42 protein-coding genes and 1 pseudogene (2 of these 43 cut by a window edge) are annotated in these 57,671 nt (G+C 42.8%); 11 read left to right on the plus strand and 32 right to left on the minus strand.

Features of this window, described 5'->3' with window-relative positions; all coding sequences use genetic code 11:
* The 4 genes from AC1DYB_RS17275 to AC1DYB_RS17290 all read right to left on the minus strand — a co-directional run.
* On the minus strand, positions 1-187 hold the beginning of the coding sequence (locus tag AC1DYB_RS17275; RefSeq protein WP_477436788.1) for a SusC/RagA family TonB-linked outer membrane protein. Its footprint begins 2,774 nt before the window's first position; the window shows 187 of its 2,961 coding nt (coding positions 1-187); it begins with the start codon at positions 185-187; its stop codon lies off the left edge, out of view.
* Between the two features lie 533 nt (positions 188-720).
* A complete protein-coding gene (locus AC1DYB_RS17280; protein WP_477436790.1) occupies positions 721-2,349 on the minus strand; it encodes a DUF6377 domain-containing protein in 1,629 nt (542 codons plus the stop codon).
* Between the two features lie 211 nt (positions 2,350-2,560).
* Entirely contained in the window at positions 2,561-2,845 is a 285-nt protein-coding gene (locus AC1DYB_RS17285) for a carbamoyltransferase N-terminal domain-containing protein (RefSeq protein ID WP_477436985.1), read from the minus strand.
* 2 nt (positions 2,846-2,847) lie between these two features.
* Positions 2,848-5,241 (minus strand): PAS domain S-box protein, encoded by a 2,394-nt coding sequence (locus AC1DYB_RS17290; protein WP_477436792.1) that lies wholly within the window; start codon positions 5,239-5,241, stop codon positions 2,848-2,850.
* 464 nt (positions 5,242-5,705) lie between these two features.
* Between AC1DYB_RS17290 and AC1DYB_RS17295 the strand changes: the two genes are divergently transcribed.
* Positions 5,706-6,911, plus strand: a complete 1,206-nt coding sequence (locus AC1DYB_RS17295) for a GAF domain-containing sensor histidine kinase (RefSeq protein ID WP_477436794.1) — start codon at positions 5,706-5,708, stop codon at positions 6,909-6,911.
* 223 nt (positions 6,912-7,134) lie between these two features.
* On the opposite strand, the gene AC1DYB_RS17300 is transcribed toward AC1DYB_RS17295, so the two are convergent.
* The 9 genes from AC1DYB_RS17300 to AC1DYB_RS17340 form a co-directional block, all read right to left on the minus strand.
* Positions 7,135-7,434, minus strand: a complete 300-nt coding sequence (locus tag AC1DYB_RS17300; RefSeq protein WP_477436796.1) for a hypothetical protein — start codon at positions 7,432-7,434, stop codon at positions 7,135-7,137.
* 121 nt (positions 7,435-7,555) lie between these two features.
* Positions 7,556-10,132, minus strand: coding sequence for a M1 family metallopeptidase (locus AC1DYB_RS17305; protein WP_477436798.1), 2,577 nt, complete (start codon positions 10,130-10,132; stop codon positions 7,556-7,558).
* A gap of 7 nt (positions 10,133-10,139) precedes the next feature.
* Positions 10,140-11,321 carry an NRAMP family divalent metal transporter gene (locus AC1DYB_RS17310; protein WP_477436800.1) on the minus strand — a complete coding sequence of 394 codons (1,182 nt, stop codon included), beginning with the start codon at positions 11,319-11,321 and terminating at the stop codon, positions 10,140-10,142.
* Positions 11,322-12,083: a LamB/YcsF family protein gene (locus tag AC1DYB_RS17315; protein WP_477436802.1), complete on the minus strand. Its 762-nt coding sequence runs from the start codon at positions 12,081-12,083 to the stop codon at positions 11,322-11,324. It abuts the gene before it with no gap.
* A 9-nt stretch (positions 12,084-12,092) separates the two neighbouring features.
* Complete coding sequence (locus AC1DYB_RS17320; RefSeq protein ID WP_477436804.1) at positions 12,093-13,085, minus strand: 5-oxoprolinase subunit C family protein; 993 nt, start codon at positions 13,083-13,085, stop codon at positions 12,093-12,095.
* A 1-nt stretch (position 13,086) separates the two neighbouring features.
* A complete protein-coding gene (gene pxpB, locus AC1DYB_RS17325) occupies positions 13,087-13,803 on the minus strand; it encodes a 5-oxoprolinase subunit PxpB (RefSeq protein WP_477436806.1) in 717 nt (238 codons plus the stop codon).
* A gap of 347 nt (positions 13,804-14,150) precedes the next feature.
* Entirely contained in the window at positions 14,151-16,871 is a 2,721-nt protein-coding gene (locus AC1DYB_RS17330) for a TonB-dependent receptor (protein ID WP_477436808.1), read from the minus strand.
* A 40-nt stretch (positions 16,872-16,911) separates the two neighbouring features.
* Complete coding sequence (locus AC1DYB_RS17335; protein WP_477436810.1) at positions 16,912-17,763, minus strand: SAM hydrolase/SAM-dependent halogenase family protein; 852 nt, start codon at positions 17,761-17,763, stop codon at positions 16,912-16,914.
* A gap of 92 nt (positions 17,764-17,855) precedes the next feature.
* On the minus strand, positions 17,856-18,056 hold the full coding sequence (locus tag AC1DYB_RS17340; RefSeq protein WP_477436812.1) for a hypothetical protein: 201 nt from the start codon (positions 18,054-18,056) through the stop codon (positions 17,856-17,858).
* A 391-nt stretch (positions 18,057-18,447) separates the two neighbouring features.
* Between AC1DYB_RS17340 and AC1DYB_RS17345 the strand changes: the two genes are divergently transcribed.
* The 6 genes from AC1DYB_RS17345 (at position 18,448) to AC1DYB_RS17370 (ending at position 28,346) form a co-directional block, all read left to right on the plus strand.
* On the plus strand, positions 18,448-19,050 hold the full coding sequence (locus AC1DYB_RS17345) for an RNA polymerase sigma factor (protein ID WP_477436814.1): 603 nt from the start codon (positions 18,448-18,450) through the stop codon (positions 19,048-19,050).
* Between the two features lie 77 nt (positions 19,051-19,127).
* Entirely contained in the window at positions 19,128-20,087 is a 960-nt protein-coding gene (locus AC1DYB_RS17350) for a FecR family protein (RefSeq protein WP_477436816.1), read from the plus strand.
* 132 nt (positions 20,088-20,219) lie between these two features.
* Positions 20,220-23,723, plus strand: a complete 3,504-nt coding sequence (locus AC1DYB_RS17355; RefSeq protein ID WP_477436818.1) for a TonB-dependent receptor — start codon at positions 20,220-20,222, stop codon at positions 23,721-23,723.
* A gap of 13 nt (positions 23,724-23,736) precedes the next feature.
* Positions 23,737-25,497 (plus strand): RagB/SusD family nutrient uptake outer membrane protein, encoded by a 1,761-nt coding sequence (locus AC1DYB_RS17360; RefSeq protein ID WP_477436820.1) that lies wholly within the window; start codon positions 23,737-23,739, stop codon positions 25,495-25,497.
* Between the two features lie 404 nt (positions 25,498-25,901).
* On the plus strand, positions 25,902-26,402 hold the full coding sequence (locus AC1DYB_RS17365; protein ID WP_477436822.1) for a class I SAM-dependent methyltransferase: 501 nt from the start codon (positions 25,902-25,904) through the stop codon (positions 26,400-26,402).
* A 144-nt stretch (positions 26,403-26,546) separates the two neighbouring features.
* On the plus strand, positions 26,547-28,346 hold the full coding sequence (locus AC1DYB_RS17370; RefSeq protein WP_477436824.1) for an alpha-L-fucosidase: 1,800 nt from the start codon (positions 26,547-26,549) through the stop codon (positions 28,344-28,346).
* A 117-nt stretch (positions 28,347-28,463) separates the two neighbouring features.
* On the opposite strand, the gene AC1DYB_RS17375 is transcribed toward AC1DYB_RS17370, so the two are convergent.
* The 9 genes from AC1DYB_RS17375 to AC1DYB_RS17415 all read right to left on the minus strand — a co-directional run bounded on the left by AC1DYB_RS17375 (position 28,464) and on the right by AC1DYB_RS17415 (position 40,451).
* Positions 28,464-29,660, minus strand: coding sequence for a PQQ-dependent sugar dehydrogenase (locus tag AC1DYB_RS17375; protein ID WP_477436826.1), 1,197 nt, complete (start codon positions 29,658-29,660; stop codon positions 28,464-28,466).
* 454 nt (positions 29,661-30,114) lie between these two features.
* Positions 30,115-30,723 carry a hypothetical protein gene (locus AC1DYB_RS17380; protein WP_477436828.1) on the minus strand — a complete coding sequence of 203 codons (609 nt, stop codon included), beginning with the start codon at positions 30,721-30,723 and terminating at the stop codon, positions 30,115-30,117.
* Positions 30,720-32,876, minus strand: a complete 2,157-nt coding sequence (locus AC1DYB_RS17385; protein WP_477436830.1) for a xanthine dehydrogenase family protein molybdopterin-binding subunit — start codon at positions 32,874-32,876, stop codon at positions 30,720-30,722. The genes AC1DYB_RS17380 and AC1DYB_RS17385 overlap by 4 nt, the downstream gene beginning before the upstream one ends.
* The gene (locus AC1DYB_RS17390) at positions 32,873-33,343 is read right to left on the minus strand and encodes a (2Fe-2S)-binding protein (RefSeq protein WP_477397582.1); all 471 of its coding nucleotides are present in this window, start codon (positions 33,341-33,343) and stop codon (positions 32,873-32,875) included. Before AC1DYB_RS17390 ends, AC1DYB_RS17385 begins: the two co-directional genes overlap by 4 nt.
* 211 nt (positions 33,344-33,554) lie before the next feature.
* Positions 33,555-34,718 carry a sialidase family protein gene (locus AC1DYB_RS17395; RefSeq protein WP_477436832.1) on the minus strand — a complete coding sequence of 388 codons (1,164 nt, stop codon included), beginning with the start codon at positions 34,716-34,718 and terminating at the stop codon, positions 33,555-33,557.
* A 3-nt stretch (positions 34,719-34,721) separates the two neighbouring features.
* Positions 34,722-35,900, minus strand: coding sequence for an AGE family epimerase/isomerase (locus AC1DYB_RS17400; protein WP_477436834.1), 1,179 nt, complete (start codon positions 35,898-35,900; stop codon positions 34,722-34,724).
* Positions 35,901-35,910: 10 nt separating this feature from the next.
* On the minus strand, positions 35,911-38,019 hold the full coding sequence (locus AC1DYB_RS17405; protein WP_477436836.1) for a GDSL-type esterase/lipase family protein: 2,109 nt from the start codon (positions 38,017-38,019) through the stop codon (positions 35,911-35,913).
* A 27-nt stretch (positions 38,020-38,046) separates the two neighbouring features.
* The gene (locus AC1DYB_RS17410; RefSeq protein WP_477436838.1) at positions 38,047-39,288 is read right to left on the minus strand and encodes an MFS transporter; all 1,242 of its coding nucleotides are present in this window, start codon (positions 39,286-39,288) and stop codon (positions 38,047-38,049) included.
* On the minus strand, positions 39,285-40,451 hold the full coding sequence (locus tag AC1DYB_RS17415; RefSeq protein ID WP_477436840.1) for a galactose oxidase: 1,167 nt from the start codon (positions 40,449-40,451) through the stop codon (positions 39,285-39,287). Before AC1DYB_RS17415 ends, AC1DYB_RS17410 begins: the two co-directional genes overlap by 4 nt.
* A 20-nt stretch (positions 40,452-40,471) precedes the next feature.
* On the opposite strand from AC1DYB_RS17415, the gene AC1DYB_RS17420 reads away from it, so the two are divergent.
* The gene (locus AC1DYB_RS17420) at positions 40,472-40,543 is read left to right on the plus strand and encodes a hypothetical protein (RefSeq protein WP_477436986.1); all 72 of its coding nucleotides are present in this window, start codon (positions 40,472-40,474) and stop codon (positions 40,541-40,543) included.
* Here AC1DYB_RS17420 and AC1DYB_RS17425 read toward each other — a convergent pair.
* The 3 genes and pseudogenes from AC1DYB_RS17425 to AC1DYB_RS17435 all read right to left on the minus strand — a co-directional run.
* A pseudogene (locus AC1DYB_RS17425) lies at positions 40,544-41,419 on the minus strand (dihydrodipicolinate synthase family protein); the annotation flags it as partial.
* 63 nt (positions 41,420-41,482) lie between these two features.
* Entirely contained in the window at positions 41,483-43,027 is a 1,545-nt protein-coding gene (gene nanU, locus AC1DYB_RS17430; protein ID WP_477436842.1) for a SusD family outer membrane lipoprotein NanU, read from the minus strand.
* An 18-nt stretch (positions 43,028-43,045) separates the two neighbouring features.
* Positions 43,046-46,351: a SusC/RagA family TonB-linked outer membrane protein gene (locus AC1DYB_RS17435; RefSeq protein ID WP_477436844.1), complete on the minus strand. Its 3,306-nt coding sequence runs from the start codon at positions 46,349-46,351 to the stop codon at positions 43,046-43,048.
* A gap of 176 nt (positions 46,352-46,527) precedes the next feature.
* On the opposite strand from AC1DYB_RS17435, the gene AC1DYB_RS17440 reads away from it, so the two are divergent.
* The gene (locus tag AC1DYB_RS17440) at positions 46,528-47,235 is read left to right on the plus strand and encodes a FadR/GntR family transcriptional regulator (protein ID WP_295720036.1); all 708 of its coding nucleotides are present in this window, start codon (positions 46,528-46,530) and stop codon (positions 47,233-47,235) included.
* A gap of 398 nt (positions 47,236-47,633) precedes the next feature.
* On the plus strand, positions 47,634-48,560 hold the full coding sequence (locus AC1DYB_RS17445) for a hypothetical protein (protein WP_477436847.1): 927 nt from the start codon (positions 47,634-47,636) through the stop codon (positions 48,558-48,560).
* A 1-nt stretch (position 48,561) separates the two neighbouring features.
* Here AC1DYB_RS17445 and AC1DYB_RS17450 read toward each other — a convergent pair whose 3' ends face one another.
* The 4 genes from AC1DYB_RS17450 to AC1DYB_RS17465 form a co-directional block, all read right to left on the minus strand.
* A complete protein-coding gene (locus tag AC1DYB_RS17450) occupies positions 48,562-49,422 on the minus strand; it encodes a polysaccharide deacetylase family protein (RefSeq protein ID WP_477436849.1) in 861 nt (286 codons plus the stop codon).
* Positions 49,423-49,655: 233 nt separating this feature from the next.
* The gene (locus AC1DYB_RS17455) at positions 49,656-50,462 is read right to left on the minus strand and encodes a phytanoyl-CoA dioxygenase family protein (protein WP_477436851.1); all 807 of its coding nucleotides are present in this window, start codon (positions 50,460-50,462) and stop codon (positions 49,656-49,658) included.
* A 24-nt stretch (positions 50,463-50,486) separates the two neighbouring features.
* Positions 50,487-51,563 (minus strand): GNAT family N-acetyltransferase, encoded by a 1,077-nt coding sequence (locus AC1DYB_RS17460; RefSeq protein WP_477436853.1) that lies wholly within the window; start codon positions 51,561-51,563, stop codon positions 50,487-50,489.
* Positions 51,564-51,788: 225 nt separating this feature from the next.
* Positions 51,789-52,646, minus strand: a complete 858-nt coding sequence (locus tag AC1DYB_RS17465) for a glycosyltransferase (RefSeq protein WP_477436855.1) — start codon at positions 52,644-52,646, stop codon at positions 51,789-51,791.
* A 373-nt stretch (positions 52,647-53,019) separates the two neighbouring features.
* On the opposite strand from AC1DYB_RS17465, the gene AC1DYB_RS17470 reads away from it, so the two are divergent.
* Entirely contained in the window at positions 53,020-54,144 is a 1,125-nt protein-coding gene (locus AC1DYB_RS17470) for a zinc-dependent alcohol dehydrogenase family protein (RefSeq protein ID WP_477436857.1), read from the plus strand.
* A 101-nt stretch (positions 54,145-54,245) separates the two neighbouring features.
* On the opposite strand, the gene AC1DYB_RS17475 is transcribed toward AC1DYB_RS17470, so the two are convergent.
* The 3 genes from AC1DYB_RS17475 to AC1DYB_RS17485 form a co-directional block, all read right to left on the minus strand.
* Positions 54,246-55,295 (minus strand): response regulator, encoded by a 1,050-nt coding sequence (locus tag AC1DYB_RS17475; RefSeq protein WP_477398081.1) that lies wholly within the window; start codon positions 55,293-55,295, stop codon positions 54,246-54,248.
* 250 nt (positions 55,296-55,545) lie between these two features.
* On the minus strand, positions 55,546-56,475 hold the full coding sequence (locus AC1DYB_RS17480) for a hypothetical protein (RefSeq protein ID WP_477436859.1): 930 nt from the start codon (positions 56,473-56,475) through the stop codon (positions 55,546-55,548).
* A gap of 48 nt (positions 56,476-56,523) precedes the next feature.
* Positions 56,524-57,671, minus strand: partial view of an MBOAT family O-acyltransferase gene (locus tag AC1DYB_RS17485; protein WP_477436861.1) — the 3' portion only. Its footprint extends 106 nt past the window's final position; 1,148 of the gene's 1,254 nt are visible here — the last part of the coding sequence; its start codon lies beyond the right edge, outside the window; it ends in the stop codon at positions 56,524-56,526.

Genomic DNA, 57,671 nt, shown 5'->3' on the forward strand with positions numbered 1-57,671 from the left:
AGGCACCGTTTATATCGGTAACGGTAGCCTGATCTGTTCCTTTCACATGAACAGTAGCGCCTGGTAACGGCTGATTAAGCTCATCAACCACCTTGCCTTTGAAAGTGCTTTTTTGAGCAAATACAGCTATTGCAGAAATTAAAAGCAACACGGTCAGGCCGTACTTAAATAAGTAAACTTTTTTCATTTAATTATTGGTTTTAAATTGGTTTGTTAGCACTTGCCTTGGTTGGCAAATCAGGATCAAATAAAAGGAGGCAATTTTGGCAAAACAATAGCCTGGTACTTCAATATAGAAAATACAAAAGAAATACTCTTTATATATAATTGATTATCAGACATTTAATTACAAACCAATATAGAGCCAATATAGATTTAAAAAGAGCCGATATTGGGCTAAAACAAGTCACGGGCGCACTTTACCAACTTTGTGATCATATGTAAATATGCCTTGGGCGCTGAAGTATGGAAAATGTTGTATAATATAAAATAGGCGCCGGAGCAATCGGCTCTGTATGCAGGCAAATACCTACCAACCAATCCACACTTTGCCGGTTGGGTATCTCATTCCAGCTTCGCTGTAAAGAAGGATTGAAAAGTTTTTAGTTTTGATTAGCTATAGTTGAAACATCTCTTTTCAACTAAGTTAAAGAGTGGATAAGCGAAGCGTAGACCGGGCGAGCCTTTATCTTGGTTAGTCTGCGTTATTTCCTACCCAAATTACACCGCCTCTATCGCCATAATATGATCTTCAAATTCATCATTGGCGATGAACGATTTGTTTTTGATGCGATTTTTGTAGGAGTATATGGTATTCACCGAGTAGCCCAGCAGCTTGGCTATTCTGTCGGTATCGTGGATGCCCATCCTGATGAGGGCAAAAATACGGTGCTCGGTACTGAGCAACTGTCCCTCGGCCACTGCAATTTTTTCGCCTGTATGAAACAGGACATCAAACCGGCTAATAAAATCAGGAAAAAGTGAAATGAAAACTTTATCGAAGGTATGGAACAATTGGTGTCGCTCGTTTTCCAGGTTCAGGCTTTTAATGGCAGCCTGCGCGTCTTCATAACGTTTGCTGCTTAGCTTTTTATCCAGCGATTTCTGGAAGCTTTCCAGTTTATCAATATAAATGGAGTTGATGTTGAAGTAATAGCCTATGTATTCGTTCTTGATTTTGTTGGCGGTACTTAAATTACGGTTTAGAGCCTCCAGCGCTACATTGCTTTCCTGTAAGGATACATTGGCTTCTTTGATCAGATCATCGGCAATGCGTAATTTTTTGAGCTGACGAAAAATGATCACCGCAAATACCACCACAAAAAGCACCAGTACGGTAATAATGGACGAGTATATAAACAACGACCGTTTTTGCTGCTCTACCGTACTAATGCGCTGCGCCTCAATAATGGGCAAAATACTACTAATGGCTACCTGCCTGTGCCTGGCCCCGTAAAAGGTTGCATCGTCCATGGCCTGCTTAATGTAGATGAAAGCATTGTTGAGATCGCCTTTTTTGTACAGAAAATCAGCGAGTTTATATATGGCTACGGTTTCTTTAGTAGCCGATTGAATATCGGCAATAGCTGCCTGGATGAGTAATTGGGTTGATTGATCCTGCTTGCCCTGCACCTCGCAGATATAGCTGAGCGAGCACGCGCTGACAGCAAATTGGTTAGGTGTTAAATTTTTAAGCTGCAATAAGGCGTTGTAGTACTTTACGCCAGCATCATTGTTGGATGTTCGCAGCGCCTGCAATCCTTTTAAAGCCAAATAATTGTAAGTGTCTGGAACAGCGTATGAAAGCGCCGAATCAATACAGGCGATTCCTTTTGGATTGTAGGTTGCAGAGTAATCAACGTTCCGGTCAAAATCCGACAGATCGAAATAACTTCGGGCCATAAGAAAATAGTATTCCACCTTATCATTTGCAGAAAGGTATTGCAGGTTGATATTGTTAAGCGTTTCCAGAGTTTCTTTAAACATGCCCGATGAAATGAGCGTAAAACCCAGTTCCATTTTAGCAGAGGCCATTCGGCCCGGATCGTTAAGCAGAGCGGCGGTTGCCTGGAGTTTTTTAGCGTAGTTATAGGCCGAATCGTAGCTGAAGTTTTTGTACTCGTTATACAACTGCTGGTAAATATTATACTTTTTATTGATGTTGCCGGCCTGACCTACCTGTTTTTTAAGTTCATCAATGCGGTCCGTTTTTTGCTTTACATACCGGTCTTTATCAGCCAGTACGGTATTGAGTTTATTTAACAACGAATCGGTAGCCGCCGTTTGCGCATACCCATCCAGGTTTATCAACAGTAGCCATGAAAATAAAAGATATAACCTGAGCCTCATTTAATTTTAAGGGAATAATTGGACACGTAGCTCCAAAGATATATAAACATATCAAAATATGGTGTAAACCAACCAAGGTTAAAACTCGCCCGCCGGTTCCAGTTTATCGGAGCGGGGCCCTTCCCTTCACCCCTATTTCGTCGGGCCTGAAAGAAGGGTTAAGAGGGGGAATTACAACCATTGATGATGTGTTGCTGAAAGCAACCTGACATTAATTGAGGTAGTTATACGAGACTATAGAAGCCAAAAGAAAAAGAATATAACCCCGGCTATAGCGCATGTTGAGGCTAAAGGAGCCGTCGTCTTTCAAATCCACGAGGTGTTTGAAAATTACATCGGTATACAATGGTTCGCCACATGGCGCCAGGCCCATCACTTTATATTCACCACAATTGACTTTGAAGTCAAGATAGTAGGCAAAGGCAGAATATAGCAAGCCTATAGAATGCGGAAAATTAATCTCCTTTACCTGTTCGATCCGGTTGTTGGTGCCGATAGCTACCGAAGTGCCAGAGGCAGGCTAAAATAAAATGTGGAACCTTTGCCGGGCTCGCTTTCCGCCCAGATCTTGCCCTGATGCCGTTCGATGATTTCCGCGCTCAAGTATAAACCTATTCCAAAACCTGAAATATTGTTATTGTTATTAACCCTGTAATAACGTTCAAAAAGCCGGGGCATGTCCAGTTTATCAATGCCCATACCTTCATCACTTACGCTTACCCGGAAAAAACCATCCACCTGTACACCGGCAATCTGAATAGAGGTACCATTCCTGGAATATTTAACAGCATTACTGATAAAGTTATTGATCACCTGCCCTATTTTATCACGGTCGGCATTAACCATCGTTGATTCCACCGGGTAAAATATAAATTCATGACCTATATAAAGAGGCTTCGTTTCTTCGGCCATTTCTTTAATTAAATCCGCCATATCAAACTGTTGCTTTTCGATATAGATCTTGCCTGATTCTAGCCTGGATACATTTAAAAAGCCATTGATCATGGTCGTCATTCGCTTAACCTGTTTTAAAGACTGTTCCAGTGCGCCGTTGGCAAGACTATCTTCTGCCTTCTTGGCCTTGAGCTGTAGCATCTGAAGATAACCGTTAAGTGAAGTAAGCGGTGTTTTTAACTCGTGGCTAACCATCCCAATGAAATCACTTTTGCGCTGATCTTCTTCTTTAATACGCTGGATATCTATAGTTGAGCCAACCCACATTGTAATCTCGCCATTTTCGTTCAATATCGGTGAAGCGATATTCAGGTGCCAGCGGTAATTGCCGTTCATATCTTTGAAGCGCATTTCACTTTCCAACGCCACACCTTTAGCGGCGGCCTCACCCAGCTGTGCCTGAAAACCTGGTATCTCGTCGGGGTGCATCATTGCTTGATACCCAAAATCGCGCAGATTCTCGAAACTCATACCGGCATAGTCAAGCCATTGTTTATTAAAAAATGTAACTTCTCCACTGGGAAGCGCATTGCTGATCTTGGCGGGCACCAAGTCGGCCAGATAACGAAAATGTTTTTCGCTTGCTTCAATCTTTTGCGCCGCCAGCTGTTGTTCTGTAATATCCATGACCACTCCCGTAAACGCGGAAAAGGTTCCGGACAGATCAACTTTAAGGTTACCGACGGCGCGAAGCCATCGCAGCCGATTGTCATGTAGACCTACCACGGGGTAGGTAACATCATAGTCGCCATTATTATAGATTGCATTCTCCAATTTTGAGGCGACAACACTGCGGTATTCATCGGTGATTTGCGCCAAGGCCTGTTCTATAGTAAGGTTTTCATCCGGATAATAACCAAACAGTTCTTTAAGCCGGGCATCGGTGACGAACTGCCGCGTTTCGGAATGGATAAACCAGGTGCCGAAATTCGCTGCGTCGAGCGCTAAGCGCAGCGCCACCTGGCTTTCTTCGAACTTTTGCCTGGCTTCCTGTAACTGCTCGTTCACCAGCGCCAATTCATTGTTAGTGGCAGTTAGCTCTTCGTTGGAAGCTGCTTGTTCTTCATTAACCGCTACTATTTCTTCGTTAATGGCTTGTAACTCTTCGGAGGCCTGTCCAAGCATTTCTTCTGATCGCTTACGTTCCGTAACATCCCGCGTTGTCCCGGCTACGGCTTCTACCTCGCCCTGCGCATTAAGTACCGGGGTTAATATATAATCGTAAACACGGCGGCCAAGTACCGCGTGAGGGAAGGACACCTCACCACGAACAGATTTTTTGGTAGCACGGACCTGGTCTATTTCCCGTTCGTGCATTTGGGCATGCCAGGGCTCATAACCATTTTCCAGCAGGCTTTTACCAATTGAGTTTTCCCAGGATTTACCCCACATATCTAATAAAGCACTATTCGCATAAGTAAAGCGGTAATCCAAACCGAATACATACATAAGGTCAGGTGTATTGGAAGTAATAGTCTCAAAGGTCCTTCTTTGTTGTTCAGACCGCTCCCGTGTTACCGCTAATGCGTCTTCCGCCTTTTTGCGCTCCGTGATGTCGCTGGCCACACCAAACCATTCGATGATCTCGCCTTTTTTGTCAAGGATGGGTACGGCACGCGAAAAAGTCCAACCTGGTGTGCCGTCTGCCCTAATAACCCGATGTTCCAGTTCGAATATTTTTTTGCCTGCTATTGAAGCGTTAATGGCAGCGTTGACCATGCCCAAATCGTCCGGGTAGATATTCCGGGATTTCCAATCCCTTACCGGCTCATGGGCGTCTTTTAGAAAGCCTCGACCATCCAACTCATGCATCACGGCCCAATCCGGGCTCAGGGTGTAAATGACGTCGGAAGTTGCGGTAACCAATGCCCGCAGGCGCTCTTCACTAGCGGCAACGGCCTGTTCTCTTTGTTTATTTTTATCTGATGGTTCGGGCATAATCTAGTTCAAAATGAAAAATAAATTTAAGAACCGAAAAAAACAACAATTTGTTTTGAGCGGCCAGAAATGGAACTGACGTTAAATTATAGCAAAAAATTAAATTTATTTAGAAATCAGACTTGTGATTAATATAAAATTATACAAGATTAATGGAGGAGTAACTAAAACTGCACTTTAAATAGGGCTATTGTACGCTAAATCATGTGTTCCGGAAACAATAATCACCGGGATGTATTGCTTTTTATTATTTTTATTTAACTACCTGAAAATAAATAATATATACATATCTACCAGTTTAACATCCATAAGAATGAGATGAGGTTTAAAATTATTTATGAATAGTATTTCTTTATCCGTAGATATAAATAGTCTAATACGATGCCGGCTATTAGCAGCCTTGTTACCTGATGGTGACTGTTAAGGATTTATTAAAGCATATATTTGTTTTGTTTACACCAACGATGGCTATAAAAACATTACCTCTTCCCGAGAATGAAACTGAAAGGTTAATTGCTTTACAATCCTATCACATCATGGATAGTGGTGAAGAAAAAGATTTTGATGCCATTGCTTCCATAGCGTCAGCGATTTGCCACACACCTATTTCCCTTATTACCTTTATTGATGATAAACGGCAGTGGTTTAAATCGCATATCGGTACTGACCTTTCAGAAAATTTCAGAGATTTATCTTTTTGTACCTACACCATCGCCTCCCAGGAAGATATACTGATTGTTCCCGACGCCTCGTTTGATGAGCGTTTTGCTACCAATCCTGTAGTATCTGAAGCCAAAGTTACCTTCTACGCAGGCGTTCCTTTAATAAATGAGGATGGATTTGCGTTAGGCACCCTTTGTGTGCTGGATCAAGAAACGCATGATTTCAGTGAGGCGCAAATTGATGCGTTAAAAGCGCTGGCTAAACAGGTTGTAGATAAAATTGAGCTGCGCAGAAAAGTTACGACGCTTGAAAAAATGAACCAGGAATTAATGAATGCAAACGTGTTGATACAAAAGTTTGCTTCAATGGCTGCCCACGACATTAAAAATCCGTTGAGCAGTATCAAACTGACTTCACAAGCTTTACGAGGGCGCCAGGAAATAATACAAAATGATGGTTGCCTGCGATTAGTGAATATGAATATCTCGGCTACAGATAACCTGCTTACTTTGGTTGATGAGATGATGGCCTATTCTAAAAACCCGGCTTTACTATTGAAAAAAAAGCGGGAGTTTGAGTTAAAAGCTTTGGTGAACAGGTTGTTAAGCCTGTTGGTTGTTCCGGATAATGTACAGATCGATTTGCCTATAGCTACGCATAAGGTATACTTTTCTATTATTGCCTTTGAGCAAATACTGATCAACTTATTAAGTAATGCTATTCGCTATAATGACAAAAATAAATGTGTGATCAAAGTCCGATTCGCTGAAACTGATGAATTTTACCAGTTGGAAGTAGAAGACAATGGATCGGGTATTCCCGAAGAATATTTGGAAAAAATATTTACCAATAATTTCACATTAAAAACTAAGGATCGTTTTAACAATTCTGGTTCAGGTATTGGATTATCAACCGTTAAAGACCTGCTTTATCTTTTAAATAGTACAATTACCGTTAGTTCTACTTACCGCGAAGGCTCAACGTTTACCGTTCGCTTAAAAAAATAGTACCATCGTCTCAAATTTAAATCCATAATTACAGCATCCCGATAAAACCTGTTAACAAAAACCTTTATATATGTTTTCCTGATTGTCCACTGTACGTTTTCCCTTTCTGAAGCAGCGGGTATCATTTTGGCTTGCAGCACAAAGGCCTACCTGTTTGCTTTCTTGCAGGCTGTACCATCCGCCATCGCTTTTTTCAGCATCTACCAGGTATAGCGACCTCCTGTCAAAGAAATTGTAACACTAATTGCTCCCATTCCGCTTTCAAAGACAGGTCTGGGCGAATTTTCCCTGCTCTGCGATACCAGTAATCGGCGTTCCCTATGTCACCTTCTTTACGGTGCAGGTAAGCATGAACCCACGCCGATGCCGGATCATTCAACTGATCAACCAGTTCATGCGCTTTACGCCAATCACCTTTACCATCATACCAGAGACTTTTCAACTGCGCAGACAACTCACCAATAGGCTGTTCTAAATTTAATGAAGCCTTAAATTCCGTTAAAGTTTTACCTGTTTCTTCCATTTGATTAAAGATAAGTAGTAAAACAGTACGCAGGTATTAAGCTATAAAATATTTTTATCCTATCCCGGTGTTCGTGAAATTTGCGGTTTGATGTCGCCCATGCTCAATTTCTTTAATTCGATCAGCGTTTTAGCATTCGTTGCGCCCGCTGCAGGTTATCAATAGCCTGCAGTATTTTATCTTTTAACTTAGGGTTATAATTGGGATGCTGTTTCAGAAAATCGCCGACAATCTGATAAGCCTCCTTAGTTTGATAGTTACCAAAGACCGCGCCCAGCCACGATTGCGGAAAAAACACGTCGCCAGTTCGCTGAATTTCTTCAACCAGTTCCAGGCTTTTGCGGAGGTATTTTATAGATGTTTTTTGCCTTAACGGGTGATTTAAATAACTCAGCGCGGCTGTTACCCAGGCTTCTTTTGCCCTGTTTTTACGATCCGCAAGGCTGTTAAAAAAACCGTCGCGCTCCTGCTCACTCAGGGACAGGGCGGACATCAGGAAAGTAAGCCTGTTTTTGCGTTCAGCGTTACTTACCCTGGCTTGCTGCTGTTTCAATACCGAAGTAACTGTATCGCTTTTCAGGGCAATGGAAAGCGCCATAGCGGTATAATCATCTTCGGCCAGTTTAATGCCGGCCGGAGGCTTTTGGGTTAACCATATCTGGTAGATTCGGCTTTTAGCTTCAGAACTTAAATAAACGTTTTGGTAAGCGCCAAACAGTATCTTTTTATTGTTTGGCGCTTTCTGTTGCTCCATAGAGGTCCATAAAGCTTGTTCAACAGCCATGCTTAAAGCAGTCCGCTTTTCGGGCAAAGTAAACGTCCAGTAAACGCTGGTAACATAGCCGGTAAGCAGGCGCAGGTTCATCTCATTTTTTTCGATGCCGATGCCGTGCAGGTAAAGTTTTAATAATTCAACCGGTTTAAAAACACGACCGGCCAGCATATTCTCATACGCGTTAATATAAGCCGATGCCCGCTGCAAGGGGCTTTCCAAATTAAAACAGCTACTGGTCATGGCCCTGTCTGTTGGGAACAGACCATAGCCCACCCCATCGGAATTAAATAAGATGAACGAGGGCTTTGCCAAACCTGCAGCGGCGTTCAGTACAATTTGCCGCGCATTCATGTTTACCGGGATGGTTTTGCTATGATCAGGATAAACCAGGGTGATATTAAAAACCTGTGGCCATATGCGTTGCGCCCCTACTTCAGGATGTTGGCTGATGATTAAACTCCTGATTTTATTGCCGCCATAATTCACTTTAAAATCAAACACCGGCCGGCCTGGCTGGTTTACCCAAACGTTGTTCCAGGTATACAGGTTAGTAGTGCTGTATTTGCTCAGGATGGCTATCAGTTCAGGCCAGGTAGCATTACCGTAGGCGTATTTTTTCAGGTATTCGCGTATACCTTTCTGGAAATTATCTTTACCCATCAGGCTTTCCAACTGGCGCATCATAATGGGTGCTTTATGATAGATAATATTGCCGTACAGCGAACCCGCGTCCTGTAAATTATCCAGTTGCTGCCGTATTGGATTAGCCCCCGGGGTCCGGTCAACCCCATAGGCTGCCGGATAATGATCCTGCAAAAATTTTAGATTAAACGTTTCGGTCCCCATAAGTTTTTCGGTCACCTTATCGGCCATAAAGTTGGCAAACACTTCCTTCATCCAAACATCGTTGAACCATTCCATGGTCACCAGATCGCCAAACCACATATGCGCTGTTTCGTGCGAGATCAAATTAGACCGCGCGATGAGTTGATCTTTGGTAGCGCCTTCATCTAAAAACAAGCTGGATGCCTTATATTGTACCTCGCCTGGATGTTCCATTCCGCCAAACTGAAAATCGGGTATGGCCACAAACCCTATCTTTTGAAATGGATAAGGTATCCCCGTCCAGTTTTCCAAAAAGCTAATGGCATCCTGATGAGCTGTGAATATGGAATCAGAATTTAATTTAATTTTGGCGGAATCAGTTTCACGATGCAGGAATTCGGCTTCACGGTTTCCTATCATCTGCCTGACGTCAGCGTATTTTCCGGCAGTGAACGAGAACAGATAGGTGGGCAACTTATCCGTAGTGCTAAAAAAATACTTTACCTGGTTATCATGTTCTTCGGGTGCCGGCTCGGTTTGCTTTATGCCATTTGCCAGCACCTGCCAATCTTTAGGCACACTAAGTGTCAGTAAGAACTGAGCCTTTAAGCTGGGCTGATCGAAGCAAGGGAATATGGTACGGGCACGGTCGGGAACGGAAAGACTATATAAATAATCGTCGTTCCGATTCAGCGAGGCATCACCTGCACTAAACGTAATCATAATCATGTTTTCCCCAATACGCAGGTATTTTTTATCAATAATGATATGCTCCTTTTCCAAGATAATCGGAATGGTGGTATGATCTATCAACTGAATCAGTTTAACATTGCCCGCATCCTGCTTAAAGTCAATTTGCAGCGGTTGATCTACGGATTTCAGTATAAATTGGATCCCGATGTCGCCGGTAACCCGCTCATTTCGTGCAGCCGGTACTTTTATGCTGATACGATAAAGGATATCGCTTATTACCGAATGCCTGTACTGCGCCAATTGGTAGGAAACCCCGGCCTCCACAGGCACAGGTTTAACTTTTTGCTGGGCCATTGCAACGGCATTTATAATCAACAGGAATAATATCAGTTTAGTTAATCTCATATATTTATTAATGTCCTAACATTTGTGTAATGGCACCTATGCTCATCCAGGTCATGGTGCCAACAACCAGCACGCCTAAAATAGTAAGCCATAAAGGTTGTTTGTATGATGCTATGATCTTTGACCGGTAAGCGGCAATTAGCATCACGCCCAAAGCAATGGGCAATATAAAGCCATTAATTGCTCCAACTATGAGTAGTATTTTCACAGGTTTGCCTATCGCCAGAAAAATACAGCAGGATACGATAATGAAGGCAATAATAATTTTGCGGTTCCATTTTAAAATCAATGGGCTAAAACTTCTGATAAACGAAACTGAAGTATAAGCCGAGCCCACGACGGAAGATATCCCCGCAGCCCAGATGATCACCCCGAAAAGTTTATAACCAACCTGGCCAGCGGCGAGTTGAAATATAGAGGCCGCCGGATTAGCCGGATCAAGCTTGCCTCCGGCAGTAATTACACCCAAAGCAGCGATAAACAACAACAGCCGCATGAGCGACGCTAACCCGATAGCGCTTAAGGCACCCCGATTAACTGCAGGCAGGTTTTGCTGACCGGATATCCCTGCATCCAGCAGGCGGTGTGCCCCGGCAAAAGTAATGTAGCCGCCCACAGTGCCGCCAACAATGGTGAGCACCGCAGTAAAGCTAAATTGGGAAGGATTTACCGCTCGGGCTGCTGCTTCAGCCAATGGTGGGTTACTGATATAGGCAACATATAGCGCCAATGCAATTTTCAGGCAGCCCATGCACTTGGCAAACAAGTCCATGGCCTTGCCTGATTCTTTATAGATAAATATGCCAATGGCCACAATAGCGCTCATCACGGCACCCTGCCCAACGCTTACACCAAACAAAACATTAAGGCCCAACCCGGCCCCGGCAATATTACCGATATTGAACGCCATACCACCCAAAAACACAAGGAACGAAATAAAATACCCCAGACCAGGCAAAAGCTGATTAGCAATATCCTGCGCAGGCTTATCAGCTACCGTAATAATACGCCAGATATTTAACTGGGCAATAGCATCCAGCACCACCGAAAGCAATATCACAAAACCAAAGCTGGCACCTAACTGCGCGGTAAATACAGCGGTTTGTGTTAAAAAACCAGGACCTATAGCTGAAGATGCCATCAGGAAAGCGGCACCTATTAAAACGCTCCAATTGTGCTGCTTTTTCATTTATTGCACCGGGGCTTTAATGCTTACGCCCTCGGCTTTCAATTTTTCATTGATTTTTTTGGCAAATTCAACCGCATGCGCACCATCGCCGTGCAGGCATAGCGTTTCGGCCCTTAAGCTGATGCTTTTTTTATTGGTTGATATAACCTGTTGTTGTTTCACCATCATCAGCACCTGGCTGATAGATTGCTGTTCATCGGTAATCAGCGCGTTGCTTTGGGTGCGTGGGGTGAGTGAGCCATCGTCCTGGTAAGTGCGATCTGCAAACACTTCCGATGCCGTAGTCAAACCTATTTTTTTTGCCCAGGTAATCATTTCGCTGTTAGCCAGTCCGTATAATATCAATGAGGAATCAAAATCGTGCACCGCCTCGGCAATAGCTTTAGCTAAATTAATATCCTTAGCAGCCATATTATATAACGCGCCGTGTGCTTTTACGTGGTGAAGTTTCCCGTAAGCGGCTTTAACAAAGCCCGACAAGGCACCAATCTGGTACAAGGTCATCTGGTAGGCTTCACTTGCTGATATCTTCATTTCCCGCCTGCCGAAGCCCTGCAAATCGGGCAGGCCCGGATGCGCGCCAATGGCCACCCCCTTTTTCACCGCCATGCCAACCGTATGCTGCATTACTTCCGGGTCGCCGGCATGGAAACCGCAGGCTATATTAGCTGATGTGATATAATCCATCAGGGTATCATCGTTTGGCATGGGGTAGTTGCCAAAGGCCTCCCCCATATCACAGTTCAGGTCTATGCTTTGCATGATATCAATTTATAAATATTTGCTTTGTACAGCTGTGGTTAGCTGATGTAATTGTTGTTCACGTTCAATATACAGCACTTCTGCTTCACGCCGACTAATTTCTTTAAAATAAATGGTGTCGCCCGGTTTTAGCTGGGCGCATAGAGGCATATCCACAGCTGCTACTTGTGCTATCCGAGGATATCCCCCGGTTGTCTGGCAATCTGCCATTAAAAGCACCATGCTGCCGCTGCCGGTAACTTGTATGGTGCCCGGCGTTACTGATGTACTTAGTAATTCATCATTTTTAAAGCGATGTAGTGCTGCGCCTTCCAAATGGTACCCCATTCTGTTACTTTGCCGGCCAATAATATATGGTGCCGACAAAAAACCGGCGATACTCCGGGCATCAAACCAGCCAAATTCGTTTCCGGGTACCACCTTGATCGTTTTACGGTTTGCTGGTAAAAAACTTTGCGGGGAAATGCTCCATTTGGGATAATTGACCTGATCGCTTCTAAGGCTTTTTAATATTTTTTGTGTGCTGATGGATAGTTTCTCATCGTTTTGCAAGACATCTCCTTTTTGAAGAACCCGGCCATCCAAACCGCCAAAACCGGCGGTCAGGAAAGTACTTTTGCTGCCCAAAATTTCCGGCACATCCCAGCCGCCGGCGACTGCCAAATAGGTACGGATGCCGCATGGATTATTTGTTAATTTGATGGTTGTTCCGGATGGAATGAAAAGAGGACGCCCAGCCAGTAATTCTTGTTCGCCTGCTATTAATATCGCTCCATCGCCTGCATAAGCAATCAACAGATCGGTTCCAGCAATAAATTCCACATCGGCATAAGTAAATTCGATGACAGCGGCATCATCTCCGTTACCCACAACCTTGTTGGCAATACGTGCCGACAGCGTATCCATTACCCCTGATACCGGCACCGCCTGCGATAGGTATTGGTAACGCCCCCTATCCTGTATGGTGCTCATGAAGCCGGCCTTTAATATTCGTATCTGCATATTAACCGGCTGTTAATTCCTTAAATTCTTTCGCATCGATAGCCTTAAAGATCACCGTATCGCCGGGCTTTAATAATGACGGCTGCCTGCGATTCTGATCAAATAATCTAAGCGGCGTTCGCCCGATGATCTGCCAGCCGCCTGGTGTTTCCAATGGATAAACACCTGTTTGCTGCCCTGCGATACCGACTGCTCCGGATGGTACAGACTTTCGTGGCGTGGCTTTGCGTGGCGTGGCCAATCGTTCATCCATCCCGCCTAAATAAGCAAAACCCGGTACAAAACCTATCATGTAAACTTTGTAGGTGGCTGCGCTGTGTAACCTGACTACCTCCGCTATGCTGAAGCGATGCCGACCGGCTACCTCTTCTAAATCAGGGCCAAAGTCGCCTCCATAACACACCTGGATAGTAACAATATCCCCCTCAACTGGCTTAGCCGTTTTCTTTTGACGATTCAGATCAGTGAGGTAAGCCGATACTTTTTCAAAGCAGTCTGCGCCCGGTAAATCAGATTTTATCACTAAAACAGGATCGTAAAAAACCGTGAGTGTGGCATACGCGGGCACCGTTGTACGGAAACCGGGAAATGGCCGCCCGTAAAGCAAATTGTTTAAACTATTAACCGCGTTCAACAAATTCCCGGCAATTTGTTGCCCAAACTCAACAGTAACGGCTGTTTCGCTTAAATAATAGATTTTAAAGGCTCCGTCAGGCATAAACATATTTAAGTGTAAAACAACCCGGTTTTATTTGGATAAATCTCGACAATACCATTTACAGTTGCAATCATATGCCGTTATTCAATAAATTTTATGGAAAATAGTTAATCGTTTGTTTTAATATTCGGATTGAACGCAGCACGTGACTAAAAGTTAGTGATTTTTTCAATTGTCTAACGGCCCATCCGTAAAAGTATTGGCCGATGTAGCCAATAACATCTGCTGCAATTAAACCCTGCCGGCGCGGCGAAGAATATTAAAGCTATTATTTTTATTTTTTCATTTGAGATCCACCTGGTATTATTTGATTCCAGGCACTATACAGCTCAGTTTAAAAAAACATGTTACTTACCTGCAGGAATAATAAGTGTTAACCGGCCAAAAAAGAATGCTCCTAATGTTCCCATTTGTACCGGCGCATATTTAAATACGCCAAAATAACTGTTATCATAAACCTGTTTATCCGGATAGATATTAAACAGGTTATTTGCGCCGATAGTTAGCGTAACAGGGTTAATAGCATAGCTAAAGGAAATATCAGTAACTACCTTACCTTTAAACTGCTGCTCTTCCCCAAATGGAAAATCATTACGGTCAACCGCCCCGAAATATACATTGCGCAGGAACACACTAAACTTTTTATAGCTATAAGCTAACGATAAATTGGTTTTGGTGTGTGGTGTGCCTTTAACTATTAGTGTGCTGTCATTGGGCGAAAAGAAGATCCGCTCCTGCCCTTTTAACTGGCTGGGTACATGAATACCTGTTATTTTATTGGTGTTGATATTAAAGCCTAATGAGGCATTAAACCTGCTGCTACCACTGTGAATGGTGTAATCGGCCACTACATCGATGCCTTTGGTACGGGTATCCACCGCGTTACTGAAAAACCGGGCAGAGCTTGCACCGAGCGGGTTAATAATATCCTGTATGGCCTGTACCGCGTTTCCATCCGGATCGAACCCAAAACTGCCTGTAAGCACTATCCTGTCTTTAATGTTGATCAGGTAACTATCGGCAGAGATGTTCAGGTTTTTTACTGGTTGGGTTGTAAACCCAAAGCTGTAATTAACTGATTTTTCCTGCTTTAATTTGGGGATACCCAGTGCTTTGGCCACTGCGCTGTTATTGGTAAAAAAGCCTGATGCGCCCAAAGTATTATCGGGCAGTATATCTGTGCTTACGTAGCTAAAGTATTGCTGCTGTAACGATGGTGCCCTGAAACCGTTACTTATGGCACCGCGTAAATTAAAACCACTGGCTACCTTATACCGCGTTGCAAATTTGCCGCTCAGCGCCGATCCAAAATCACTGTAATGCTCAAAACGTGTGGCACCGCTGATAAGCCATTTGGATGTTACATCCAGCTCTGCATCCGCATAAACGCCGGTGTTGTTACGGGCTTTATTAACGGCGTTCTGCGGCGAAAAGCCTGGAAACGATTGTGAGCCGCCGGCCAGTCCCGAAGGGTTTGAAACCGTACCATCCGCGGCAGTTACCAATGCGTAGTTTTTCCATGATGCTTCCTCGCCGGCACGGATCTGGTATTTATCTACCCTGAACTCGGCACCGAAGGCCAGGTTTAACCCCTGTAATACATCAAATTTACGGCTGATATCAAAGTTGGTTGTATTTTGTAAAAACTCGTGGCCGCCAGCTTTAAAGCTGGTTGGCGACTTATCTTCAAGCGACGCATTTACGGTATTATTTATAAAATAATCAAACCTGTTATCGCCAAGAGTATTGCTCAAGTCGGCTTTCCAACTGCCCAGCGTATGTTTAAAACCAAAAGCTATTGATCTGTCGCTGATGTGAGATGTAGTGTTAGGCTGGTAACCATCAGGAAAAACACTGTATACATTCACTGTATAATCACTCGGCAAACGGCGGAAACCGTAACCCTCGCCCTGCCGGTAGCTATACCCGCCAAATGCATAAAACTCACCTTTCCCATCGCTGAACGGCAGGCTGAGATTAATGAACGATCCTAAATTTTTGATCTTTGCATCGCCTATTTGAAAATTAAATTTATCGCGGCTCAATCCTTTTTGTTTCAGCATATCATCATCGTATTTGCGTGAAGCTGCAGGATCATTGGTAAAATCGTAAGCGAAAAAGTTATTAAGCGCCGACTGATCAAAAATAATAAGGTTGTTGTTCTGCGCGCGGGTTGTGCGGTCGCGAATGTAGCCTTCGCCGGTAATATTGATGTACCCCCCGTTTTTGCCTAAAGCAGTGCCGTAATTGAGGTTAAGCTGCCCCAATCCCCCATCGCTTTTTGAGCTTACACCACCCGTGGCTGACGCAAACAGGGCACCGGTATTTTTTTTGAGCACGATGTTTACCACACCCGCAATAGCGTCAGAACCATATTGAGCCGAAGCACCATCGCGCAATACCTCGATCCTTTCAATTGCTGAAGCCGGGATCGCGTTTAGATCAGTACCAACAGAACCGTTGCCAATAGTTCCCTGGTTGTTTACAAGTGATGTGGTATGCCGGCGTTTACCGTTGATAAGCACCAGCAATTGGTCGGGCCCCAGGCCACGGATGCTTGCCGGGTCAATATGTTCGGTGCCGTCAGATGATGACTGCCTGTTGGAGTTAAATGACGGTGACGCGTATTGCAGCAGTTGGTTCAGATCATTTTGGGGCGTTTGCTGCTGAAGTTTGACAATATCAAATACATCAACAGGTGCGGTTGTATTTAAGCGTGTGCGGCCCGCGCTCCGAGTGCCCACCAGCACAACCTCGTTCAGCACGTTACCAGATGATGGCTGCAAAGCAATGTCAAATTTGGATGAGCCTGTTATGGTTTGGATATAGGCTTCGTAACCTAACATGGTAACCTTAATGGTTTTATCGGTATTGGCAGCTGAAAAGCGGAAGGATCCGTCTGAACTACTGGCTGTACCCCTGCCTGATGGCTGGGCAATAATAGTTGCGCCATGAACAGGTTTACCGGCATTATCGGCTATGTGGCCGGCAATTACTTTATCCTGTGCATTAGCAACCGTATTGATGAACAGGAAGAACAAAATAGCAGGAGTAAATTTTGTTTTCATGATGATAAAATCAGGAGCAGTAAACAAACTATTTTACATTTTATTTTTTCGAAGCCAGCGATACTTCTACACTCCAGTCGTTGCCGCTGCTTATTTTGTGTACATCTGCGAAACTCGCCTGGTTAAGCGCAAATGAAAGCTGTAGCAAGCTGTTCAGGTAACTTAAGGGTTTGCCCTGTGCAACGGCGCCAAAGGTTTGGCTGTATGGTGCATCGCCCTCATAGGCTTTTTTGCCGCTGTGGTAAATAATAACATGCAAAGCATCGCCGTATGCGGGGTTAAGCTGTTTAACCAGGTCATCGCCAATATTTGTCCAGATGTTCCCGTATTGGATATCAAGAATAGCGATAGTGCCTTTCAGCTTTCCTCCCTCAAACGCAGCCTTTTGATAAGGGATATTGACTACCTGTTTTGGCAGTACAGATCCAACTTGCTCAAAGCTGATCACCCCTGCAGCTAAACGGGCGGCAGTGTAAGCGTACACATCCCGGCCGTGAAAAGTATAGGATTTACCAGAATCCTTGCGGCGGTTAACGGCCTCGTCTATCTCCCTGATCTCCGCTATTCCAAAAGTCTCGGCTACCAGCGTGAGCGTGCCGTTATCGGGCGTAACTATAAACTGGCCTGTATTGGTTTTCAACACTACCGATTTACGGGTTGTACCAACTCCGGGGTCAACAACCGAAACGAACACAGTACCCGCCGGCCAGTAGTTTATTGTTTGGAACAACCGGTAGGATGCCTCCCAAATGTTATAGGCGGGTATTTCATGGGTAAGATCATACAATTTCAGATCGGGCGATACGCCGTTGGCTACGCCTTTCATGGCCGAAACGGCACCATCCTTAAGTCCGAAATCCGATTGAAAAACAACGATTTTATTTTGTGCCACAGCTATGCAACTGAGTGCCAACAAAAAAATAACACTAAAAAATTTAAATATATGTTTCATAATAAGGTATTTAACTAAATTACAAACTGCTTTTACTTGGCCAGCTGGCTAATCACTTGATGAGCCTTACTGTTTTCTTCAGGCAGCCCGCTGGTTATACTGATCAAGGTGCTGTAAGGCGCAAATGAACAGACGCTGATAATTCCTTCCCCTTTGAATTTTGCCGCCATTTCTTCATAAGGCTTTTTAGTATCAAAAAATACTAAAATAGCCTGAGAGTCGGAGTGTTTCATTAAATTATCAATTCAAAAGTTTCACCGTACCTGAACCTCGCTCCTATGGCGGCCATCTTATCCGGCCCATTACTACTATACTGTTCAGTAAATGGGTAATATAAACTAAGATACAAGGTAATTATTAAGCAAATTAATAATCAATATGCAGTAAAGATAAATAATCTATAATAACTATAGATATTGTAGCGTGTAATTTATGGTATAACTTTGCGAAAACGAACTGTCATTTTTTAACGCCGGCTAATTAAATCCATCATCGCTATAGGCTAGGTGTAATCCATCCTGGCCGTTATCTTTAAAATAGGCAAATAATTCAGCTGCATTGTTAATAAAAGCATAACACAAGGAAGTCGCTAAAACGATATTCGCCATTTATTTTTGCTGCCGCATGGCAAACTTCGAAGAGATTACAAATGATATTGATTTGGTTGCCGCCATGCAAACCAACGACCAGCATGCTTTCCGACAGATTTATGACCGGCACTGGAAATCATTATACCTGCGGGCAGCCAAAAATGTGGGCGAAGATGAAGCCAAAGACCTGGTGCAGGAAGTAATGGTATCGCTGTGGAAAAGGAGACACGGGATCAGTGTTATAAAGGAAGAGGATTTAAGCAAGTATCTTTTTACCGCGCTAAAATACAGAACCATTAGTTTTTACACCTATGCATCCGCTCAAATAAAAAAAGCAGAATCACTGGACATCGCTTTTGAAGCGGCCCCGGATACACTGATGGAAAATAAGGAATTAGGCAAACTCCTGGATACGGCCATTAACAATATGCCCGAGAAGATGCAGCTGATCTTCAGGATGAGCAGAGAAGATGATATGCCCATTGCTACAATTGCTGCACAACTCGACCTGTCTGAACAAACGGTTAAAAACCAGATCACCCAGGCACTCAAAAGGCTTCGGTCGGCTGTTCTGGATCACCAGACAGGTGATTGGATACTTCCCGTAGTTTTTCTGCTTTACACATCCCATAAGTAGAAACTTAATACAAACTTAACACACCGCGTATAGTACTAAAAGCTGTTTGCTTAGATAATAGGTCAAAAGCACTGCTCATGGACATCCTTAAAATAAGGGAAATATTAAAACGCTACTTAGCAAGCAAAACCTCGCCGGCCGAAAATAATAAGATAGATGCCTGGTACAATAAACTGGATGAAGAATCACCGGTTGCCCTGGACAGAGAAAAAGAGCAGCAAATTAAAGAGGACATCTGGCTATCCATCATGCCTCAACTTAACAATAATGGTGCTGCTGTTAAAAGTATAAACTACCATTGGTTAAAAATCGCGGCTACCATGCTGCTGATAAGTTCCGCAGGGTTTCTTTTTTGGAAACATAGTCAACCCGAAAAAAAATCAACTTTAGCAATAACAGGCTATAGTACCATAAGCACCCAAACGGGCCAACGCAAACGGGTTAATTTGCCCGACGGTACTGTTATTACTTTAAATAGCAGTTCCTCTATCCGCATAGCCAATAGCTTTAAATCAGCAAGAAATGTAATTATTGAAGACGGCGAAGCTTTTTTTGATGTAAAGCACGACAATAATCACCCCTTTATCATCAAGAGCGGGCCCTTAACCACCCAGGTATTGGGTACTGCTTTTAATATACGTGCCTATAGCGCGCTTAATAAATTATCAGTTGGGGTTACTCATGGTAAAGTGGGTGTAATGCTTAAAAATAAAACAACACAATACCTGGTCAATAATCAGCAGTTGGTGTTCGATAAAAAACAGGCACGCCTTACGATGTCATCGCTCGATCAACAAACTTTAACATGGCAGCAAGGCAACATGGTATTAAACGATGCCAGCTTTGCCGAGATGGCCATTTTAATGGAGAAGAATTACGGGCTGCATATTTCAACCAATGAAAAACGCGTGTTCTTAAACCACTTCACTGCCACACTCAGCACTTCCATGCCGGCGCTCAAAGCCCTGGAAGTTATTACTGCCATACATCATTTAAAAATTAAACAAAGGAGGGACACCATAGAAATTTTCCGATAAAACAAAGAGAGACGGTTGCTGCAAACAACCATCTCCTTTAAAAGCCGGATCACCGGCAATGCTTCAAATCTTTCACAATCAAAAGCCATACAATGTATGAAATTAAATTTTAATCAAGTTATCATTAAAGCAATGAGATTTACTTTTGTGTTACTTACGGTAATCACAACTGCTTCCCTCCTGCTTCCGGCGCATGCCAGCAGCGGGCAGATCCTCGAAAAAAGGGTTTCTGTCGATATCAGGAACGCGTCCATGGAAGCTGCCATCCATGAACTACAGGAGCAAAGCAGCATCAACTTCGCCTATGACCGCCAGCTCATCAGCAGGTATACGGGCGTCAGCCTCAATTTCAGGAACGAAACCCTGGAAAATGTGCTTAAAAAGCTACTTACCCCACGCTCGCTTGGGTTTAAAGAGGTAAACGGCATTGTGGTGATCAACATGCTCAGCAGCGCAGTGATCAAACAACAACAGCCAGGCAAACTTAGCGGCAGGATCACCGACGAAAAAAGTCTGTACCTTCCCGGCGCTACGATCAGGATCTTGGAGCTGAACAAAGGGATTCAAAGTGACGACAACGGAAATTATCTGCTACAGGCTCCCGCGGGTGATTATTCCGTGGAAATAAGTTACATCTCCTATCAAAGCAGGCGATTTGAACATGTAATCATCAAAGCCAGCGAAACAACCGCCCTGGACGCCCAACTGCTACCGGCTGCAAACGGACTAAATGAAGTTGTAGTTGTTGGTTACGGCACGCAAAAAAAGGTGAACCTGACCGGAGCGGTTAGCCAGGTAGATTCTAAAGTGTTTGACGACCGGCCAGTAGCGGGTATCGCACAGGCTTTACAGGGTGCTATCCCAAACCTTAACATCACTTTTGGCGATGGTCACCCCGGCAGCCAGGGAAAATTCAACGTGCGTGGTTATGCCTCTATTACCAACGTGAGTGGTTCACCGCTTGTATTGATCGATGGCGTGCCGGGCGACGTGAACATGATCAACCCGCATGATGTGGAAACGGTATCAGTTTTAAAAGATGCGGCCTCATCTGCCATATATGGCGCAAGGGCAGCTTTCGGGGTGATTCTCATCACCACCAAAAAAGCAAAAAACGGAAAAGTATCCATCAATTTCGGAAGCAATTTCAGCCTGCAACAGGTGGCTACCAAAACCGATTTTATAACCGATGGTTACACGCAGATGAAACTGGTTGACGAAGCATTTTCCCGCAACGTTGGTAACAGTTACAGCGGTTATACAGCCGATGATTATGCCCAGCTTAAACTAAGACAAACCGACAAATCCCTGCCATCGGTTGTGATACAGAACCGGAACGGGCAGAACCAGTATGTATATTATGGCAATACAGACTGGTGGCATTTCCTGTTCAGGAACACCACACCAGCTATGGAGCATCATTTAAGTATCACCGGAGGCAATGATAAGGTAGATTTTTTACTATCGGGCAGGTATTACCAGCAAAAAGGCATCTACCAGTCGGACCTGCGGGAAGATGTTTATAATGCTTATAATTTCAGGGCCAAGGTCAATGCGCACCTATCTAAATGGCTGACCGCCTTTTCCAATACGCAGTTTGCCGCCAACGATTATGTTTGGCCTGCCAATGGCTACAACTCCAATAACCCTGGTTTATATAATCATGCCATGGCCGCTTATGTTCCGCAAAATCCAGACGGGACTTTCACATACCGCACAAACCTGAATAACTATGGTGCAAATGAATATGCCGACTTACAGAATGGCAAAAGCCTTGGCGGTACCAAAAGTTACGACATCACCAACGCCCTTGGCTTTAACGCGCAGATCACCAAGGGACTGATATTAAATGGCGTTTACTCTTTCCAGCTGAGCCCCTACTCCGATTTTCAGCGTAAAACACTAATCCCATGGTCAATTAACCCCGGAGTGATCAACTATGAAGGTTATGACCAGTTAAAAGAAAGTACGCAGCTGAACCAGCATCATTCCGTAAATATTTACGCAACCTACGAGCAAAAAATAAAAGATCATAGCTTTAAGATCACCGGGGGATACAATTATGAATTGCAGAAGTACAAATCAAACAGCACCCAACGCCAGAATCTTCTGTCAGAAGACCTGAACCAGATAGACCTGGGTACAGGAGCACAGCAGGCCGGCGGCAATGCCAGCGAATGGGCCTTACTGGGTTATTTCGGCAGAATCAATTATGACTATAAAAGCAAATACCTGCTGGAAGTTAATGGCAGGTACGATGGTACTTCCCGCTTCCCAACCAAAAGCCGTTTTGGTTTCTTTCCTTCGGTATCAGCAGGATGGCGCGTTAGCGAAGAAGATTTCTTCAAAGTGCTTAAACCCGTGGTATCCGAGTTTAAGTTCCGGGCCTCCTACGGTTCATTAGGTAACCAGGATGTAGGCACAGGCAACAGTAACCTGTACCCTTATATCCCGGTTATTACCTCTGCCCTTTCCAAATGGATTGTGAATGGCACCCAGCAACAAACCTTAAGCTCGCCAAAACCGGTTGTACCTGATTTCACCTGGGAAAAATCAACTTCCCTTAACCTGGGTACAGATATGGCTTTCTTCAATAACCGGCTGCAAACATCATTTGACTGGTATGACCGCAAAACCACCAATATGCTGATCAATGGTAAAACATTACCATCGGTATTCGGCGCGGATTCTCCAAAGCAAAACGCCGGCGACCTGGATACCAAAGGCTGGGATATCACCATCAACTGGAAGGACAATGGAACCATCATGAATAAACCCTTTGGTTATAACTTTGGGATCGTATTATCGGATTATAAAGCGAAGATCACCAGGTTTGACAACCCCAACGGTTTGCTCAACAACTTTTATGTAGGGCAACAGCTCGGCGAAATGTGGGGCTACAGTATTGATGGCTTTTTTAAATCAGACGAGGAAGCTAAAAACTGGAAAATTAACCAGGACTATGTTGACGGCCAGCGTACTGGTTCGCCCGGAGAATGGGCGCAATTGCATGCGGGCGATCTGAAATTTAAGGATACCAATGGCGACGGCGTGATCAACGATGGCAAGAATACAGTGGCCGACCATGGCGACTTGAAAAAGATCGGCAATTCATTGCCCCGCTATTCTTTTGGCATCAATGCCGGGTTCAACTATGGCAATTTCGATCTTTCGCTATTTTTCCAGGGAATAGGCAAACAAAACTGGTATCCTAATACCGAGGCAGGTATGTTCTGGGGTACTTTAGGCAGACCATATTCGTCTTTTATCCCTAAAGATTACGAGAGCAAATTATGGACACCACAAAACCCTAACTCATATTTCCCTTTAAACAGGGGTTATGCGGCATATTCAGGGGGCGAGCTATATTACAACAACGACAAGTACCTGCAGAACCTGGCCTATATCAAATTAAAGAACGCGACACTGGGCTATAACCTGCCTTCCCACATCATTAAAAAGTGGAAAATTGAACGCATGCGTTTTTTCTTTACCAGCCAAAACCTGTTCACCCTAACCAAACTCAAATCCAAATATATCGACCCGGAAGCGATCACACCTGATGCCTCGGATATTGGCGCCAGGGGGTATCCTTTCATGAAGACCTACACCCTGGGATTAGATGTCACCTTTTAACAAAGAAACACACATGAAAAAGATCTTATACATGGCTTTCGCGGGCATGCTCCTGCTATCTGCCTGCTCCAAATCACTTGACCGGGAACCGCTTTCCCAGATATCTCCAGACAAAAGCTTCAACTCAGAAAATGAGCTTCGGCTTTACGTACTATCATTTTATGATAAAATGCTGCCTTATTCTGATTACGAGGATAACGGTTTTACCAGTCTGTACGGAGAAAACAGCGACAACATAGTGTTAAACTCGCTTGACCAGAAAGTTACCGGCAATCGCCTGGTACCCGTTTCAGGTGGCGGTTGGACCTGGGATAACATGCGTAATGTTAACTATTTCCTCCAGAATTACAGCCGTGGAGGACTTAGCCCAACCATTACTGATAAATATGTAGCTGTAGCCAAATTTTTCAGGGCATATTTTTATGCCAATATGGTATCCCACTTTGGCGACGTGCCCTGGTATTCTAAACCTATTGATGCTACAGACAATACGGCGCTAACCAAAGCCCGGGATCCCCGTACTTTGGTCATGGACTCTGTACTGAATGATATAGATTTTGCCATAGCGCATTTACCGGTAACACAATCGCCCGTTGAGGTGAGTAAGTGGACAGCACTGGCCCTTAAAGCAAGGTTAGGTTTATTTGAAGGCACATTCCGCAAGTACCACACGGAGTTTAAACTTCCCGACGCCGAAAAATTCCTGAAAGCTTCTGCCGATGCAGCGGCGCAAGTTATAGACCAGGGCCCTCACACCGTTTACAGCAGTTCAGCCGATAAGGCCTACACCGATCTATTCAGTGCCTTGAATGTAAATACCACGGAAGTGATCCTGGCAAGGCCTTACAGCGCCAGCCTGCAGCTAACGCACAACGTTAATTATTACACGGTTTCACCATCATTTGGTAAGCCAGGACTGGAAAAACGCCTGGTAAATAGCTATCTTATGAAAGATGGGTCCCGATTTACAGACAAAGCAGGATATGCAACCATGCAGTTTGCTGAAGAAACCAAAGACAGGGATCCCCGGTTGGCCCAAACCATACGCACACCCGGATATAAGCGTGTTGATGGCACCAATGTACTTGCCCCTTCCTATTCAGGTACAGTAACCGGATACCAGCTCACCAAGTTTGTAACAGCCGCGGCGAACGACGCCAATGGCAAATCGCCAAATCCGCTGCCCATTTTCAGATATGCCGAAGTGTTGTTAAACTATACCGAAGCGAAAGCGGAACTGGGAACTTTAACACAGGCTGATCTGGATAAATCGGTTAAGAAACTAAGGGATCGTGTGGGTATGCCCGGAATGATTATGGCCACATCAAACATCTCCCCTGATCCTTATTTAGCTTCACAATATAAAAATGTAACTGGCTCAAATAAGGGAGTGATACTGGAGATTCGGCGTGAACGTCGTATTGAACTGGTGATGGAAGGATTTAGGTATAACGACCTGATGAGATGGAAAGAAGGACACCTGCTTACCGATCAGTTTAAGGGCGCCTATTTTCCAGGAGCTGGCAGTTATGATCTTGACAGAGATGGCAAAACAGATCTGGTCATTTACACCGGCGATCAGCCCAATATTCCTAACGCGCAGTTCTTAAAACTTGGAACTGATGTTTCCCTCGAGAACGGAACAGCCGGGGGCAACATCGTGATTAACCCCAGCACCCCTAAAAAATTTAATGAAGCCAGGGATTATTTATTTCCCCTGCCCACCCAGGACCTGTTGCTTAATCCAAACTTGAAGCAAAACCCTAACTGGTAATAAACTTAAATACAGCTGTGCCGCAAGCCGGCGCAGCTGTAATTAATCCATCTTATTTGCGTTGGTGGTGCTTTACAAACATGCTGCTATTCACAAATCGCCGTTTATTCTTTTTCCGAACATGCGACAGCCGTCATCTATAAATTTTTTATAAGCCTGAGGAATTTCCTGTAACAGTAATTAGCTAACGGTTATTCCGCCATGTGTAAACTGGCATCAAGCGCCACTTCCCCTTTACCCGATATGCCAGCCCTTGTCCAACTCATTTCCCAATACATCACCCCATGTAGATCTTGTCGATGAACAGGATCGTGGGAAAAGACAGCAAACCGTCAAAATTAATGGAGCGCAAAGATAGTATCCCTGGCTAAGTGCTTATTTTTGATAAGGAGAATTTTAAAAGCATGAAACAAACCGATGCTATAGCGCTGATCAGTAACGGAATTACGGCCGGTTCAGCGCAACGCTGGGCTGATTTGGGCTGCGGCGGAGGAACGTTTACCGGGGCGCTTTTTCACCTTTTGCCGGCGGGAAGTGAGATCTGGACTGTTGACCGGCAAATTCAGCACCTGGATATTCCGGTGAATTTTACCATGGCCAATTTTGAAACAGATGACCTGAAATTAGCCGGTCTCGATGGCATAATGATGGCCAATTCGCTCCATTATGTACGTGACAAGAAAAAACTAATTGCTAAGCTCGAGGCTTATTTTTCAGGAGCTCCGGCTTTTCTGATCGTTGAATATGATACGGACAGCGCCAATCCCTGGGTACCCTATCCCCTTTCATTCCCAAGTCTTAACACCTTGTTCACAGCGCTGGGCTACAACCAGATCACCAAACTGGCCGAGCGCCCATCTGCCTATAACCGCGCAAAGATCTACGCCGCGCTTATTCAGCGATGAGCGTTTTGATATGCCTGCTGATCCCAGCAGTGCCAATCCCGCTGAATTAAATGATAATTTTGCTAAGTTTTAAACTATAAGTGATTCGTATTTTTATAAACCATTATAAAACGTCTTAATTGTCAAATACCTATACATCAAGAAATGATGAAACGTACGCTGCTTTCTTTATTGCTATGCTTTACCGTATATGCCGTTCAGGCTCAATCTACATCAGATGAACAGGACAAGGTCAAATGGTTTACCAATGCCCGTTTCGGCATGTTTATTCACTGGGGCTTATACAGCGCGGCTGAAGGCATATGGAAAGGTGAACGTTTGAGAAACGGTAATAATTATGCAGAATGGATCCGCTATCGCAACCGCATCTCCGAAACAGAATATGTCCGGTTAGCCAAACGGTTTGATTGGGATAAAATAGACCCTGAACAATGGGTGCTGCTGGCTAAAAAGGCAGGCATGAAATATATCCTCATTACCGCGAAACATCATGACGGGATCGCTATCTGGAATTCTAAGGTAAGCGCTAACAACTTGAGTAAACTCAGTGGCACAGACAGGGATGTGCTGAAGGAGCTGGCCGCGGCCTGTAAAAAGCATGGTATGAAGCTGGGCTTTTATTATTCGCACTGGCTCGATTGGGAACATCCGGATGGCTGGGATCACAACCAGGAAATAACCGGACGTATTACAGATGAGCAATATAATAAATACTGGCAGGGCAAAGTTTTGCCGCAACTACGCGAACTACTCACCGACTATGGGGACATTGCCATGATTTGGTTTGATATGTGGGTAGACTATAAATCAACAATTGTAAAAAAAGAGCAGCTGAACCAGGTGATCAACCTGATCCATGAATTACAACCAGCTTGCCTAATCAATTCAAGGCTGGGTTTACCGGCAAATTATCCGGGCATTGATTTCGAAACGATGGGCGATAACCAGCTGGGAGCGGTTTACACCAATCACCCTTGGGAAACATCCGGAACCATCGCCAATTCATGGGGGTATAATGCCCTGGAGAACGAGTACAAATCCACCAGCCAGTTACTGCAATCGCTTATAGGTAATGTCAGTCTCAACGGGGGATTCACTTTAAATATCGGCCCGCGGGCCGATGGCTCGGTTCCCTATGAAGACCAGACGAGGTTGGATGAAATGGGTGCCTGGCTTGACAAAAACGGAGAATCTGTTTACGGGTGTACAGGTCTTGGCTTACGGCCTGATCAGCACGACTGGGGACGGATCACGACAAAAACACTGGATCATAAACAGATCGTTTATCTTCAAGTATACAACTGGCCCCTTGACAGGATACTACGTTTAACCGGAATTTTATCCAAGCCTGAAAAAGCCGAACTGATCACCGATGCCGGCAAGGTGAACTTAAATTTTGTTCAAACAGGCCCGTACACCCATATCCAGTTGCCGAACGCTGCAGGGGACCATCTGGTGTCCGTCATCGCCTTAACATATCCGCAGCCGGTAGAACTTGATGAAAAGGTAGCAGCTGAATCCACATTCGGCGGGACGGCTTTAACCGGATCTAATACTTCGGAAAAAATGTCATCATATAAAAATGTGCTTTTTGACGGTTTGCGCCCCTCTCACCTGGTTTTAGATAAAACCGGCGTATTGACCTGGCGGGTATACATACCAGGCCCGGGAACCTATAACGCAGATCTATCCTACCACCATAATTCGAAAACCGCTATGCAGGTAAAAATCAGTGTAGGCGATCAACAACGCTTACAATCATTGAACCCAACCGGAAAAGTAGTTGTTGAGCCGCATGACAGTTATACCGATGAATTTGTAAATAACCAGATCGGCGAGTTCGTTTTTCCTAAAGAAGGCTTTTATGACATCACCTTAACGGCGCATCCAAAGGAACAAGAAAAATTATTATTAAACAGGATTTGGCTCAGTAAGAAACCCTGAGACAGTATTTTTGGCCTCCCCACCGGGGGAATATCCTTTGCTTAAATATTATTAAAAAGAATGCATATGGGCCTGCATAAGATGCAGGCCCATATGCGGTTCAGAAATTTAATATCATCACTTAGCTATCTTGTATAATTTACCGCCATCGGTGGCGGCGTAAATAGCACCGTCTTTACCGGTAGCTATACAGCGCCAGCGTTCGTTTTTATCCGCCAGCAAACGCTCTTCGCCCACAACTTTGTTATTTTTGATAACCAAGCGAATGATGTGCTGTCCGCTCAAAGCGCCTACGAAAAGGTTGTTTTTCCATTCGGCAATGTTGCCTGTATAAAACATCATGCAGCCAGGGGAAATAACCGGGTCCCAATAGTAAACCGGCTGTATCGTGCCAGGTTTTTGTTGTATCCCTTCATAAACCTTTTCTCCACTGTATTCGATACCATAAGTAACAAAAGGCCAGCCATAGTTACCGCCGGGCTTGATCAGATTGATCTCATCACCGCCACGTGGGCCAAATTCGGCCTCCCAAAGGCCGCCGGTAACAGGGTTAATGGAAAGGCCGTCAGGGTTACGGAAGCCATAGGCATATATTTCGGGTTTGGCACCCGCTTTGCCAGCAAACGGATTATCGGCAACAGGTTTTCCCTCTTTGGTGATATGGATGATCTTACCGGTGCTCGCTCCCAGGTCTTGTGCTTTTACGCGGATATCGTCCGATTGCCGATCGCCTGAGCTGACGAAAATATTACCTTGCTGATCAAAAATCAAACGCGAACCAAACTGACCGGCGCCCTGATAACGCGGATAAGCTTCCCAGATCACTTTTACATTTTCCAGCCTGGTTTCATCAGCCGATAGTTTGCCCTTGGCCACTGCCAGTGTGGAGCCTTTGCCGGGTTGAGCGTAGGTCCAGTACAACATGTGGTTTTTGGCAAAATCAGGATCAATATTAACATCAAGCAATCCACCCTGGCCGGCATACTGTACCTCCGGGAAACCGGTGATGGTTTTAGCAATTTTTCCGTCAGTTGTTAGTATTTGCATAGTTCCCGGCTTACTGCTGATGAGTAAACGACCGTCTGGCAAAACGTGCATACCCCAGGGGCTTTTCAGCTCGGTGCTGATAACGTTAACCGTATAGGGCGTTTTAGTTTTAACGCTGCCCATACGCGTTTGCCCGGGAAAGGCTGGTTTATACAGGCTATTGGCCTTATTTTTTTCCACCGGTTCGCCGGTCTGTGCCATACCAGCTGTACTGAATGATAACAAGACGATACCTGAGATCAACACTTTATTAACTTTTAAAAACATCCTATCGATTTTGGGTTAGTGTGAGGCAAGTTACATTGTTATGGACTATAAGTTGAAATGCAACACGTTTTTTACGGTATAGCCAGGTCAATGCTCCAGCTCAGCCAAAATTCCCTGGTATTTTACCGTCACAGCTCATCATCTCCCTTTGCTCCAGCTTTTCTTAAGCCACACAAAAAAAGAAATTATAGAAATTTGGAACTATGCAAATAGCCGTTCTTGACGATTACCAGAATATAGCCTTAACCGTGCCCGGCCAACCCGCGCAGAACGCGCGCAGCTGACCGTTTTTAATGACCACATCAATGGTTCAGCCGCGCCGGCGGCCCTTTGAAACACCGTGCATCATGCGTGAACGCAGCCCATTAAACCGCGAAATATTAACCGCGCTGCCAAACCTAAAGCTGATCATCTCCACCGGTCAGCGCAACGCTTAGCCAGGGGAAAGCCCAAATTACCTGGCAGGTGCGTATGCTCCTTTAGCTATCCATAATTTCACCTGCGCGCTAAAAGCTGTATGGCTAAACGGCGGTAAAGTTCTGCCGGCGCCCGGATTCCAGGCCCAGGATACTAAATCATCCGAGGCCATATGATCAATTAACTGTTGTTTGCTTCTTCCGCCATTTTGTTTGGGATCCAGCAGTTGCAGGGCCAGTTGCCTCGGCGTTTTTCCCTGGAAAACCATCCGCATATTTGCGGGCGGTAAACTCCATTTGGGATTTCCAGGAGGTGTATGTATACCCGGAGCATTTTCGGCCTGATGACAGTTGCTGCATTTCATCGCATATAAGCCCCTACCATCCGGACCGCGTTTTACCCCCATAGTATGAAGGTGATTGTCATCACCCTGCAAAGGCACATCACCGTTGGGGTGACAGTTCATGCAGCGCGCGCTCTTTAGCACTTTATAAACGGACATAAAGGCCTTAACAGACCCTATGCTATCCTTAGGTAAAGTAGCCAAGGTATTATGATCAACAGGTGCTCCCTTAAATGACATTACAGTAATACCAATTGTTGCCAATAGCAATACTATGAGAATAAATGGCTTTTTGCTGCTCATGAGATGTGTTTTAAAGGAGTGTTCATGATGGGTAAATTATAAATGCGCTTGCCGGTTGCCGCGAAGATGGCATTGGCAATAGCAGGTGCGGTTGGCGGTACTGCACATTCGCCCGCGCCCCCCATTTTCTCATTGCTATCAACAATGTAGACATCAATTTCAGGCGACTCATTCATACGGGCAATACGGTAATCGTAGAAATTACTTTGCTGCAACTGTCCTTTTTCAATGGTCAATTCGCCATACAACGCCATTGTAAGGCCAAAAATAATACCGCTTTCCATTTGGGCTTTTACCCCATCGGGATTAACGGCAAGCCCACAATCTATTGCGCAGGTTACTTTATGCACCCTTGGCTTCCCGTTATCAATGCTTATTTCTGCCACCTGCGCCACATAGCTGCCGAAGGCTTCGTGTACAGCAATCCCTTTATACCGGCCTTCCGGCAATTTCTTATCCCATTCGGCTTTTTCGGCTACCAGGTTTAAGGCCGCCAGATGACGTGGTGACTTTTGCAGCAACTTGCGCCGGTAAGTAACCGGATCCTGCCCTGCTGTATGAGCCAGTTCATCAACCATGGTTTCCATAACATAGGCAGTATGGGTATGGCCAACCGAGCGGAACCATAATACCGGGACAACTTCTTTAGCGGTGTGTAAGCCAACAAAATGATCAGGTACGGTTTCAAAATAGGGCGAATCAGCAATCCCCTCTACCGATGTAGAATCGACCCCATCTTTGGATTCAAACGGAGTACCAGCCATAATAGACTGACCAACGATATTATGCCGCCACGCTATGGGCATACCAGATGCGTCTAAGCCTGTGTTGATGCGGTGTACAAACATTGGGCGGTAATAACCGCCTTTCATGTCATCTTCACGCGTCCAAACCATTTTCACAAACTTACCGCTCGCTTTGGCTATATGTACGGCCTCCGAAACAAAATCAGACGTAATGGTAGCCCGGCGACCAAAACCTCCACCAAGAAACACTACATTCATGGTTATTTGCTCGGGCTTCATGCCTAATATCCTGGCCGCGGCCGCCAGATCAATACCAGGCAGCTGTGTGCCGGTCCATATCTCGCATTTATCATTGCTTATTTTCACCGTGCAATTCAAGGGTTCCATAGGCGCATGGGCAAGATAAGGGAAAACGTATTCCGCCTTGAGTAATTTAGCCGCTTTAGCCAAACCTTGATCAACATTACCCTTTTGCGCGGCCTTTAAACCATCGGTATGGGCGAGTTTCTGATAGGCATCAACTTGTGTTTTGGTGCTTAAGTTGGCACCGGCTCCATCATCCCATATTATTTTTAAAGCTTTTCGACCCTGGTTAGCGGCCCAAAAATGATCGGCAATCACTGCAATGCCCGTAGGAATTTCTACCACCTCTTTAACACCAGGAACGGCTTTTGCCCCCGAGGCATCAAACGATTTCACCTTGCCCCCAAATACAGGCGCATGGGCTACAACAGCGGTAAGCATGCCAGGAAACTGTATATCCATTCCAAACTTAGCCTGCCCGTTTGTTTTAACCGAAGCATCGAGACGTTTAACTCCTTTACCAATCAATTTCCACTGCGCCGGTGGCCTCAGGGTAACATTTTGAGGTACCGGCAATGTTGACGCTTCAGTGGCCAGTTCACCATAACTTAATTTTTTACCACCTGCTATTACATAACCATTTTTAGTAGTACAGTTTTCAATTGCCACCCCGGTGCGTTTTGCAGCGGCCTGGGTTAACATAACACGCGCAGTTGCTCCAGCCTTCCGGTATCGGTCAAACTCCGACCAGGTGCTGCTGGATCCGCCGGTAATCTGGATGCCATATATGGTGTGGTTATAATCTTTATCAACTCCGCTATGCATCACTTTAATGTTGTCCCAGTCGGCATCCAATTCTTCTGCAAGGATCATGGGCAGCGTGGTCCAGATGCCTTGCCCCATTTCAACGTGGCTTAATATCACCGTGATACTGTTGTCGGCACCTATACGTAAAAAGGCGTTGGGTGCAAAAGCGGTTGTGGCATCCTGTATCAGCAAACGATTGGCATGTGGAATAGTAAAGGATATCAATAATCCACCGCTCAATAATGCGCCCGCTTTCAGGAAATTACGACGACTGATCGCTGTTTGTTGATCGCTCATGATTTGCCCCCTTCCTTTTGCATTTCTGCAGCTTTATGTATAGCCTGCCTGATACGCGGGTAAGTACCGCAGCGACAAATATTGCCAGACATGGCATCATCAATATCCTGATCAGTAGGATTAGGATTTTCGCGGAGTAGCACCGCAGCTGACATCAATTGCCCGGATTGGCAATAACCACATTGTGGCACATCAAACTCAACCCATGCTTTTTGCAAAGGATGATCGTTATTGAGTGATAAACCTTCAATCGTGACTATATTTTGACCTTGGGCCCGGCTAACTTTCGTGACGCAGGATCGTATGGCCTCGCCATTTAAATGAACCGTGCATGCGCCGCATTGTGCAACGCCGCAGCCAAATTTAGTGCCTGTGAGGCCTAACAGATCTCTGAGTACCCACAGTAGCGGCATATCGGGACTGGCGTCTACCTGATACGATTTATCATTAACTTTTAATGCGATCATAAGCGGTAAAATAATTGAGGATCAACGGTATATACTAAGTTAAGAAAACTTTTTTGGCTTAACCAAAATTAAAGTATGTAAACCCAATACAAACAAAACTTTAATACGTTCGGGTGCTGCTGCGGCTAAGAAGCCAAATCAAAAGCCTCAAATCTTTCGACTTGAGGCTTTTGATTTGTGTGTAAACACTATGCTCATCTATCGGTCAGAGCTACCAGCTATGGGTCGTGAAAACGATATGTTTATATTCATCCTTTTCGTATAATATGCCAATATGCTTTTTATCAACTGCTACCAGGTCAGAGTAAGCGCTAAAAGCTCCTTTATAACCTATCGGAGATTTTGCGATAACAACATTATACTTCCATGTTTTACCTTCGTCAAAGCTGATGCGGAGTGTAAGGTTATCCCGGTGCAAAGTATCGGCATCATTACAAACAGCCAGGATAGCTTTGTTACCTCTTTTACCTAAATTTAAAATACTGCCCTGGCAAATGGGGTCAGGAAGGTGAGCATCAAAATAAGTGGTATCCCAGGACTGGCCGCCGTTGTTACTTATGGCGATGATGCGCTGCTTTACATTGCCAAGTTGGTTACGAATATTCATCATCAGTTTATTACCAGCCAGTTCAACAGCCATATTTTCATTGGCACCAGGCATATTTACCTCTTCGCTTAACTTAAAGGTTTTGCCATGATCATCTGTATAATATCCAAAGGCGCGGCCATCAGCATAATGCTTTTGCGGTTCACCTGCCGAGTGGTTAGCTGCTATGTAAATCCGTCCTTTGTATTTTCCGTCCATCAGTTGGATGGCGTGACCTGGTGTATTGGCATAACTCCGCCAGTCCTCTTTAAAGTTATAGGCGCTGTTTACCTGTGGTTGTTTAGGCTTGTGTACCTGCAACGTAATGTTAACCGGGGCTGACCAGGTTAAACCATTATCGGTTGAGGTTTTATACCATACCTCCCGTAAGCCCATCCCCTTGCGCACGTTACTTTCGGTTGCATTGCCTGTATTGTAAAATAAAAACAGCCTCCCTTTGGGATAAGCCGCATCTGTAAGGTCCCATACCGGTGCTGCATTACCCGTTTGCAGGGTATCGTTAGATGCCACAACCTGCAAAGCACTCCAATTCTTTCCGCCATCGCTACTCCGTTTCAGTACAATCTGAATGTTGCCAAAATCGTCGTCTCCGTTCACCCTGCCTTCTGCAAAGGCAAGCAAATCACCGTTGGGGGCTTTGGTAATAGCCGGAATCCGAAAAGACCCGTACCCCTCGGAGCCTGAATTAAAAACGTTTACCTCATTTTGCTGTGCCCATAATGAAACACAAAAAAGATTTATAACAATGTAAATGGTCAATACTTTCATAATTTATATTATTTGTTTTAATAACTGCATACAATACCATTCCTGCCTGGGCAAATGAAATGGCCCTTTAAATAAATTACCTTTAGCTGTTTGTGCCACAGTGCCATCGCGGTGCAGATAACCAAACCATTCGCCGTTTACGGGGTCATGAAATTTGCTGTAGGCGTAATCGTGCACCAGTTTATGCCATCGGGCGTATTTTTCGTTACCGGTAAGTGTATAAGCCAGCAGGGTGGCAATAATTACTTCATTATGCGGCCACCAGAATTTCATATCCTGCCAATACTCCTGTACCGGCTTATCGTATACATCCCGATAATATAAAATACCACCATGTTCCTTATCCCATCCGCGTTCCCACATATAATCAAGCATGGTACAACCCAACTCAATTAAGTGAGCATCATTATTACGGTATTTGGCTTCGTGTAAAATAAACCAGGCTCCCTCAATAGCATGCCCGGGATTAAGCGTACGCCCATCAATATGGTCAATAATGCTTCCATCCGGTGCCACCTGTTCCATTACACATTTAATATCGTGCTTCACAAAATCGGTTTCAATTTCCCTTATCCATTTAGTGATATATTCATCGCAACGCTCATCACCAATGGTTTCCCGCAGTTGCTGGGCGGTATTCATCATAATCATGGGCACGCCGATGCCTTTAGCCGGCCGGGTTGATGTAAATTTAGGGGGAAGCAGCCCTGGTACGGTTGCATATTCAATGCATTTACCAAACAAATCCCTGGCTTTTTGGGCAATAGTTTCATCACCGGATGCCTTAGCATAGGCAGCCATAGCAATCACCGCGAATGTTTCGGAAAAATAATACCGCCTTTTGCGTATCGGGCTGCCATCGCGGGTTACATGAAAAAACATCTGCCCATCAGTGTCAAAGCAATGATCGGTTAAAAAATCGATACCGCTTTTTGCGCCCTCCAGCCATTCCTGCCGCGGCTCTACAGAATTGTAAAGCGTTGCCAGTAACCATGCCGCCCGGCCCTGTATCCATACGGCCTTGTCATCATCAATTAAGCTACCATCCTGGTCGCGCATAAGCAGGTAGCCGCCGCATTGTTCATCAACAGAACGGGGGAACCAGAATGGAACTGTATCCTGCAGCAACTGCTGTTCATAAAATATTTTTAACTTATTTAGTTCGATATCGGAATAACTCATTTTTATAGATTTAATAAAACAAATTCTCCTTTTCATGCCAATGCATGGTAAAGGTTGAAGCAGGCAGCCCCGCTTCATTAATTAAGTTTGCTCTTGTAAAAGGCTGCAGGGCATAATTGACAGCTTTGATCTTTTCGCCGGCGGGCACAGTTATATACACCTTATTACCTTTAATAATTGCAGGTGCGGCAATGCTGCATCCCTTATTAGTAATGAGTTCGAAACCAATTAATGATTTGTTATCTGCCTTTTTTAATTCCTGTGCAAAAGCAAAGGCCAGTACGATTGTATTACCCCTTAACAGGGCGTTTTTTGGCTCCGGCCCGTTGGCTTTAACTTGCTTATGATAAGTATAGCGCCCGGCCAATAATGCCAGCCTTTCCCCTATTTCTTTTTTCCGGGTTGGATGAACGTTCAACGAATCGCCTAGATCAAAACTTACGGCCATTGCTGTGTTGGGTATTTGTTGTTGCAGTTTACGCTGTGCATCCCTGAAAGCAGGCCACGCTGGCCGGTTAATACCCGATAACTGTACTGTATAAAAAGGTAAATTATATCCCCATTTTTGCCGCCAGCTGCTAACCAGTGTTTTAAAGAGATGGCTGTACAGCTCAATGTTATGTGTATTACTTTCGCCCTGGTACCAAACAACACCTTTTACCGGGAAACGAGTAAGAGGATCGATAGCGGCTTCATAGATATAGCAAGGCTCATAAGTGTGGCGCTGCTTTAAATTGGTGGAATTTTTTAAATTGATGGCCGCCCTGTCCCTGCAAAACTGCATTTCATAGTCTGAAGTTCGCCAATTGTTCAGCATATCAACCAGTTGATCATCATGTTCCATAGTATACCGGTCTATCCATGATTCTGTTGGAGAACCGCCAACGGCCACTTCAATTAAACCGATAGGTACACCTACGTCCCGGGATATTTTTTGACCGAAATAATAGGCCACCGCCGAAAAACCAGCGGCCGAACTGCTGTCACAAGTTTTCCAGGAACCTGAAAAAAAAGTTAGTCCATTAGCTTTAGCCAAACTAACCGAATCCCAGGCGCCCAGATCAGATTCGGCCTGCAAATTGAGCTTGTATAAATGTAGTTTTCTGTTTGCAACAGCGCTTTTCATAGCTGTATCGCCACCTGCAGACCTGCTTAACGGAAAATACATGTTTGATTGTCCCGCACATAGCCATACATCACCTAATAAAATATTACTGATGCTAATGCTGGTGTCTTTACCGGATATGTTCATTTTAAAAGGGCCACCAGCCTTTGCCGCCGGGAGCACCACTCTCCAATCCCCATTTTCATCAGCCCTCGACTTCAAATCTTTCCCTTTAAATCGCACTTCAATCACATCGCCGGCATTAGCTTTGCCGTAAACCGGGATAGGCCTATCACGCTGTAATACCATTTGATTAGTAAACACCGCAGGTAATTTTAAGCCTCCATAATTCCCGGAAAGCCGGCCATAAACTGTTTGGGCCAATATCGATGCCCCTTCTTTATCCGGGTGCAGATTATCTGCAAAAAGGTTGGGCCGGTTATAAAGTGGCTCATGAAAATCAATGAGCCCGGTGTTGTTTGCCGCAGCAATAAGCGGGATCAGGTTTTGAATTTGCCCGTACCAATCCCTTGTGCCAGATTTAAACCGGGGATGCCCGCTGAAGATGGGCGTTAGCTTGCATATAAATACTTTTACCCGCGGGTTTGCCTTTCTGATGGTGTCAATGAACCATGCATAATCAGCTTCAAAGTTTTGTTTAAAATCGGGCCAGTCTCGTGGGTCGGTATCGTTAAGACCAAGGTGAATAATAGCTATATCTGGTTTTGAAGCTATTAAATTTGCAAACTCGGGTGTTTTAAAATAAGGATTATGCCCGTTTTTTAATAAAGTACTCCCGCTGTGCCCAAAGTTTAAAACACTATAATGAGCACCCAATAATTTTTGTAATTGAGCAGGGTAACTCTCCTGTGCGGGCTTAGCCAGGCCATAACCATACGTAACCGAATTGCCAATACAAGCTATTTTAATAGCCCCATTTTGGCCATACAGTTTTTTTATAGTACTCAATAAACTAAGCAGTAGTAATATCAAATACTTGTTCTTAAATTTCATTTGCTAATTTTTATGGGTGGAATGAAATCAGGCATCTGCGTATTCATCATGTACCGGTCGAAGAAAATACAATTGCACCGCGAGCGCAACCAGTACAACGGCCGCCAGCATGGCAAAATCGTTTCCCAGGTTTCCGGCATCTGATGATTTGCCTAAGCTATCCGTTATAAATGCGCCAAAAAAAACGCCGGTCATATTCATGATGCCGTAGGCGGTAGCCCGGTATTTTGCCGAAACAAACTGGCACAGGATAGGCATATTATTGGCATCAAACATGCCAAATCCCAGTCCGAAACAGATACCAGCTCCCAAAACATATATGAGCGAGTGGCCGAAACCCATTAGTAACAATGCAGGAATCGTGAGCGCCAGGCCAATGGCACTTATAAACACCCTCCCCTTTTTGTTAACCCGCGCCCATCTATCAGATAATAGCCCGCCCGTAATCACCCCGATAAAAGAGGAAGCAGCAATGGTTATAGTAGATAATGGCCCTGCGGTTGACATGGGGATATGCAAATTTTGGGCAAAGAGCGTGGGCAGCCAGTTTTTTGTGGCCCAGCCCGGCAAACTTGAAACCGCAAAATAAAATAGGATTACCCAAAATGCCCTGTTACTCAACAAGCCGGCCAACCCTTTAAAGAGGTTGACGCCTGGTTTGCCTGGCCGAACTACCGTTAGTGCTACATCCGCCGTTTTATCTTTCTCTTTCAAAAAGAGGATGAGAATTAATGAATACACCATCCCCACAACACCAAATGATTGAAAGGTTGCCTGCCATGAAAAAACCGCGGCAGCCGTTGCGCCAAAGCCGCCCAATGCCTGCCCAACATACAAACCAGTCATATGTACACCTATGGCAAGGGACCTTGATCTGGCGGAATGAAAATCAGCAATAAGCGATAACCCTGCCGGAATATATAAGGCTTCGCTGATACCCATGACAGCCCTCAGGATATAAAGCTGGTTAAATGTGGTGGCATACCCCATGGCAAATGTAACTCCCGACCAGACAAATAAACTAAAAACGATGAGCCATTTACGGTTTAACCTATCAGCAATGATCCCCGAAACCGGGCTCATCAACCCATAGATCCACAAGAATACCGCCATCAGGTATCCAAAGTTGGTGGCAGACCTTAATTCGGCTATATCTATTTCCATGGCCGGTTTCATAACCGATAACATTTGCCTGTCCATGTAGTTAAGCAAGGCCACTACCCATAACAGGCCGACTAGGATCCAGGGATAATTTTTTCCTTTTTTCATTTGCTATTAAATTTCCCCATGCTGATTGCCGCTGTACGGATGCCCGGTTTGATCTCGCCTCCCGGGATAAATATCTCATTATTCCACTTTACAGCGGTAGTTGTTACCTGCCCGTAAAAAGGCAAATCGCCAACTTTTTCCCAGGAGTAATTAACTGTATTAAACTGGTAAACATCCTTACTAAAACCCGGATGATTATTCAACAGCACTAATTTCTGATCCTGCAATTGTTGTTTTTCTTCGTCGGTTGCAGCTTTCGCGATAAGCGAGTTGTACGTTTCTATCTGGTGAAAAATTGTTCCTTTATCTCCGCCTATCAACAATATATTATTTGCACCGCAGGCCACAGCGGTTGCAGCCGAGATATTAGTCAGGTGTTTGCCATCACTTACATTGCCCAGCCTGATCCATTTGTTATACAATGGATCGTAGCAAAAAGTATAGCCATGTAAAGCACTTATGCCAGATGCTGTACTGCTTCGGCCGCCGATAACGTAAACACAAGGGTATTTCCCGTTGGATTGAGTAACCGCTACCGAATGTGACATAGCTACAGGTAAAGCAGCCAAAACCTTCCATTTTGGATTTCTATCAGCCAGATTAAGGGTAAAGCATTTCGCCGACGGCTTGCCCCCACTCTCGCCACCAATTAAATAAATCACCCGACCAATGCTGCTCATACATGCATTAGCTACGGGTACAGGCAACGATGGAAGATCCGTAAAAACGATGTCCTGTTTTTTGAGATCCCATGTCATCATAAAAACCTTTGAGCTTTCCCGTGCTTCTTCCGTTTCGCCGCCCGCGCATACTACACCATCGGCAATTGTTGTACTTGCGCCATATGCTGTTTTTTGCAACAGGTGGTTTGTTTTGGGCTTAAGCCAGGTAAAAGAATCACCTTTAGCTTTTTGTAATACATAAACATCATCATAGTGAAGCTTCTTGCCACCTTGCCACGGCATAGCGCCATCAGCAAAGTTTGAGCCACCCGCTACAATTAAAACGCCGTGGCTTGTCCCGGCGAAAACACCGGCAAGTCCTCGCTGCATATCCATACCCGGCGCTGCGGGTATTTGCGTGGGTACGGACCACACTATTTTTTCTGAACTTTTATCCTGGGCCATGAGATGGTCTGGCATTAACGCAATACTGCTTGTCATTAAAAGTAGATAGAGTATGAATTTCATCTTTAAAGGTTTGCAGCGGGTGCGATAGATTTAAAATCATCAAAACCCAGTTCAGAAACGTCTAATTTAAAGTTTTCAAACTGTTCTGCAGTCATATTGGAAACAGGTAACCTAAATTCACCACAATCAAGCCCAACTAATTTCATATAAGCTTTTCCAGTGGCAATTCCTCCGTATTTTCCCAGCAAGCGAATCATATCTATTGATTTTTGCTGTAGTTGCTGCGCCCTGCTTAATTCATTGTTATCAAAAGCAGCAATAAGCTCATGATATAATGGAGTCGCGTAATTAAATGTGCTGCCGACCGCACCTTTAGTACCCAGCGCCAGTGCCGAAAGCATGTTTTCATCGCGTCCCCAAAGCATATCATATTTGCCGTTTTTAAAGCTGATACAACTCTGGAAATCCATAAAATCTTCGTGAGTATATTTAACGCCTGCCAGGTTATCTATTTTACCATCCAGAGCCTTCAGCAATTCAAACATAGAGAAATGGCCGCCAGTCAGTACTGGTATATGGTAATAGTAAAATGGCATGCCGGGTACGGCCGATGCAACCGTTATACAAGTTTCTGCCAGCATATGAATATTTGCCGGTTTAAAATAAAACGGAGAGGTTAAGGATACCGCGTACAAACCCAATGCCTGTGCATGCGTGGCCAGGTCAATACAATCGGCCAGGCAAGTACCGCCCAAGAAAGCCATTACCTTAAAATCGGGGTCATGATTAGATGCTTTGGCCCAGGCCTCAGCTACCTGTTTTTTTTCGTTTAAAGTCAGTGATACCCCCTCGCCGGTTGAACCGTTGATGAAAGCACCGGTAACTCCGTTGTATTTTAAAAATGCGTAATAAGCGGGTATAATATCCAGGTCCAGTTCACCCCTATCATTTAAAGGTGAAAAAGGCGCGCTGATCAACCCTTGTAGATGTTCAATTTTCATATTTGTGTTATATAAAGAATATTAACCGGGAGATTGCGCTCCCGGTTAAAGAATAATTATTGGTTAAAAAGATGAATAGCCAGGGGTTTGCACCAATAGCCTGTTATTGGTAAGTGTAGTACGATCCACCGGCCATAACAGCGCGTAGGCTTGTGATGATAGTAGCGTAGTATGCTCATACACGTAGCTATCGCCCGCCCGGCGCAGGTCATACCAACGCTTGCCTTCAAACACAAATTCAAAAAAACGTTCCTGTAAAATGGCTTCTTTCGGATTGGCATCCAGCGTTTGGTTAGGAAACCCATGTACAGCCGCATTGTAATTAGCGCCAAATGCCCTGGCCCTTACCTGGTTAAGCTCCGTTACCGGCGATTCGCCTAATACTGCTTTGGCCTCCGCCAGCATCAGGAGTAAATCAGCATAGCGATAGATCGGATAATCGTTGGTGATCAATCTTGAACCTGCATTTTGCTCGCCCTGGTATTTATCGGTAAAACAACCGGCAATTTTGAAAGTGCCATTGGCTAATTTTTGGTAAGCCGGCTGTATGCTGGCCAGCTTCCGGCTATCTTTATCGTCAAATGACCTGAATGCAGCTATCCTTACCGGTGCTCTAAGCAAGCCCCCCCAGTTATCCGTAGTTGGTGAAAACTGGCGGTTGGCAAGGGAATCATAAAAATTAGCAATCAGTCCGCTTTGCGGTACAAAACTACTTTGCACAAAGGCCATGGTTGCTTCATTAAACTGGTAATGGCTTACAAATATCATTTCGTTATTGCCTTTGGTAGTTGTAGCAAATACATCGCTGTATTTAGGCAACAATTGTAACGCCGGCACATTAGTTTGAATGTCGTTTAAGGCAGCTTTAGCAGTAGTTGCATCTGCTGAACCTCCGGCGCGGTTTGCTGTCCATAAATAAACATCGGCTTTGAGCATCAACGTAGCTGATTTTGACCAGTAAGATTTTAAATTTTTGAAAGAGTAATCTGTTCCAAAACTGGCAACCGACTTATCAATATCCGCTTTAATAAGGTTCATCACATCAGCTGCCGGTGATGCAGCTTTGGCCAGATTGGATATATCCAGCGTAGCGCCAGATGTCGGTTCGGTTTGAATGATTACCGCGCCCCAGCTACGGTATAACTGGTAGTAGTAAAATGCGCGCATACCGTAGGCTATACCGAGGTAATAGTTTTTGTTGGCTGCTGTTACAATAGCCGTACTGTTTAACTTACTGATCAGCAGGTTAAGCTGGTTTATATTGTTATAAAAACCGCCAAAACTACTTACGCCGGGGTTATCCAGGTTTAGGTTCTGTGTCCATAAGCGCTCCAATCCCTGGGTGGCCTCACCCGTAAATGCCCCATTTGTACCGGCGTCTGTTGCAAAGATATCTGCCCGCATTTCGCCCAGGATCTGAAAAGCGGCGTTGTTTGATCTGAACTGGGTATGCACACCAGCCACAAAGGAATCGAACTGATCGGCAGTTTTCCAGAAGTTGCCATCCGTTACACTACTTACCGGAGCAAGGTCGAGCTGTTTCCGGCATGAGCTTGCTAATACCAGGATAAACAATCCCGATAAAATGATGAATGAATATTTTTTCATATCAAATATTTTAAAAAATTAGAATGAGGCTTGTACACCTACTACAAATGATTTGGGTGTTGGATAAGTACCCTGGTAAATACCGGTTAATGAACCGTTGGATACCGGAGCTTCTGGTGTAGGGCCGCTGAATTTCTTTATATAGAACAGATTCCCGGCACTGGCGTATAACCGCACTTTAGATAGGAAATGTGTTTTATCAAGCACTGATTTAGAGAAATCATAGGATAATGTTATTTCTCTGCAGGCCAAATAATTGCCACTTTCATACAAATTGGAGTTATTGCCATTTAGCACCGCACCGGCGTTATTGCCTCTTGTATAGTTTTGTTTAGATCCCACTACCTGATCGGCATAATAAACTTTAGGTATGCTGGTATTGGTATTGGTATTGGTTGGCGACCATGCCTGCTTTTGCAGATCGATGTAGTTAAAGGTACCCTGGTAGTTACCCAATGTACGGGCCATAAGATCGTTATAAATGGTATTACCTAAGGTGTATTCAAACCTGGAGTACAAAGAGAATGCTTTGTAGGCTACGTTTACATTGAACCCGCCGGTCCACTTAGGATAGATATTACCCAGGTAAACCTGGTCGCGCGAATCAATGGTGTCGTTTTTGTCTACATCCTGCCAGTTCACATCACCAGGGGTAATATGGCCGCCCTTTCCGGCTGCCAGGCCTGGCCCGGTGATACCTGCAACATTATCAACCCTTGAACCTGCCGTAGCAGCTACATCTGCGGCATCTTTAAATATAGAAACCTGTTTGTATCCATATATCTGCCCTAAGGGCTGCCCTTCCTGGATACCGCCTACCCAAATAACTTTACCCGATTTTGGATCATAAACCTGCAAACCGCCCTGTCTGTTATTCACATTGCCGTTATAAGGCAATTTAAGTACTTTGTTTTTTACATAGGATGCCGTAGCGCCAATATCAATTCTTAATCCACTTGGATTATTAAGCACATTGGCCTTTACTGTAAATTCGTATCCCTTGTTTTGCAATGTACCGAGGTTAGTTTGAATGCTGGAAAAACCGGTATAACTTGGTAAAGGCAAACTGGTTAACAGGTCGCTGGTGATGCGATTGTAGTAATCAAACAGAAAGCTTATCCTATCTTTAAAAAAGCCCAGGTCGGCGCCAATATCTGTTGTGCGGCTTTTTTCCCATCTTAAGTTAGCGTTGGTTAAACCGGTATTTAGGAAACTGCCCTGCCCGTTATATAAAGTTTGAGCAGCGTATATTCCCTGCACATCATAATTACCTAAGCCTGCTATATTACCATTCGAACCGTAACTGGCACGTGGTTTTAAAGTAGAGAATACTTTATTTAATCCCCATTTTTCAAAGAAACCCTCTTTGGCAACATTCCAACCTGCAGATACGCCGGGAAAATAACCTACCCTTTTATTAGAAGCAAGTTGCGATACACCATCTTCCCTTAATACAAAGGTCAGCAGGTACTTATCGTCATAAGCATAATTTAAACGGGTAAATGTAGAAATGATGCGATTTTCGGCCTGGGAACTGGTGTTGCCACCCACAGCGAATAAAGTTGACGCGTTGGCCGTAGATATATTATCAGTTGGCGCGTTTGTACCGTCTACCTGTATAATTAAAGCTTTTTGATCATAATACTCGGCACCAATCATAGCGCTCAGATCATGCTTACCAAATGATTTGGTATAATTAAGGATAGCGTTATAGGTTTGCTGAAAGGTACGTGAATAGCCTGCAATTGATTCCCGACTGGTATTGTTATATGCCGGCGGATTGGCAAACAATGTAGCATACGATTGTGTAGCCTGCTGGAAAGATTGGTTGATCTGTTGATTTAAATAACCGCTGCCCGATACTTTTAAAAATAAACCGGACATGATATCCCATTTTACGGACGCGTTTGCGGTGATCCGGTCTACCTCGTTACTGCGCTTTAATTTACCCAGCCAGTATAGTGGATTGCCATCGCTGATACTATTGCCAGGGTTTGGCTGCGTTTTGGCGGCATCCAGCCATGGATTGAAAGTTGGCCATAAAGCCAAAGTCCGGTACAGGGAGTTTACATCGCCGGCAGGTGCACCTAATTGCGACGAAGTGGAAAGTGTTACTCCGGTAAATACTTCCACATTGGGTTTCACTTTGTATGAGCCATTAAAATCGCCGGAATAACGGTTGTAATTTGACCCAACGATCACCCCATCTTCGTTATAGTAATCCAGGCTGGCAAAATACTTGCCCTTGTCATTACCGCCTATAGCGCTCAGGTAATGATCTTGGGTGCGTGTATTCCTGAACAACAGGTTTTGCACCTCTTTACTGTGATCTTTATAAATGATCTTGCTGCCCGGATTGGCCGGATCATCCAGATCCTGCCATCCCTGCGATAGAAGACCAACATTTGCCGGTGTTTCCGCTTTAATATCAAATGAAGCAAGGTTTGCTGCATCGGTTAACAAGCCATATCCACGGGTTGCGTTGATTTGCGCAAGGTTCCTGCCAGAATTGACGTTGCCAAGGCGGTTATAGTAAATATAATCGCCGGCATTCATGTAAGAATAACCTTCCCTTTGCCGGTTAAACCCTTCTGTAAATTTGTAGGTTACCTGCGCTACACCCGATTTTCCTTGTTTTGTAGTGATCAGGATTACACCATTATTGGCTCTTGCGCCGTATATAGCAGTGGAGGCCGCGTCTTTTAAAAGATCGATAGAAGCAATATCATCAGCCGGGATATCATTAAAGGCCCGGATGATTCCATCAACCACTACCAGTGGCGCTCCGGGGCTGTTGATAGATGCACCGCCCCTTAATACGATCAGGGGAGTTGCGCCGGGCGCACCGCTACTGTTCACTACCTGTAAGCCAGATACAGTACCCTGCAACGCGCTGCCGATATTGGCCCGGGGAGCGGTGGCCAGCACCTTACTATCTAAAGTGGCAATAGCACTGGTAACACTTTTACGCGATTGGGTACCATACCCCACTACAACAACTTCGTTAAGCGCTTTGTTATCTGGTTTAAGCACCACATTAATAACCGTTTGCTCGCCAACTTTGATCTCGCGGGTGGTATACCCTAAAAAACTGAACACCAATACATCATTTGCCGATGCCTCAATGGAGTAGGAACCATTAGCCGTAGTTGGGCCGCCTTTGGTTGTTCCTTTGATAATAACACTTACGCCAGGCAAAGCGCCATGGTCGTCGTCAGCGATGACCTGCCCGCTGATCTTCTTGGTTTGGGCTTGTACAAACGTAAAAAGCAATAGGCCAATTACGGTAAACAAAGCCCGGTGAAGGGTAAAATTTCTGTTCATTTGAATTTGGTTAGTTTTGTATTATGTCATACATAATACAATTATAGAAATTTTTATTTTAGATTCACAAAATAATTCGGGATATATTTTTTTATTGATTACCTGTGTGTTAGGAATACACTTAAGGATTGTTGATAATTATTGACAGCTATTTGTAAGTTTGCAGAGGGAGAAATATGAAGACTAACGGCCTTATTCAGAACATTAAAAATGTGGATACCAGTTCGCTGGTAGACCGGGTTGAAAAAAACCTGATCGAGCTTTTTATTGAAAAAAACTTTAAAGTGGGCGATGCCATACCCAAAGAGCTGGAATTGTCGGCCGCACTGGGAGTAAGCCGGACTGTGATCAGGGAAGCCCTGCTCCGATTGAGGTTAATGGGACTGATTGATTCGAGGAAGAAACGAGGCGCGGTGCTTACCAGCCCCGACCTGGTGTCCATACTGGAAAAGAGTATGAATCCACAAATATTGGACACCGTTACCCTCAAAGAGATATTTGAAATGCGCCTGGCCCTGGAGATTGGGATGGCTGATTTTATTATAGAGCGCATAACACCAGAGGATATTGCCGAATTACGTTCAATTGTTGCAATTGAACCGGCCCAATCACAGGCTGCCATATTTGATGTGGAGCAGGAAATTAAATTTCACGGAAAGCTATACGATATCACCGGCAATGAAACCCTGCGCAAATTTCAGAAGCTGCTGCTCCCGGTATTTGATTATGTACACCAAAGCGGCTTGTTGAAGAAACCCGTTAAACCCAGGAAATTTGTTTCACATGCGGGCCTGATAGACCTGATCGAAAAGGGATCTGCCGAAATGCTTAGGAATGGGATGCGTAACCATTTGGAAAACCATTTTGCACGACTATTTGAATAATTTATGCCCTCAATTTTAACAATTAAGCAGGATACCGATTCTTAAAACAACTGATTCATTGTTCGGGCAAAGTCACACACCTTTTGTACATTGGCTATGTGTGGGTTAATAATTTTTCCGCAAACTCTCTTGGGCAATATAATATAATACATCCCCCCTGAATTCTAAATGCTCATATTTGCTGAATGCTCGTTTAACTTTTTTTTATTTTGCGGAGTTTATCTAATTATATTTGCGATATATTAAAAAAATATGCTGGCAGATAGTGATACGGATAAGCGTAAGATAATTGTATTTATTATCATTGTTATTTTGTGTGTTATTGTTTTACTAATTATAGGTAGCCTAACCTATGAATATGATAAGATCCTTAGTCCAAGTGCAACAGGTGATAAAAATTGGGATGGAAATTAGTACTGTTATCATTGCTCATTATAACTTTTATAGCTAATGAATTTATGATCAGGGAGATATTTGCAGATTATTCTCAAAAGAAAACAAGTTGGTTTAAGCTAAAATTAATAGGACAGTACAAAAATCTGCAATTTTTAAAAAGAGCGATCAAGTGGAAATTCCACATAGCCTTCAACCCAATAATTATTGATAATAATAAATTAATTAAAAACTCAATCCCTGTTTTAATTAATAATCATAACCGCCTGTTTTCGTTACAAGCACAAATTAACTGGCTTAACTCTTTAAATAATAATTTGTCAATTATTGTTGTCGACAATAAATCAAATTATATCCCATTAATAGAATATTATAAGACTTTAGCACAGGTTAAAAATTGCCAGGTAATTTACCTGAATCATAACTCCTGGCTCAGAGGAATAAATTATATAGCAAAACAGCTTACTGAGTTCCCTAAGCTTATCATAACAGACGCCGACCTAATCCCATACCGGGATACTCCCAATGATACAATTAAACATCTTTCAGCATTATTAGATAAATATCCGGATTATAATCATATAGGACTTTCGCTGGAGATCAATGACATTCCTGATTATTACCCTTTGAAGACCAACGTAATTAAACATGAATCGCAATTTTGGCCCCCTATGGCTAAAGCGTTAGATGCTGATGTGGTGGTTGCTGCTGTTCACTCCACTTTTGCAATGTACCGTAACAGTTCTGTTTTTAGTTTGAGGGACCCCGCCTTAAGAACACAGCGGCCATATACAATGAAACACGTAGATTGGTATATAAATCCCGATAATATATCAAAAGAGTATCTACATTATGTGAGATACTGCCAGCCGATAGCCTCCTGGTCGCAGGAACTTAAAGCAACAGTAAACATCTTAACAAAACAAAAATAAATTACAACGCCTTAAATTCAATTTGTAAACTGATGAGTTTGTTTATTATGTTTTTAAACTCAACGCTTGTTTCAATATGATCATGAAGTAATATAATTTCATCTGAATCATGATTTCCAAGCCACCTTTTTCTGTTGCCGTACGCCTTTAAATAGTCTTTGGGCTTTCTACTTTCTACTCTTTCCAAAACATCTTCCATAGTTTCAAGTCCCTTAATATTTTGCTTAATTATTGCCCATTCCATGATGTCGAATGTCCAAAGAAGGTCAATATCGTTATTGAATCTTTTACTGTTTAAATAAGAATAATTAACATTTTTAAATTTGGGTTTAGTATACCCCATCTCTTTTAAAAAGTCTTGTATATAGTTTGCCCTTTTCAAATCAGGCAGAGGGAACATTTTAAAATTTTGCCCAAATTTTCCGTCTCCCTTGTCACCATAGGGAAATCTGAACCATTTTTCATGATAAGTGTATCCCGCATTTAGATAAAGTGCTGTTATAATTTCATCTGTTTTAGCAATTTGATCACAGGCTTCTTTTAATGAAATTGAAGAAAAATGAGGGTGACTATAGGAATGATTTTGAATTTTAAAGCCCATCTTTATTGCTTTAATTACCGCATCTGCTTCCACCTCCAAATTTTTTCCTATACAAAAAAACACTGCCGGAATCTGCAGCGCATTTAAATAATCACAATGCTCCAAAAACTTAGATGACGGTGAGTCATCAATAGTGAGGTAAGATGTTTTCAAGAAAAACTGACAATTTAGAATTAATAAAACTAATAATATTTTACCATTAATTACCACACTAAATCCAGAAACGCGGGCCAATAGGCCCTGAAGTACAGATGAAATCATTCCATTTGTATTTTCAATTAACCCATATTCACTATTTTAAAGTTGCAGTTCATTTTTTATAAATAAAAAAGGGTGACTGTGAATTGCTTTTTTTTACAATTCACAGTCACCCCTCAAAAAAAATAAAACAAAAAAAGGCTGCTCATAATCTATGATACAGCCTCATTGGTTAGTATAGCAACAATGTTTAGGAAACCTTAATCCAATATCTGTTTCAATTATTTTTAATTGAATTAACCCTGGTTGGGCTGGTACATTCTTTTTTCAACTGGTTGATAATATTCATTCAGGTTCTCTGGTATCCTGGAATTATAACCCAAAACTTGCCTTAAATGTTCATTCAATCCCTCGCCGAAGCTATAACCCAAGGCTCTCGGGTAATCAAGTTGTTGTTTAAAGAATGGGCGGGTAAAGGCCATGGTCAGAGTTCGTCTTTTTTCATCGGTATTGTTTTTTCCAGCTGCGTGCCACAGATTAGAGTCAAACAAAATAATACTGCCTTTTTTTGCTACCGCCCGGTCTGCATTATTGTAAAAATAATCGCTATCTGGTTTTTCTTCGTGTTTATGTGAGCCTGAGAGAAAATAGGTCGCTCCGTTTTCTATAGTAAAATCATCCAAAATAATCATCATTTGGATCATTATTTTAAAATCTCCGGTAAAACTTCGGATATCTCTGTGGATATTTTGAACGTAAGGCTTGTCATCTCTCAAATTAATAACCGCGCCTAATGAGTTTAAGATATAGTTTCCCTTTAAAAAGTGCTTTATTTCATTTTCGCAGTACCTTTGTTCAAGAAACTTCAGTGTAAAAATATCTTTTTCTACAAGGTGGTGAAGTGTACCGTTCATATTTGCACCTATGCCATTGGCAATTTGAATTTCGCGTCTTACATCGTATGCCTTCACTAACGAAGTGGTAATTTCATCAATAAAATCAGTTTTCAGTGCATCCTCATAAACAATCCAGCCGTAATCAGTCATTACCTGATCAAAGATGGCAGGGTCATTAGCTTCCGAATAAGTGAATTTATTTTTCATAATTTTAAATTTATTAAGGTGAATTTAAACATTGGTGGTTACTATATTTGAAATTTGTGCTTGTGTTTTTCTTTTAGGCTGACGATATGAGGGGAAATAATTGGGTTCCACATTTGCATCCACATCTGCCTTTAAAACAAGTTCATTATAAGCAACATGATCATTGATGTAGCACCAAATTTGATCCTTTACTTGTAAATCTGTGAAATATCTTTTAAACATAAAAAGAGAGTCTTCCTTGCCACCTACCCCACCTCCAAGATGAAAGATTTTTTTGCCAAGCCTTCTCCCAATCATACTTATCTCATCGGTTAAAAGTTTGCTGGGCGATTCTTTCAGGTAATCTGGAGATGTTGCTGACAGGTGGTTTCTAATAATACTGCCTGATAGTAAAATCAATGCACCGCAGATAAGTACCGGTCCGTCGTAAATAAGAATAAGTTTGTTATCAAACCCCTCCATACTAAGAAGATTGGCGAAATATTGTTCATCAAAATAGTAATTGGGTGAGGCATTTACCCTATCCATGTTTTTGTAGTACATGTCAATGAAGCTTTTTATACCTTCGAGGGTGTTTAGCTCCTTGATCAGATAACCTTTTTCACGCATTTTTCTTATTTGGCGCGAAAGTCGTTTATCATATCTGCTTCTTTGATCCTCTACAGCCATAGAAAGATCCATATATAGTGTTGTTCCATTTTCTTTCAATCCGCCAATACTTCCCAATATATTATGCTGATTAAGAAAAGGATGCAATCGGGAAAATATACAAACTGAATTTTCCTCTTTCATGAAGCTTACAAAAGCTTTTTTAAAGCGCGTAGTCGCTAACGCCGGTATATCCAATAGGTTTATATTGGATATGGGCCCGCAATAACCATAAACGGAGGTCATATCAAAAAATGCAGAATTTTCTATTTTTCGTTTGATCACCGGCAATGCAATGAACAAATCATTTTCTTCGTACACAAATAGTACTGGTTCTCCTTCTTTATTTAAAGAATGATAGTACCAGGTATGAAAAACCTCATGTATTAATGATCTATCGATATAAGTATTCCATTCTTCGTTATTTCGAATCGAAAAATATTTGTAAGACATAAGTTATTTTAATTAGGGTTATTAATGATGATATAGAACGGCTAGATTGTTTATAAGACAGCTTGGACAGGCGATGGATACCCAACAAGATTCATTGAAAACCTTATAGGCATTTGCGATAAAAAAGGTAATTCCCATTAAAATATAAAAAAAACAATGGAGATAAAAGCAACTGCCTACGCCCCGATTGTCATTTATTGTTGAAATCAAATTTACAAAGGGAGTTTAAAGCAGGTACTTTACAGTATCAAAAGCTTTGCGAATCCTATGTCGCTTCAATTCAAATAATATGTATCTTTTTACATAAAGTAACAAAAGCGTTAGCCTCTGAATTCGGCGGTATTTAAAATGCTTAATGATAAGGTTAAAATCGCTTATCACCATTTCCATACGTGCCTCAACTTTAATCATACTCCAGATGCCTCCGGAATGGTTTCGATAACAGCTCATCACCTCGGGCATTACATAAATTTTACCACCAGTATTAAACGTGGCAAAAATTTTTAAAAATTTATCTGCCGCATAACATTTTAAATACCAGGGCTTTTGAAACAATTGGTGTACGGCCATGCTATTATGGTATACAACTGTAGCTGTCTTGGTTTCTTCCTGCCTACCGGCCAGCAAGTCGGAATATGTATGCACTAATGGCAGTGGATTGGGATCAACATACAAGGTGTTATCGTCATTGTCAATTACCCGCGTATAATGACAACACATAACATAATCGGGGTTTTGCTCTAAAAAATCAACTTGTTTTTGCAATTTGTGAGGATTTGTCCAATAATCGTCGCCATCGCAAAGTGCAATATATTTTCCTTTGCACATGGCAACCGTTTCGATCATGTTATAGTGAGGGCCTATGTTTTTTTCCGGAGTAATTACCTTTACTATAGACGGGTATTTTTCAATATATTTTTTCAGTACCTCCAATGTACCGTCGGTAGAGCAATCATTGCCGATAACAATTTCAAATTTGAAATTTGTTATCTGCATTAAAAAACTCTCCATGGTTTGAGCAATAAATTGTTCCTGGTTGTAAGTTGTACAGCAGATACTGACCATCAAATCCTGCTTTACCATAATTTTTCACTTGTTTTAACAGTTTCAACATTCATTTTCATCAACATATTTTAAAACTAAAGCCCACCAATTAGTCACATTTAGCAAGCCAATAATTCAAATTTATCTAATTGGTGTACGATAGAAAAGCGACTTGAACAATTGTCATAAAATTGTAAGTTGCCTTTAGATACGTTTACAATAAGTGTAGATATTTTCACATTTAGTGTAAAGTAAATTATTGATTCCAAACATTATCCGCCTTATACAGTTCTAAGTTTGTGTTTTTTCATTAAAATGTATATCATGTATTATAATGATTTCCGTCATTTCCTGCCTGGCATTATCAATCCATCTTTGTATTAATGATCAATAAAACTATTAAATCACTATCATGGAAACTTTAATGCAACAAAAAACTGAAAAAGAGACTTTAGATGAATCAGCCAATCTTAATATAAAAACAATGAAGGCTTTGGTTTATCATGGGCCAGGAAAAAAGGCCTGGGAAGAAAAACCTAAACCACAGATAAAAGTAGCCACAGATGTAATTGTAAAAATTCTTAAAACCACCATTTGCGGTACCGACCTCCATATCATGAAAGGTGATGTTCCCGAGGTTGAAGATGGCAGAATAATAGGGCACGAAGGTGTAGGTATTGTAGAAGAAACCGGGAGTGCCGTAAGTAATTTTAAACCTGGTGACCATGTACTTATTTCCTGTATTACATCATGTGGTAAATGCAGTTATTGTAAAAAAGGTATGTATTCTCACTGTGAAGACGGCGGATGGATTCTTGGCCACCTTATTGACGGTACCCAGGCAGAATATGTAAGGATACCTCATGCCGACAATAGCTTATATCCCATTCCTGCAGGGGCAGATGAGGAAGCACTGGTAATGCTGAGCGACATTTTACCCACCGGTTTTGAATGCGGAGTATTGAACGGACAAGTTAAACCAGGTGATACCATTGCTATTGTTGGTTCTGGGCCTATCGGTTTAGCTGCTCTTTTAACTGCTCAGTTTTTTTCACCTGCAGAAATTATTATGATCGACCCTGACGACAACAGGCTGAATGTTGCCAAGGGCTTTGGAGCAACACATCTTATGAATAACAGTACAGAAGATGTTGTCAAAAAAATAATGGACCTTACTTCGGGCAGAGGAGTTGATACAGCAATTGAGGCTGTTGGCATTCCTGCAACTTTTGAATTATGTGAGGCCATCATTGGACCGGGCGGACATATCGCCAACGTAGGTGTTCATGGCAAAAGCGTAAATCTTCATCTTGAAACACTTTGGTCAAAAAACATAACAATTACAACCCGGCTTGTAGATACAACTTCAACGCCCATGTTATTAAAAACTGTTAATGCCAACAAATTGCAACCCAGTAAATTAATAACCCATCATTTTAGACTGGACCAGGTTATAGAGGCTTATGACACTTTTGAGCATGCAGCTAAAGAGAAGGCACTCAAAGTGATTATGACAAATACAAACGATGTTGAATAGCCATTTTAAGGCATCAATCAATAATACATGAAGGCAAATGAGCTATAAAGGCTGGTTTGCCTTTTTTTTAGAGTTAGTATGAACTAAACATCCGCAAAAACTCAATCTTTCATTTTCTCCAGCCGGGCATGATCTATTATCCGGATGTGGGTACCAATACGTTCTATCAAGCCCTCAGATTTAAAGTCTGTAAGTATTCTGCTCACTGTTTCTGCAGCCATACCAGCCATGCCGGCCAGTTCTTCACGTGATATTTTAAACAGAAGTGGGTTTGACAATGGTGTATTTAACCTTAAAAGTACCTGTGATAAACGTTTGCGAACCGAATTGTAGGCCATCAATAATAACTGATTATCCTTCTCCCGAATATTACTGGCCATCATCCGAATAAATTGCTGATTAATATTCTGATAGCGATTGATCATATCAATCACCATTTCCCGGGGTAACACACATACTGTAGAATCACTAACGGCCTCAGCTGTTTCTGAATAATTTTCTGCCGATAGTAGGGAATATAAACCAATGTAATCCTCTGGTTTAAACAAACCCAGCAACAGTTCCCGCCCGTTATCGGCTATTTTAAAAGTTTTAATACATCCTTCAAGCAAAAGATATAAACCAGAAGACTCATCACCCTCATAATAAAGTATCTGCTTCCTTTTAATCTGCTTAACTTTCCAGCCGGCGATTACGGTTTTCAAATCCACTTTTTCGTTTCTATTTCCAGCAGTTAGTTTTTCCAGGCTAATTAAGGATTTTATATAATATTGTTCAAGTACTTCCTTTTTATAAAACCGACTTTCCAAAGCATGGAGTAATTCCATTTCGCCAAACGGCTTAATCAGGAAATCATCGGTACCCATTTCCATACCTTTTCTAAAATCTGTTCGTTCAGTTTTGGCTGTAAGGAATATAAAGGGAATACGGGCCGTTTCGGGTTGCTTACGCAGCTGGCTTAATACTCCATAGCCATCCATTTCGGGCATCACTGTATCGCAAAGAATCAGATCTGGCTTTCTGACCTGGGCAATATCTACACCTTTGCTGCCATTTGCAGCCTGTAATACAATATAACCATTAAGCTCCAGTATTTCGGCTGTATCCTCACGGATATCATTACTGTCATCAATAACGAGAATTGTTTTCATGTTCTATTGTATGTAAGCGTAGATGTAATTTCTTCAAGTGGGGCTACTAATCACCAATTGTAAATGACCATGAATCAAATAGTTTAATTCAATACCGAACTATAAAAAGTTGGCAGAAATAGTACACTCAATTTAAAGTGGCACATATTTATGGCCGTCATTTACGTTAATTAAGTAACAGCTTTTTTTGGATGGCGCTTCTTGTGTGATTGTGACTTCGTAGTTAAAAGGTTTATCCTTAGTTTTTACGCTAATTACTATTGTTTACAACGGGTTTAAAATACATTTTCTTCGGCAGCGTCATATTTATCAATACCTGCTTTTTGCCGGGTTCTAAAATCCCTGAACTGATCATCCTATTCACATAGTCGGAAAATTTTGAAGCTCCTTTAAAATTCAAATGTCCAAGATCAGCAAATTCATCATCCTTTAAAGGAAAGTTATTAAAATCTAAAAAATCAACATCCTGAAAATAGTTTTTCTTAATAGCCATGAAAACTTTTTCATTTTTCATGTACTCGTAGCCAATATGTTGAGGACTTCTGACCAGGAAGACTTTTTTGTTTTTTTGACGGCAATAATCAACTATCTTTCTAAGATAGTTGAGATTGGTCATTGACAAAACAGTGCGCCCTGATGCGGTATCTCTGACGATAGGTAATCTTTTATTGTTTAATTCCAGTGGCTTAGGATTATTAATTTTTAAGTAACCACCGATACTGCCACTGAAACTATAATTTAAAGTAACCACTCTAAATATATTCTGCCTTGCTAAAATGGAAACACAATTAATAAAATCCTTTGGATTTTTATTAAATAGCAGTTCTAAATCTGCAGGATCCATAAAAGACGCATACTGCGGAAACATGTTCGACATATATTTATATCCCCAGGTCCACTCATCCATTTTCTCATCAATTTGATTATTGGAAAATTCAATCAAAATAGTTTCAACCTGGTTGTTTTGAGAAATTACTTTTTTTACTTTTTGATACGTATAGAAGTAAGGCTCTGCAGAGTGTGAAAGATTTTTAAATCCTGATATTAATGAATCGTTAAAAGCACACTCAGAGTGTGAATGTCCAAACAATACAATTTTATAACCCTTATCAATATTAAATTTCGAAAATTTCTTAACCAAAAAATCCGGTATCAATATTATACAGGCTAATAGTAACATACTTGTTAATATAAACACCATTGTTTTATTTAAAAAGCTTCCCATTTTTTAAAATTGAAAGTAAATAAATTGTTGTTCCTTACCTGCAAACAAGAATGCAATTAAAACCAGCGCATAATAAAATGCAAGCCGGTAATTTCTACTTTTAAGCTTGGTTAAAGTTTCAATTGCATACTGGTTTTCTCTCCCGTTCCATTCAATCACAATGAAAAACACAATTAAGGCAATGGTCTCTAATAACTGCGGCCGGTTAACATCAAAACTTGGTATAGAAAAAAGTGATCTGGAGAATATTCTGCCTAAATAGTTAAATGCGTGGGTAACGTTGTTAGCTCTGAAAAAGATCCAGGCAAAAACAACCATACAAAAAGTTAATAGTATATGCAGAAATTCGCTGAGCGTTGGCAGGCTTTTTCCTTTAGCAACTATTTCAAGATTATTTCTGTTGGTTTTAAAGATAATTGATGGCATAATGAATAATGCATTTAAAAATCCCCAGATTATAAAGGTCCAGTTTGCACCATGCCAAAAACCGCTTACCAGAAAAATTATAAAGGTATTTCTTACTTTAAGCCAGGTTCCGCCTTTACTGCCACCGAGAGGAACGTATAAGTAATCCCTAAACCAGGTTGATAGTGATATATGCCATCTTCTCCAAAATTCAGCAACATCCCTTGAAAAATATGGAAATGCGAAATTTCTTAATAATTCTATCCCAAATAACCTTGCAACCCCTAATGCAATATCTGAGTAGCCCGAAAAATCACAATAAATTTGAAAGGTAAAAAATATTGCTCCCAAAACTAATGTGCTTCCGGAATATGAAGCTGAATTAGCGAATATTGTATTTGCAAATTCGGCGCATTGATCTGCAATTACAATTTTTTTGAATAAGCCCCATAATATCTGCCTTAACCCATTAGCAGCATTATGATAATTAAACACTCTTGCCTTTTTTATCTGGGGCAAAAGATGGGTTGCTCTTTCAATAGGCCCGGCAACTAATAAGGGAAAAAAGCTTACGAATAAAGAATAATCAATAAAGTTTCTTTCGGCTTTGATCCTTCTTTTATAGATATCAATAACATATGATAGTCCATGAAAAGTATAAAAAGATATTCCAACCGGCAGGATAACCTTCAATGTCCAGGGATTAACGTTTAGCCCAAAGTTTGAAAACATTTGCGTAAATGACC

The sequence above is a fragment of the Mucilaginibacter sp. P2_A4 genome, assembly GCF_056405015.1.

Bases quoted from the DNA above. Each gene is read 5' to 3' on its own strand.
- AC1DYB_RS17280 (WP_477436790.1), bottom strand. From the start codon at position 2,349: ATGAGGCTCAGGTTATATCTTTTATTTTCATGGCTACTGTTGATAAAC.
- AC1DYB_RS17290 (WP_477436792.1), bottom strand. From the start codon at position 5,241: ATGCCCGAACCATCAGATAAAAATAAACAAAGAGAACAGGCCGTTGCC.
- AC1DYB_RS17295 (WP_477436794.1), top strand. From the start codon at position 5,706: ATGGCTATAAAAACATTACCTCTTCCCGAGAATGAAACTGAAAGGTTA.
- AC1DYB_RS17300 (WP_477436796.1), bottom strand. From the start codon at position 7,434: ATGGAAGAAACAGGTAAAACTTTAACGGAATTTAAGGCTTCATTAAAT.
- AC1DYB_RS17305 (WP_477436798.1), bottom strand. From the start codon at position 10,132: ATGAGATTAACTAAACTGATATTATTCCTGTTGATTATAAATGCCGTT.
- AC1DYB_RS17310 (WP_477436800.1), bottom strand. From the start codon at position 11,321: ATGAAAAAGCAGCACAATTGGAGCGTTTTAATAGGTGCCGCTTTCCTG.
- AC1DYB_RS17315 (WP_477436802.1), bottom strand. From the start codon at position 12,083: ATGCAAAGCATAGACCTGAACTGTGATATGGGGGAGGCCTTTGGCAAC.
- AC1DYB_RS17320 (WP_477436804.1), bottom strand. From the start codon at position 13,085: ATGCAGATACGAATATTAAAGGCCGGCTTCATGAGCACCATACAGGAT.
- pxpB (WP_477436806.1), bottom strand. From the start codon at position 13,803: ATGCCTGACGGAGCCTTTAAAATCTATTATTTAAGCGAAACAGCCGTT.
- AC1DYB_RS17330 (WP_477436808.1), bottom strand. From the start codon at position 16,871: ATGAAAACAAAATTTACTCCTGCTATTTTGTTCTTCCTGTTCATCAAT.
- AC1DYB_RS17340 (WP_477436812.1), bottom strand. From the start codon at position 18,056: ATGAAACACTCCGACTCTCAGGCTATTTTAGTATTTTTTGATACTAAA.
- AC1DYB_RS17345 (WP_477436814.1), top strand. From the start codon at position 18,448: ATGGCAAACTTCGAAGAGATTACAAATGATATTGATTTGGTTGCCGCC.
- AC1DYB_RS17350 (WP_477436816.1), top strand. From the start codon at position 19,128: ATGGACATCCTTAAAATAAGGGAAATATTAAAACGCTACTTAGCAAGC.
- AC1DYB_RS17355 (WP_477436818.1), top strand. From the start codon at position 20,220: ATGAGATTTACTTTTGTGTTACTTACGGTAATCACAACTGCTTCCCTC.
- AC1DYB_RS17360 (WP_477436820.1), top strand. From the start codon at position 23,737: ATGAAAAAGATCTTATACATGGCTTTCGCGGGCATGCTCCTGCTATCT.
- AC1DYB_RS17365 (WP_477436822.1), top strand. From the start codon at position 25,902: ATGAAACAAACCGATGCTATAGCGCTGATCAGTAACGGAATTACGGCC.
- AC1DYB_RS17370 (WP_477436824.1), top strand. From the start codon at position 26,547: ATGATGAAACGTACGCTGCTTTCTTTATTGCTATGCTTTACCGTATAT.
- AC1DYB_RS17375 (WP_477436826.1), bottom strand. From the start codon at position 29,660: ATGTTTTTAAAAGTTAATAAAGTGTTGATCTCAGGTATCGTCTTGTTA.
- AC1DYB_RS17380 (WP_477436828.1), bottom strand. From the start codon at position 30,723: ATGAGCAGCAAAAAGCCATTTATTCTCATAGTATTGCTATTGGCAACA.
- AC1DYB_RS17385 (WP_477436830.1), bottom strand. From the start codon at position 32,876: ATGAGCGATCAACAAACAGCGATCAGTCGTCGTAATTTCCTGAAAGCG.
- AC1DYB_RS17390 (WP_477397582.1), bottom strand. From the start codon at position 33,343: ATGATCGCATTAAAAGTTAATGATAAATCGTATCAGGTAGACGCCAGT.
- AC1DYB_RS17395 (WP_477436832.1), bottom strand. From the start codon at position 34,718: ATGAAAGTATTGACCATTTACATTGTTATAAATCTTTTTTGTGTTTCA.
- AC1DYB_RS17400 (WP_477436834.1), bottom strand. From the start codon at position 35,900: ATGAGTTATTCCGATATCGAACTAAATAAGTTAAAAATATTTTATGAA.
- AC1DYB_RS17405 (WP_477436836.1), bottom strand. From the start codon at position 38,019: ATGAAATTTAAGAACAAGTATTTGATATTACTACTGCTTAGTTTATTG.
- AC1DYB_RS17410 (WP_477436838.1), bottom strand. From the start codon at position 39,288: ATGAAAAAAGGAAAAAATTATCCCTGGATCCTAGTCGGCCTGTTATGG.
- AC1DYB_RS17415 (WP_477436840.1), bottom strand. From the start codon at position 40,451: ATGACAAGCAGTATTGCGTTAATGCCAGACCATCTCATGGCCCAGGAT.
- nanU (WP_477436842.1), bottom strand. From the start codon at position 43,027: ATGAAAAAATATTCATTCATCATTTTATCGGGATTGTTTATCCTGGTA.
- AC1DYB_RS17435 (WP_477436844.1), bottom strand. From the start codon at position 46,351: ATGAACAGAAATTTTACCCTTCACCGGGCTTTGTTTACCGTAATTGGC.
- AC1DYB_RS17440 (WP_295720036.1), top strand. From the start codon at position 46,528: ATGAAGACTAACGGCCTTATTCAGAACATTAAAAATGTGGATACCAGT.
- AC1DYB_RS17450 (WP_477436849.1), bottom strand. From the start codon at position 49,422: ATGATTTCATCTGTACTTCAGGGCCTATTGGCCCGCGTTTCTGGATTT.
- AC1DYB_RS17455 (WP_477436851.1), bottom strand. From the start codon at position 50,462: ATGAAAAATAAATTCACTTATTCGGAAGCTAATGACCCTGCCATCTTT.
- AC1DYB_RS17460 (WP_477436853.1), bottom strand. From the start codon at position 51,563: ATGTCTTACAAATATTTTTCGATTCGAAATAACGAAGAATGGAATACT.
- AC1DYB_RS17465 (WP_477436855.1), bottom strand. From the start codon at position 52,646: ATGGTAAAGCAGGATTTGATGGTCAGTATCTGCTGTACAACTTACAAC.
- AC1DYB_RS17470 (WP_477436857.1), top strand. From the start codon at position 53,020: ATGGAAACTTTAATGCAACAAAAAACTGAAAAAGAGACTTTAGATGAA.
- AC1DYB_RS17475 (WP_477398081.1), bottom strand. From the start codon at position 55,295: ATGAAAACAATTCTCGTTATTGATGACAGTAATGATATCCGTGAGGAT.
- AC1DYB_RS17480 (WP_477436859.1), bottom strand. From the start codon at position 56,475: ATGTTACTATTAGCCTGTATAATATTGATACCGGATTTTTTGGTTAAG.